General features: G+C 67.2%; 58 protein-coding genes (1 of these 58 cut by a window edge). 36 read left to right on the top strand and 22 right to left on the bottom strand.

Annotated elements, in window-relative coordinates:
* From AC13D8_RS12350 to AC13D8_RS12330, 5 genes are all read left to right on the top strand, one after another.
* Nucleotides 1-158: the end of a cell division ATP-binding protein FtsE gene (locus tag AC13D8_RS12350; RefSeq protein ID WP_104019564.1), read on the top strand. 520 nt of this gene lie to the left of the window's left edge; the window shows 158 of its 678 coding nt (coding positions 521-678); its start codon lies beyond the left edge, outside the window; its stop codon occupies nt 156-158.
* Between the two features lie 2 nt (nt 159-160).
* The gene (locus AC13D8_RS12345) at nt 161-1,060 is read left to right on the top strand and encodes a cell division protein FtsX (protein ID WP_482969090.1); all 900 of its coding nucleotides are present in this window, start codon (nt 161-163) and stop codon (nt 1,058-1,060) included.
* Nucleotides 1,057-1,794 (top strand): lysophospholipid acyltransferase family protein, encoded by a 738-nt coding sequence (locus tag AC13D8_RS12340; RefSeq protein ID WP_482969089.1) that lies wholly within the window; start codon nt 1,057-1,059, stop codon nt 1,792-1,794. Before AC13D8_RS12345 ends, AC13D8_RS12340 begins: the two co-directional genes overlap by 4 nt.
* A gap of 157 nt (nt 1,795-1,951) precedes the next feature.
* Entirely contained in the window at nt 1,952-2,089 is a 138-nt protein-coding gene (locus AC13D8_RS12335; protein ID WP_165375327.1) for a hypothetical protein, read from the top strand.
* Nucleotides 2,090-2,367: 278 nt separating this feature from the next.
* A complete protein-coding gene (locus AC13D8_RS12330; RefSeq protein ID WP_482969088.1) occupies nt 2,368-3,108 on the top strand; it encodes a Hint domain-containing protein in 741 nt (246 codons plus the stop codon).
* Nucleotides 3,109-3,122: 14 nt separating this feature from the next.
* Here AC13D8_RS12330 and AC13D8_RS12325 read toward each other — a convergent pair whose 3' ends face one another.
* Nucleotides 3,123-3,623: an Lrp/AsnC family transcriptional regulator gene (locus AC13D8_RS12325; protein WP_104019560.1), complete on the bottom strand. Its 501-nt coding sequence runs from the start codon at nt 3,621-3,623 to the stop codon at nt 3,123-3,125.
* A gap of 194 nt (nt 3,624-3,817) precedes the next feature.
* Here AC13D8_RS12325 and trxB point away from each other — a divergent pair, with 194 nt between their 5' ends.
* The 3 genes from trxB to AC13D8_RS12310 all read left to right on the top strand — a co-directional run bounded on the left by trxB (nt 3,818) and on the right by AC13D8_RS12310 (nt 6,328).
* Nucleotides 3,818-4,762: a thioredoxin-disulfide reductase gene (gene trxB, locus AC13D8_RS12320; protein WP_482969087.1), complete on the top strand. Its 945-nt coding sequence runs from the start codon at nt 3,818-3,820 to the stop codon at nt 4,760-4,762.
* A 148-nt stretch (nt 4,763-4,910) separates the two neighbouring features.
* Nucleotides 4,911-5,975, top strand: a complete 1,065-nt coding sequence (locus AC13D8_RS12315; RefSeq protein ID WP_482969086.1) for a flagellar motor switch protein FliG — start codon at nt 4,911-4,913, stop codon at nt 5,973-5,975.
* Between the two features lie 98 nt (nt 5,976-6,073).
* Nucleotides 6,074-6,328 carry a DUF167 domain-containing protein gene (locus AC13D8_RS12310; protein ID WP_482969085.1) on the top strand — a complete coding sequence of 85 codons (255 nt, stop codon included), beginning with the start codon at nt 6,074-6,076 and terminating at the stop codon, nt 6,326-6,328.
* A 15-nt stretch (nt 6,329-6,343) separates the two neighbouring features.
* Here AC13D8_RS12310 and trhO read toward each other — a convergent pair whose 3' ends face one another.
* The gene (trhO, locus tag AC13D8_RS12305) at nt 6,344-7,258 is read right to left on the bottom strand and encodes an oxygen-dependent tRNA uridine(34) hydroxylase TrhO (protein ID WP_482969084.1); all 915 of its coding nucleotides are present in this window, start codon (nt 7,256-7,258) and stop codon (nt 6,344-6,346) included.
* A gap of 95 nt (nt 7,259-7,353) precedes the next feature.
* Between trhO and pncA the strand changes: the two genes are divergently transcribed.
* From pncA to AC13D8_RS12290, 3 genes are read left to right on the top strand one after another with little or no spacing between them, the layout of a single operon-like run.
* Nucleotides 7,354-7,950 carry a bifunctional nicotinamidase/pyrazinamidase gene (pncA, locus tag AC13D8_RS12300; protein WP_482969083.1) on the top strand — a complete coding sequence of 199 codons (597 nt, stop codon included), beginning with the start codon at nt 7,354-7,356 and terminating at the stop codon, nt 7,948-7,950.
* Nucleotides 7,943-8,575 carry a uracil-DNA glycosylase family protein gene (locus AC13D8_RS12295; protein ID WP_482969082.1) on the top strand — a complete coding sequence of 211 codons (633 nt, stop codon included), beginning with the start codon at nt 7,943-7,945 and terminating at the stop codon, nt 8,573-8,575. Before pncA ends, AC13D8_RS12295 begins: the two co-directional genes overlap by 8 nt.
* Nucleotides 8,568-9,353 carry an SseB family protein gene (locus AC13D8_RS12290; protein ID WP_482969081.1) on the top strand — a complete coding sequence of 262 codons (786 nt, stop codon included), beginning with the start codon at nt 8,568-8,570 and terminating at the stop codon, nt 9,351-9,353. The genes AC13D8_RS12295 and AC13D8_RS12290 overlap by 8 nt, the downstream gene beginning before the upstream one ends.
* A 222-nt stretch (nt 9,354-9,575) precedes the next feature.
* Here AC13D8_RS12290 and AC13D8_RS12285 read toward each other — a convergent pair whose 3' ends face one another.
* The 6 genes from AC13D8_RS12285 to AC13D8_RS12260 are packed head-to-tail and all read right to left on the bottom strand — an operon-like array spanning nt 9,576 to nt 16,127.
* On the bottom strand, nt 9,576-10,508 hold the full coding sequence (locus AC13D8_RS12285) for a 2-hydroxyacid dehydrogenase (protein ID WP_482969080.1): 933 nt from the start codon (nt 10,506-10,508) through the stop codon (nt 9,576-9,578).
* Nucleotides 10,509-10,512: 4 nt separating this feature from the next.
* Nucleotides 10,513-11,652: a rod shape-determining protein RodA gene (gene rodA / locus AC13D8_RS12280; RefSeq protein ID WP_482969079.1), complete on the bottom strand. Its 1,140-nt coding sequence runs from the start codon at nt 11,650-11,652 to the stop codon at nt 10,513-10,515.
* Nucleotides 11,649-13,592 carry a penicillin-binding protein 2 gene (gene mrdA / locus AC13D8_RS12275; protein WP_482969078.1) on the bottom strand — a complete coding sequence of 648 codons (1,944 nt, stop codon included), beginning with the start codon at nt 13,590-13,592 and terminating at the stop codon, nt 11,649-11,651. The genes rodA and mrdA overlap by 4 nt, the downstream gene beginning before the upstream one ends.
* A complete protein-coding gene (locus AC13D8_RS12270) occupies nt 13,589-14,128 on the bottom strand; it encodes a rod shape-determining protein MreD (protein ID WP_164989204.1) in 540 nt (179 codons plus the stop codon). The genes mrdA and AC13D8_RS12270 overlap by 4 nt, the downstream gene beginning before the upstream one ends.
* Nucleotides 14,121-15,047: a rod shape-determining protein MreC gene (gene mreC, locus AC13D8_RS12265; RefSeq protein ID WP_482969077.1), complete on the bottom strand. Its 927-nt coding sequence runs from the start codon at nt 15,045-15,047 to the stop codon at nt 14,121-14,123. The genes AC13D8_RS12270 and mreC overlap by 8 nt, the downstream gene beginning before the upstream one ends.
* Nucleotides 15,048-15,080: 33 nt before the next feature.
* Nucleotides 15,081-16,127, bottom strand: coding sequence for a rod shape-determining protein (locus AC13D8_RS12260; protein ID WP_104019548.1), 1,047 nt, complete (start codon nt 16,125-16,127; stop codon nt 15,081-15,083).
* 261 nt (nt 16,128-16,388) lie between these two features.
* Between AC13D8_RS12260 and ybgC the strand changes: the two genes are divergently transcribed.
* Nucleotides 16,389-16,802: a tol-pal system-associated acyl-CoA thioesterase gene (ybgC, locus tag AC13D8_RS12255; protein ID WP_482969076.1), complete on the top strand. Its 414-nt coding sequence runs from the start codon at nt 16,389-16,391 to the stop codon at nt 16,800-16,802.
* On the opposite strand, the gene AC13D8_RS12250 is transcribed toward ybgC, so the two are convergent.
* Nucleotides 16,775-17,485, bottom strand: a complete 711-nt coding sequence (locus AC13D8_RS12250; protein ID WP_482969075.1) for a redoxin domain-containing protein — start codon at nt 17,483-17,485, stop codon at nt 16,775-16,777. The two genes, ybgC and AC13D8_RS12250, sit on opposite strands and share 28 nt — an antisense overlap.
* A gap of 272 nt (nt 17,486-17,757) precedes the next feature.
* Between AC13D8_RS12250 and AC13D8_RS12245 the strand changes: the two genes are divergently transcribed.
* The 15 genes from AC13D8_RS12245 to AC13D8_RS12175 all read left to right on the top strand — a co-directional run bounded on the left by AC13D8_RS12245 (nt 17,758) and on the right by AC13D8_RS12175 (nt 33,811).
* Nucleotides 17,758-18,477: a response regulator transcription factor gene (locus AC13D8_RS12245; protein ID WP_482969074.1), complete on the top strand. Its 720-nt coding sequence runs from the start codon at nt 17,758-17,760 to the stop codon at nt 18,475-18,477.
* A gap of 153 nt (nt 18,478-18,630) precedes the next feature.
* Entirely contained in the window at nt 18,631-19,326 is a 696-nt protein-coding gene (gene tolQ / locus AC13D8_RS12240; RefSeq protein WP_129432607.1) for a protein TolQ, read from the top strand.
* Between the two features lie 2 nt (nt 19,327-19,328).
* Entirely contained in the window at nt 19,329-19,802 is a 474-nt protein-coding gene (locus AC13D8_RS12235; protein ID WP_104019544.1) for an ExbD/TolR family protein, read from the top strand.
* Nucleotides 19,803-19,818: 16 nt separating this feature from the next.
* Nucleotides 19,819-20,955, top strand: coding sequence for an energy transducer TonB (locus AC13D8_RS12230; RefSeq protein ID WP_482969073.1), 1,137 nt, complete (start codon nt 19,819-19,821; stop codon nt 20,953-20,955).
* Nucleotides 20,952-22,280, top strand: a complete 1,329-nt coding sequence (tolB, locus tag AC13D8_RS12225; protein WP_482969072.1) for a Tol-Pal system beta propeller repeat protein TolB — start codon at nt 20,952-20,954, stop codon at nt 22,278-22,280. The genes AC13D8_RS12230 and tolB overlap by 4 nt, the downstream gene beginning before the upstream one ends.
* Before the next feature lie 78 nt (nt 22,281-22,358).
* Nucleotides 22,359-22,862, top strand: a complete 504-nt coding sequence (pal, locus tag AC13D8_RS12220; RefSeq protein WP_482969071.1) for a peptidoglycan-associated lipoprotein Pal — start codon at nt 22,359-22,361, stop codon at nt 22,860-22,862.
* 10 nt (nt 22,863-22,872) lie between these two features.
* Nucleotides 22,873-23,709: a tol-pal system protein YbgF gene (ybgF, locus tag AC13D8_RS12215; protein WP_482969070.1), complete on the top strand. Its 837-nt coding sequence runs from the start codon at nt 22,873-22,875 to the stop codon at nt 23,707-23,709.
* Nucleotides 23,706-24,953 (top strand): tRNA lysidine(34) synthetase TilS, encoded by a 1,248-nt coding sequence (tilS, locus tag AC13D8_RS12210; RefSeq protein ID WP_482969069.1) that lies wholly within the window; start codon nt 23,706-23,708, stop codon nt 24,951-24,953. Before ybgF ends, tilS begins: the two co-directional genes overlap by 4 nt.
* Nucleotides 24,954-25,111: 158 nt before the next feature.
* On the top strand, nt 25,112-27,040 hold the full coding sequence (gene ftsH, locus AC13D8_RS12205; protein WP_482969068.1) for an ATP-dependent zinc metalloprotease FtsH: 1,929 nt from the start codon (nt 25,112-25,114) through the stop codon (nt 27,038-27,040).
* Nucleotides 27,037-27,825 (top strand): methyltransferase domain-containing protein, encoded by a 789-nt coding sequence (locus AC13D8_RS12200; RefSeq protein ID WP_129432600.1) that lies wholly within the window; start codon nt 27,037-27,039, stop codon nt 27,823-27,825. Before ftsH ends, AC13D8_RS12200 begins: the two co-directional genes overlap by 4 nt.
* Before the next feature lie 63 nt (nt 27,826-27,888).
* Complete coding sequence (locus tag AC13D8_RS12195; protein ID WP_104019536.1) at nt 27,889-28,485, top strand: MOSC domain-containing protein; 597 nt, start codon at nt 27,889-27,891, stop codon at nt 28,483-28,485.
* 127 nt (nt 28,486-28,612) lie between these two features.
* Nucleotides 28,613-30,289: a formate--tetrahydrofolate ligase gene (locus AC13D8_RS12190; RefSeq protein WP_482969067.1), complete on the top strand. Its 1,677-nt coding sequence runs from the start codon at nt 28,613-28,615 to the stop codon at nt 30,287-30,289.
* A gap of 65 nt (nt 30,290-30,354) precedes the next feature.
* Nucleotides 30,355-31,248, top strand: a complete 894-nt coding sequence (locus AC13D8_RS12185) for a bifunctional 5,10-methylenetetrahydrofolate dehydrogenase/5,10-methenyltetrahydrofolate cyclohydrolase (RefSeq protein ID WP_482969066.1) — start codon at nt 30,355-30,357, stop codon at nt 31,246-31,248.
* Nucleotides 31,249-31,265: 17 nt separating this feature from the next.
* Nucleotides 31,266-32,183, top strand: a complete 918-nt coding sequence (gene folD, locus AC13D8_RS12180) for a bifunctional methylenetetrahydrofolate dehydrogenase/methenyltetrahydrofolate cyclohydrolase FolD (RefSeq protein ID WP_482969065.1) — start codon at nt 31,266-31,268, stop codon at nt 32,181-32,183.
* A gap of 383 nt (nt 32,184-32,566) precedes the next feature.
* Nucleotides 32,567-33,811: an NAD(P)/FAD-dependent oxidoreductase gene (locus tag AC13D8_RS12175; protein WP_482969064.1), complete on the top strand. Its 1,245-nt coding sequence runs from the start codon at nt 32,567-32,569 to the stop codon at nt 33,809-33,811.
* Nucleotides 33,812-33,817: 6 nt separating this feature from the next.
* On the opposite strand, the gene AC13D8_RS12170 is transcribed toward AC13D8_RS12175, so the two are convergent.
* Both AC13D8_RS12170 and AC13D8_RS12165 read right to left on the bottom strand, forming a co-directional pair.
* Nucleotides 33,818-35,449, bottom strand: coding sequence for a peptidoglycan-binding protein (locus AC13D8_RS12170; protein ID WP_482969063.1), 1,632 nt, complete (start codon nt 35,447-35,449; stop codon nt 33,818-33,820).
* A gap of 20 nt (nt 35,450-35,469) precedes the next feature.
* Nucleotides 35,470-36,690: a phenylacetate--CoA ligase family protein gene (locus AC13D8_RS12165; RefSeq protein WP_482969062.1), complete on the bottom strand. Its 1,221-nt coding sequence runs from the start codon at nt 36,688-36,690 to the stop codon at nt 35,470-35,472.
* Nucleotides 36,691-36,811: 121 nt separating this feature from the next.
* Here AC13D8_RS12165 and AC13D8_RS12160 point away from each other — a divergent pair, with 121 nt between their 5' ends.
* Nucleotides 36,812-37,663 (top strand): hypothetical protein, encoded by an 852-nt coding sequence (locus AC13D8_RS12160; RefSeq protein WP_482969061.1) that lies wholly within the window; start codon nt 36,812-36,814, stop codon nt 37,661-37,663.
* A gap of 6 nt (nt 37,664-37,669) precedes the next feature.
* Here the strand turns inward: AC13D8_RS12160 and AC13D8_RS12155 are convergent, their stop codons facing one another.
* From AC13D8_RS12155 to AC13D8_RS12120, 8 genes are all read right to left on the bottom strand, one after another.
* On the bottom strand, nt 37,670-38,494 hold the full coding sequence (locus tag AC13D8_RS12155; protein ID WP_129432591.1) for an ABC transporter ATP-binding protein: 825 nt from the start codon (nt 38,492-38,494) through the stop codon (nt 37,670-37,672).
* Between the two features lie 127 nt (nt 38,495-38,621).
* A complete protein-coding gene (locus tag AC13D8_RS12150; protein ID WP_482969060.1) occupies nt 38,622-39,908 on the bottom strand; it encodes an ABC transporter substrate-binding protein in 1,287 nt (428 codons plus the stop codon).
* A gap of 98 nt (nt 39,909-40,006) precedes the next feature.
* Nucleotides 40,007-41,083 carry a branched-chain amino acid ABC transporter permease gene (locus AC13D8_RS12145; protein WP_129432589.1) on the bottom strand — a complete coding sequence of 359 codons (1,077 nt, stop codon included), beginning with the start codon at nt 41,081-41,083 and terminating at the stop codon, nt 40,007-40,009.
* 1 nt (nt 41,084) lies between these two features.
* Nucleotides 41,085-41,339, bottom strand: a complete 255-nt coding sequence (locus tag AC13D8_RS12140; RefSeq protein WP_129432588.1) for a hypothetical protein — start codon at nt 41,337-41,339, stop codon at nt 41,085-41,087.
* A 4-nt stretch (nt 41,340-41,343) separates the two neighbouring features.
* A complete protein-coding gene (locus AC13D8_RS12135) occupies nt 41,344-42,330 on the bottom strand; it encodes a branched-chain amino acid ABC transporter permease (protein WP_482969059.1) in 987 nt (328 codons plus the stop codon).
* A gap of 38 nt (nt 42,331-42,368) precedes the next feature.
* Nucleotides 42,369-42,794 carry a hypothetical protein gene (locus tag AC13D8_RS12130; protein ID WP_482969058.1) on the bottom strand — a complete coding sequence of 142 codons (426 nt, stop codon included), beginning with the start codon at nt 42,792-42,794 and terminating at the stop codon, nt 42,369-42,371.
* A complete protein-coding gene (locus AC13D8_RS12125; RefSeq protein WP_482969057.1) occupies nt 42,787-43,608 on the bottom strand; it encodes an ABC transporter ATP-binding protein in 822 nt (273 codons plus the stop codon). The genes AC13D8_RS12130 and AC13D8_RS12125 overlap by 8 nt, the downstream gene beginning before the upstream one ends.
* Entirely contained in the window at nt 43,605-45,578 is a 1,974-nt protein-coding gene (locus AC13D8_RS12120; protein WP_482969056.1) for an AMP-binding protein, read from the bottom strand. The genes AC13D8_RS12125 and AC13D8_RS12120 overlap by 4 nt, the downstream gene beginning before the upstream one ends.
* A gap of 359 nt (nt 45,579-45,937) precedes the next feature.
* Between AC13D8_RS12120 and AC13D8_RS12115 the strand changes: the two genes are divergently transcribed.
* On the top strand, nt 45,938-47,836 hold the full coding sequence (locus AC13D8_RS12115; protein ID WP_482969055.1) for a hybrid sensor histidine kinase/response regulator: 1,899 nt from the start codon (nt 45,938-45,940) through the stop codon (nt 47,834-47,836).
* Nucleotides 47,833-48,546 carry a response regulator transcription factor gene (locus AC13D8_RS12110; protein WP_129432582.1) on the top strand — a complete coding sequence of 238 codons (714 nt, stop codon included), beginning with the start codon at nt 47,833-47,835 and terminating at the stop codon, nt 48,544-48,546. Before AC13D8_RS12115 ends, AC13D8_RS12110 begins: the two co-directional genes overlap by 4 nt.
* A gap of 6 nt (nt 48,547-48,552) precedes the next feature.
* Here the strand turns inward: AC13D8_RS12110 and AC13D8_RS12105 are convergent, their stop codons facing one another.
* Both AC13D8_RS12105 and AC13D8_RS12100 read right to left on the bottom strand, forming a co-directional pair.
* On the bottom strand, nt 48,553-49,206 hold the full coding sequence (locus AC13D8_RS12105) for an alternative oxidase (RefSeq protein WP_129432581.1): 654 nt from the start codon (nt 49,204-49,206) through the stop codon (nt 48,553-48,555).
* Between the two features lie 110 nt (nt 49,207-49,316).
* A complete protein-coding gene (locus tag AC13D8_RS12100; protein WP_482969054.1) occupies nt 49,317-50,519 on the bottom strand; it encodes a hydantoinase/carbamoylase family amidase in 1,203 nt (400 codons plus the stop codon).
* Between the two features lie 335 nt (nt 50,520-50,854).
* Here AC13D8_RS12100 and AC13D8_RS12095 point away from each other — a divergent pair, with 335 nt between their 5' ends.
* From AC13D8_RS12095 to AC13D8_RS12070, 6 genes are all read left to right on the top strand, one after another.
* A complete protein-coding gene (locus AC13D8_RS12095; RefSeq protein ID WP_482969053.1) occupies nt 50,855-51,445 on the top strand; it encodes a rhodanese-like domain-containing protein in 591 nt (196 codons plus the stop codon).
* A gap of 122 nt (nt 51,446-51,567) precedes the next feature.
* A complete protein-coding gene (locus AC13D8_RS12090) occupies nt 51,568-51,921 on the top strand; it encodes a CidA/LrgA family protein (RefSeq protein WP_129432578.1) in 354 nt (117 codons plus the stop codon).
* Entirely contained in the window at nt 51,918-52,634 is a 717-nt protein-coding gene (locus AC13D8_RS12085) for an LrgB family protein (protein ID WP_482969052.1), read from the top strand. Before AC13D8_RS12090 ends, AC13D8_RS12085 begins: the two co-directional genes overlap by 4 nt.
* Nucleotides 52,635-52,873: 239 nt before the next feature.
* The gene (locus tag AC13D8_RS12080) at nt 52,874-53,236 is read left to right on the top strand and encodes a hypothetical protein (RefSeq protein WP_482969051.1); all 363 of its coding nucleotides are present in this window, start codon (nt 52,874-52,876) and stop codon (nt 53,234-53,236) included.
* A complete protein-coding gene (locus AC13D8_RS12075; RefSeq protein WP_482969050.1) occupies nt 53,193-53,558 on the top strand; it encodes a cupin domain-containing protein in 366 nt (121 codons plus the stop codon). The genes AC13D8_RS12080 and AC13D8_RS12075 overlap by 44 nt, the downstream gene beginning before the upstream one ends.
* Before the next feature lie 233 nt (nt 53,559-53,791).
* Nucleotides 53,792-53,980: a hypothetical protein gene (locus AC13D8_RS12070; protein WP_482969049.1), complete on the top strand. Its 189-nt coding sequence runs from the start codon at nt 53,792-53,794 to the stop codon at nt 53,978-53,980.
* Between the two features lie 198 nt (nt 53,981-54,178).
* Here the strand turns inward: AC13D8_RS12070 and AC13D8_RS12065 are convergent, their stop codons facing one another.
* Nucleotides 54,179-54,367 carry a hypothetical protein gene (locus AC13D8_RS12065; protein ID WP_482969048.1) on the bottom strand — a complete coding sequence of 63 codons (189 nt, stop codon included), beginning with the start codon at nt 54,365-54,367 and terminating at the stop codon, nt 54,179-54,181.
* Nucleotides 54,368-55,219 lie beyond the last annotated feature (852 nt).

The raw sequence follows: 55,219 nt of genomic DNA, 5'->3' as shown, positions 1-55,219 counted from the left end.
GCCTGATGCGCTTGCTCATTGAACTTAACCGCATGGGCAAGACGATCCTCATCGCCACCCACGATCTGGCGCTGATCCGCGCCGCCAAGACCCATGTCCAGGCCCGGGTGCTGCGTATCGCCGGACGGCGGCTTCAGCTTGCGGGGGCGGACCTTTGACGGTGCTGTCCGGTTTCCTCTCGCAGCTACTGCCCGGTGACACGCAGGCTGACCGGGTCGTGCCGCCGAGCGGGTTCACCGCCACGCTGACGCTGTTCACGGCCGCGGCGATGGCCTTTCTCGCGGTTTTTGCGCTGGCGCTGTCGCTGGCCACCGGGCGGCTGGCGGACCGCTGGAGTAACGAGCTTGCCCGCACGGCGACGGTGCGCATCTCCGCGCCCGAGGGGCAGATGGCGGCGCAGACCGAGGCGGCGCTGCGGGTGCTCGAGACCACCACCGGTGTCGCGCGCGCCCGCGCGCTCGACGATGCCGAGCAGGCGGCGCTGCTTGAGCCGTGGTTCGGACCCGACCTGCCGCTCGATCAATTGCCCATCCCGCGGCTGATCGAAGTGACGGAGACCGAAGCGGGGTTCGACGTGCAGGGACTGCGGTTGCGGCTGGCAGCCGAGGTGCCGGGTGCCGTGCTCGACGATCACACGCGCTGGCGCAGACCGCTGGTGCAGGCCGCGTCGCGACTGAGGCTTCTGGGCTGGCTGTCGCTGGCGCTCATCGGGGCGGCGATGGCGGCGATGATCACGCTTGCGGCGCAGGCGGCGCTGGCGGCCAATGCGCAGGTCATCACGGTGCTGCGCCTCGTCGGCGCGCAGGATGATTTCATCGCGCGGGCCTTTGTGCGCCGCTTTGCCGTGCGGGGCCTCGGGGGCGCGGCGATCGGAACGGTGCTGGGATGCCTCGCCATCCTCGCGCTGCCATCGGCGCGGATCGAGGGCGGGTTTCTCACCGGGCTTGGCTTCCAGGGCTGGCACTGGCTCTTGCCGCTGCTGATCCCGCCGCTTGCCGGGCTGGTCGCTTTTGCCGCGACCCGCGCCGCCGCGCGCCGCAGACTGGAGAAGATGCCATGACACACGCCCTGCAATGGCTTCGGTCTCTCGTTTTCGTGGTCCAGATGTACCTGGCGATGGCGGTGCTGGGGATCGTGTTCCTGCCCTGGGCGCTGGTCAGTCCGCGTGGCGCGCGTATAGCGTGCAAGACCTTTTGCCGCTGGGTTCGCTTCACCGCGGCGTGGATGGTCGGCCTGCGCACCGAGGTGCGCGGCACACCGCCCCGGGGCGAAGTGCTGATCGCCTCCAAGCACCAGAGTTTTCTCGACATCATCCTCATCTTCGGCAGCATCCCGGCGGGCAAGTTCATCATGAAGCGGGAATTGATGTGGGCACCGGTGATCGGGCAATACGCGCTGCGCATCGGCTGCGTGCCGGTGGATCGAGGCAAGCGCAGCCAGGCTATTGGCAAGATGGTCGAGGACGTGGCGCGCGGACGGCAGGAGCCGGGACAGCTCATTATCTACGCGCAGGGCACCCGCGTCGCGCCGGGAGTGAAGAAGCCCTACAAGATTGGCGCCGGCGTGCTCTACGAGGAACTTGGCCAGACTTGCGTGCCGGCGGCGACAAATGTCGGCGTCTTCTGGCCGCGCAAGGGCATCCTGCGGAAACCGGGCCTCGCGGTGGTGGAGTTCCTGCCCGAGATTGCGCCGGGCCTGCCGAGGGGGACGTTCATGCGGCGTCTGGAGTCGGAGGTCGAGGAGGCGTCCGAGAGGCTGATGCGCGAGGCCGGCTTCGATACGGGCAGACGCTGAGGGTCGGCGTTCCCGCCCGTTTCGGCCCCCGTCCCGGCATCGCCCCCGTATTGCCCGGATTTTAACCTTTTCCGTCAAAACCTCGCCGCAAACCCCGCGCATCGTTGCGGATGAGGTAACAATGCCGCCAAGCGGCGCAGGCAAGAGGATGGAGCAGATGAAGGCACGTTGGTTGAAATCCGTGGTCGAGCACAGCAAGGAGGCTGCGCCCGCGTTGCCCTATCACCGCCAGGTGCGACGCGACGGGCGTCATGCCCGCATGTTCGCGCTGTTGCGCCCGCGCAAGACCGCCTGAGCCGCGCGCCGCCACCGGCGCAGGGCGACCGAAGAGCAGGCAAGGGCCGCCCCGTGGCGGCCCTTGTGCTTTCGCGAAGTTCGCCGTGGGTGCACAGCGAAACAATGATCTCGACCGTAGGCGACTATGTCGAAAACACGGTCAATGCCACGAAGATTCTGGCGCGAGAGCGCAGAATTGCCCGATTTGCGCGTCACACAAATCGCCAAATGTCTGACTGTCGTTGCCGCCGGAGGTCCGGTGCGGCCACGACGGCCCTGATCATGAGGTGACACGACATGAGCATGTACCGCTTCGGCGTCGATCTCCCCTCCGCGCCCCCGGCTGCCCGGGCGCAGGAGGCAACACGTCGGTATTCCTGCCTTTGGCGCGATGCCGAGGGGCGCCTCATGACGCAGGAGCGCCACCTCCCGTCGCTGCCGCTGCTCGACGCGGCCCATGCTGCCTTCGCGCACGGGGCGCTCGTTTCGACGTCGCGCGGCCCGGTGGCGGTCGAGGATCTGGTGCCCGGCGACATGATCGTCACCGCCGCGGGTGGCGCAGTCCCGGTGGTCTGGATCGGCTCGGTCACGATAGGGCCAGACCGTTCTGGCGTGGGCACCCCACTGACGCGGGTGATGGCCGACGCTTTCGGTTTCGGGCGGCCTATGGCCGATCTCGTGATGGGACCCGGCGCGCGGCTTCTAAGCCGTCCTTGCCGGCTACGCGCGCGGATCGGGGCGGACGGGGTTCTGTCGCCGGTGCACGCGATGGCAGATGGGGTGCACGCGATCCGCATGGTGTCGCGCCAGCCGGTGACCTTCTACCACCTCGCGTTGCGCCGGCACGCGGTGATCATGGTGAATGGGCTGGAAACCGAGAGCTTTCATCCCGGTGCCGGGTTCGAGCGCGGCTACGACGATGCCACCCTGCGGCAGGTCATGGCGGCCTTTCCTCATATTCCCAAGCCGTGCGATTTCGGACCTATGGCCCAGATGCGCCTGCCGCTCGACGCCCCCGAGGCGCTCGATCTGGTCTGAGGCCGCCGCCCTGCTCAGGCCGGTCGTTCGAGCCGAGCCTCTAGAATCTCGAAGGGCACGCCGGGCTCGTCCTTGGCTCCGCGGATCACCAGGGAGGTCTTGACGCTGCCCACGTTCTCTGCCGCGGTCAGTTCCTCGGTCAGGAACCGCTGGAAGGTCGACAGGTCGGGGGCGACGCATTTGAGAATGAAATCCACCTCGCCGTTGAGCATGTGGCACTCGCGCACCAGCGGCCAGGCCCGGCACCGCGCCTCGAAGGCCGACAGGTCCGCCTCGGCCTGGCTTTGCAGGCCGACCATCGCAAAGACCTGCACCTCGAAGCCCAACTCGCGCGCGTCGATATCGGCGTGATAGCCGCGGATATACCCCTGTTCTTCCAGGGCGCGCACCCGCCGCAGGCAGGGCGGGGCGGAAATGCCGACACGCTTGGCCAGCTCGACATTGGTCATCCGGCCGTCGGCCTGCAATTCTGCCAGTATCCTTCGGTCGATCGGATCGAGACGCGTGCCCGCCATCGCATTCTCCTGTTTATTTTCGCGGATGTTATAGCAGCCATGCGGGTGCGCGCAATAATATTTCGCCTATGCGCAAGATAATTTCGGATGCGAGGGTCTCATGGCGACGCATTGCCGCCTTGCAAGGGGTTACATGCCTCGTCCCGCGCCGCTATATGTCCGCGCGATATCCGGTTTTCAACGAAAGAGCAGCCATGCCCAAGACACGCCACACCAAGTGCCTCATAATCGGGTCCGGCCCCGCGGGCTATACCGCTGGCGTCTACGCCGCCCGCGCCATGCTGGAGCCGATGCTGGTGCAAGGGATCGAGCCGGGTGGGCAGCTCACCACCACCACCGAGGTGGAGAACTGGCCCGGCGATGCCGAGGTGCAGGGCCCCGACCTGATGGTGCGCATGGAGGCCCACGCCAAGGCCATGGGCTGCGAGATCGTGGGCGACATCATCACCGACCTCGACACTGAAAGCCGCCCCTTCACCGCCAAGGGCGACAGCGGCGCGACCTACACTGCCGATGCGGTGATCCTCGCCACGGGTGCCCGCGCGAAATGGCTGGGACTGGAGAGCGAGGAGGCGTTCAAGGGGTTCGGTGTGTCGGCCTGCGCAACCTGCGACGGATTCTTCTATCGCGGGCAAGAGATCGTTGTGGTGGGCGGCGGCAACACTGCCGTCGAAGAGGCGCTGTTCCTGACAAATTTCGCCTCCAAGGTCACTCTCATCCACCGCCGCGACGAGTTGCGCGCCGAGAAGATTTTGCAGGACCGGCTGTTCAAGCACCCCAAGATCGAGCCGCTGTGGTTCCACACGCTCGAGGAGGTGACCGGCACCGACAACCCCAAGGGTGTCGAGGGCGTCAGGGTGAGGCATGTCGAGACTGGCGAGATCACGGAAATCCCCTGCAAGGGCGTGTTCATCGCTATTGGCCACGCCCCGGCGAGCGAGCTTGTCAAAGGCAAGGTGGAGATGCATCACGGTGACTATGTGCACGTCGAACCGGGTAGCACCCGCACCTCGGTTCCGGGGCTTTTCGCCGCCGGTGACCTGACCGATCATATCTACCGCCAAGCGGTCACCAGCGCCGGTATGGGTTGCATGGCCGCGCTCGACGCCGAGAAATTCCTCGCCGAACAGGACGGCTGAGCGCGGGGTCGGGGGCGCTGCCTCCGCCACCCGTGCGGGGCGACTCCCCGGAGTATTTTGACCAAAGAGAAATCGTGATCGCGTTCAGGCTTTGTTGACGGATCGTGCCCTATGCTCGCGCAAGGATCGGGGCAACGGGGACCGAGGCATGAACGCACCACCCGCACGGATCGAGGGGCCGCGTCCGCGCGGCGCGGCGGCGCATCTGTCGCGCGCGCAGAAGGCCGCGATCATCGTGCGCTTCCTGATGAACGAGGGGGCGGACGTGTCCCTTTCGGATTTGCCGGACGAATTACAGGGACGACTGACCACACAGATGGGGTCGATGCGCTATGTGGATCGCGGCACGTTGGCCGATGTGGTGGCCGAATTCGCCAATGAACTCGAAGGGATGGGTCTGACCTTTCCGCGCGGCCTGCCCGGTGCGCTGTCGGCGCTCGACGGACGGATCAGCCCACAGACCGCTGCCCGCCTGCGCAAGGAGGCGGGTGTGCGCCAATACGGCGACCCCTGGGAATTGGTGAAGGCCACCGATCCCGAAACACTCGTCCCCATCCTCGAAGCGGAAAGCGCCGAGGTCGCCGCCGTGATCCTTTCCAAGCTCGACGTCGCGCGCGCCGCCGATCTGCTCGGGCGGCTGCCCGGTGCAGCGGCGCGGCGCATCACCTACGCCATTTCGCAGACCGGCTCTGTCTCGCCCGAGGCGGTGGACCGCATCGGCCTCGCCCTCGCGGCGCAGATACAGGACGTGCCGCAGAGTGCCTTTGCCGACGGGGCGGTGGAACGGGTGGGCGCGATCCTCAACTACTCGGCCGCAATCATCCGCGACAAGGTGCTCGAGGGTCTTGAAGACACCGACGAGGATTTCGCCGCGCTGGTGCGACGCGCGATTTTTACGTTCCTGCACCTGCCCGACCGCGTCAATCCGACCGATATCCCGCGCATCCTGCGCGAGGTGGATCAGCCTGTGCAGGTCGCCGCGCTGGCCGGGGCGCTCGATGGCGCGCTGGCCCCGGTGGCCGAATTCCTGCTGTCCAACATGTCGAAACGCATGGCTGACGCGCTGCGCGAGGAAATCGCGGAGCGGGGTCGGGTGCGCCCGCGCGAGGCCGAGGCCGCGCAGACCGAGATCGTGACCGCCGTGCGCCGGCTCGAAGCGGCAGGCGAGATCAGCCTCTTGCAGCCTGACGAGGACGGCGATGGCGGCGGGTAGGGCCACCCGGCGAGCGCGGCCTCCGGCTCTCGACCGCGGGGGGCGGGCGTGCCATCATTGCCGCCGGTAGCGACCCGGACGCGAGGAGGCGTGTCAGCATGGATCACCCCGACCTGGGCCATCTCGCGGCGCCGGGTACCCGTATTTCCCTGCGGGTGACGCCGCGGGCCTCGCGTGCGCGGATCGTGGCGGACGGGGACAGCCTGCGTGTCTACGTCACCGTGCCGCCCGAGGAGGGCAAGGCGAATGCCGCGGTGCAGGCGCTTTTGGCGAAGGCCATCGGGGTGCCGAAAACGCGGCTCAGGCTAGTGCGCGGGCAGGGCGCGCGGGACAAGTTGTTCGAAGTTTTGTGAGTAAATTCAGCCAGTTCATCCCTCGGCCATCCATCGGATATGCCGCTCGCCGCGCGCCGCGGCGAGGGCGACTTGTTTCTGCCGTTCGCGAAAACGGGCCTTGTCCTCGGCGCTGGTCTCGTGGGTGCAATGGTGGCAGGCGACACCGGCCTCGTATTCGGGGCGTGCGCGGTCCTCGGGCAGGATAGGGCGGCGGCAGGCATGGCAGAGCACGTGCGGCCCGGCGCGCAGCCCGTGTTCCACCGAAACGCGGCCATCGAAAACGAAACACGCGCCGCGCCACAGGCTCTGTTCCTTGGGCACCTCCTCGAGGTATTTCAGGATGCCGCCCTTGAGGTGATAGACCTCCTCCAACCCCTGGCTAAGCAGGTAATTCGTTGATTTCTCGCAACGAATCCCACCGGTGCAGAACATCGCCACGCGCTTGTTGTGAAACCGATCCTTGTTGGCCTGCCACCACGCGGGGAAATCGCGAAAGCTGTCGGTGCCGGGATCCACGGCCCCTTCGAAGCTGCCGATGGCCACCTCGTAGGCGTTGCGGGTGTCGATCACCGCGACATCGGGGGCAGCGATCAGCGCGTTCCACTCGGCAGGGGCGACATAGTGGCCGGTCGCGGCGCGCGGATCGACATCGGCGAGCCCCATCGTCACGATCTCGCGCTTGACGCGCACCTTCATGCGGCCGAAGGGCGGGGTGGCGCTGTGGCTGTCCTTCCACGCGAGTTCGGCGCATCCGGGCAGCGCGCGGAGATGGTCGAGAACGCGGGTTACGCTCTCGCAAGACCCGGAAATCGTTCCATTAATTCCCTCGCGCGCGAGCAGCAATGTGCCGCGCACACCTTCGGATTCGCACAGGGCGAGAAGCGGTGCGCGCAGGGTGGCGGGGTCATCAAGACGGGCGAAATGGTAGAGGGCGGTGATCCGGTGCATGGTGCGGGATTTACGCGCGCCGGGGCTTGTGGGCAAGGGCCGGGATTGACGCAGGACGGCCCGCGTCCTAGCCATGGGGCGCGAAGGAGGCGGGCATGACGGCTGCATTACTGGTGATCGACGTTCAGAACGATTTCTGCCCCGGGGGCGCGCTGGCGGTGCCGGGCGGGGATGAGATCGTGCCAAAGATCAACGCCTTGATGACTGATTTCAAAGAGATAATCCTGACGCAGGACTGGCACCCCGCCGGGCATTCCTCGTTTGCCTCGGAGCATCCGGGCAAGGCGCCGTTCGAGACGGTGGAGATGGAGTACGGCACTCAGGTGTTGTGGCCAGACCATTGTGTGCAGGGGAGCCATGGTGGGGCGTTTCATCCGGATCTCGACACGGCCCCCGCGCACCTGATTATCCGCAAGGGTATGTCATTGAAAATAGACAGTTATTCTGCGTTCTTCGAGAATGACCGGGCGACGCATACCGGGCTTGACGGATATCTTCAGACGCGCGGGGTCACAAAGCTGGTGATGGTTGGGCTGGCCACGGATTTCTGCGTGCAATTCTCGGCACTTGACGCGGCCAAGCTGGGCTACAGGGTGACCGTGCGGCGCGATCTGTGCCGGGCGATCGACCTCGACGGATCACTCGCGCAGGCCGAGGTGGCGATGCGCGAGGCGGGGGTCACGCTTGACTGAACCTACAGGTTCGGCGAGCGAACCGCACGGTTCGCCGCAAACGGCGCTCGGTGCCGAAATCCGGTCTTGTCGTTTGTGTGCCGATCGATTCGCCGCGACCGAGACGGCGCACGCGCCGCGCCCGGTGGTCTGGTTCCGCCCCACGGCGCGCATCCTGATCGCGGGGCAGGCGCCGGGGCTGCGGGTGCATCGCTCGGGGCGGCCCTTCGACGATCCGTCCGGCGAGCGGCTGCGCGACTGGCTGGGGGTGAGCGCGGCGGAGTTCTACGACCGCGACCGGGTGGCCATCGTGCCGATGGCGTTCTGCTTTCCGGGTTATGATGCCAAGGGGGCCGACCTGCCGCCACCCGCGATCTGCGGGCGGACATGGCATGACCGGGTGATGGCGCATCTGCCCGACGTGGCTCTGACGGTTCTGGTGGGCGGGCACGCGCATCGCTATCACCTTGGCACGCGGGCGGGGGTGACCGAGACGGTGCGCGGCTGGCGCGACCATGCACCGCGCAGGTTTCCCTTGCCGCACCCGTCCTGGCGCAATAGCGCGTGGTTGAAGAAGAACCCGTGGTTCGGCGACGAGGTGCTCCCGGCGCTGCGGGGCGCGGTGAGAGAGGTTCTGGGTGGCTGAGATGACCCCGCTGGATGCCGCGCATGCGGCGATGGAGACCGCGCCGGGCGACGAGGGCGCGCGGCTGCGCTTCTACGAGCGACTGGCGGCGAGCGAGTTGTGCCTGCTGCTGACACGCGAGGCGGAGGGCGACCGCATCGACCCGGTGGTGATCGCGCCGGAGGGCGGCGATTGCGTATTGGCATTCGATAACGAGGCGCGGCTGGCGGAATTTGCCGAGGGGCCCGCGCCCTATGCCGCGCTGTCGGGGCGGGCGCTGGCCGGGATGCTGGCCGGGCAGGGGCTGGGGCTGGGGCTCAACCTCGGGGTGGCGCCCTCGGCGATCCTGCTGCCCGCGCAGGCGATGGACTGGATGACGGAGATGCTGGCGGGGGCGCCTGAGGAGGTCGCCGCGCGGCCGGTGGAATTCCGCGTGCCCGGCGGGCTGCCCGAGGCGGTGCTGCGCGCGCTGGATGCGCGGCTGGCGGGCATGGCCGGCATGGCGCGCGCCGCGTGGCTGGTGGCGGCGCGCTACGAGGATGGCGCGCAGGGGCATTTGCTGGGCTTTGTCGGGGCCGCGCCGGGCGCGGAGGGCGCGCTGGCGCGGGCGGTGTCGGAGGTGCTGGCGTTTTCCGGGCTGGAGGCGGCGGCGCTCGACGTGGGGTTTTTCGAGGCGAGCGACCCGGTGCTGGCGCGGATGGCGGGCTGCGGTCTGCGGTTCGATCTGCCGGAGCCGGAGGTGCGGGCCACACCGGCGGCGCCGGGGTCGGACCCGGAGCGGCCGCCACGGTTGCGGTAGGGGAGCCGCGCAGTGCCCGACCGCGGGGGGGCGCTCAAACGCTTGTGGTCTTCACTTTATGGTGCAAAATACTTCAACGATCGTACAGGTTTAGGCGTTGCAATAGCGCCCGCCCGGGGGGGGCGGTCGGGCGCTGCGCGGCGGCGTGCAAGCACGCCTTGATTCCGCGCGGGATGGGTGACGAATGGCAGGAACAGGCCAGTCCCGCCCTGGCCTCCCACCTCAATATCCCGCGTCGCGGTCCACCAGGTGCAGGAGCGGCTCGCCCGCCTCGCCGCGGCGGATGTTCTCGGCGATGACCTGCGCCGCCGTTTCGGGCCGCGTCTCGGAGGCGATGTGTGGCGTGACCGTCACGCGGGGATGCGCCCAGAAGGGATGGGTGGGCGGCAGCGGTTCCTCGCGGAAGACATCGAGCGTGGCGTGGCCAATATGGCCCGTGTCGAGCGCGGCAATGAGCGCGTCGTCGTCGATCAGCGGCCCGCGCCCGGGGTTGAGGATCACCGCGCCCGTGGGCAGGAGGGCGAGGCGCGCGGCATTCAGCAGGTTCTCCGTCTCGGGCGTGAGGGGCAGCAGGAGGACGAGGATATCGGCCTCTTGCAGGGCCGTGCGCAGCCCGTCCTTGCCCGAGAGGCAGCGCAGGGTGTCGATCGACTTGGGTGTGCGGCTCCAGCCGGTCACGGCAAACCCCAGCGTGGCGAGCATCTGCGCGCAGGCGGCGCCGAGCGCGCCGAGGCCCAGAACGCTGACCCGGCGATCCGAGGCCAGCGGCGGGGCGTCGGGACGCCAGACCCCGTCCTGGTGGAGGATGTGGGTATCCATCCCGAGATGGTGGCGCAGCGCGTGGCCGGTGACCCATTCCACCATGCCGCTCGTCAGCCCGTGATCGACCATGCGCGCCAACGGGATATGCAGCGTCGGGTTGGGAACGATATTTTCCACCCCGGCCCAGAGGTTGAGCACCGCGCGGGCGCGGGTGAAGGGAGTGAAATCCTGCACCGGGCTGTCGGGGGCGTAGACGATGTAATCCACCTCTTGCGGCGCGATGTCGGTGGCGAGGTGGGCGGTGACGCCTGCGCGGTCGAGCGCGCGGCGCAGCGGGGCCTCGTAGGTGATCCACCGCGTGTCACCGGCGGCAAAGAGGATGTTGGCGGTCATGGGATTACCTCGGTTTGTGGACATGCGCGCTTTGCACGAGGCCGAAGCCAAGCATCAGCACCAGCATCGCCGAGCCGCCATAGCTGACCAGCGGCAGCGGCACGCCGACCACCGGCATCAGCCCCGTGACCATCGCCATGTTGACGGCGAAATACAGGAAGAACGTCATCGCCACCCCCAGCGTCAGCAGCGACGAGAACCGGTCGCGGTTGGTGAGCGCCGAGGCCACGCAGAACACGATGACGAGGGTGTAGAGCCCCAGGAGCGAGGCCGCGCCGATGAAGCCGAATTCCTCGGCCAGCGTGACGAAGATGAAATCGGTGTGTTTTTCTGGCAGGAAGTTGAGCCGCGTCTGGGTGCCCTGCATGAAGCCGCGCCCCGTCCAGCCGCCCGAGCCCAGCGCGATCTTGGACTGGGTGATGTGATAGCCCGCGCCGAGCGGGTCGCTGTCGGGGTTTAGGAAGGTGTCGATGCGGCGGTACTGGTAATTCTCCAGAAGCTGCCAATCGGTGCCGCGGCTGGTGAAGACGGCAAAGACGGCGCCCAGCCCCAGGGCGATCACGGTCGCGAAATAGGCCCAGTGGACACCCGCGAGGAACATCATCGCGCCGCCGCCCAGCACCAGCAGGATCGAGGTGCCGAGATCGGGCTGGCGCAACACCATGCCCACCGGCACGAGGATGACCATAAGCGGGATGAGCACCCAGACGGGCCGGGAAATCCGCGACATGGGCAGCCAGTCGTAATAGGCGGCGAGCACCATGACGAGGGTGATCTTGACCAGTTCGGAGGGCTGGATGCGCATGACGCCCAGGTCGAGCCAGCGTTGCGCGCCCTTGCCCTCGATGCCTATGAGCGCCACGGCCACCAGCAGCGCGAGCGAGGCGAGATAGGCCAGCAGCGACATGTTGCGCCAGAACCAGATCGGAACCAGCGCCACCACGATCATCCCCGCGAAGCCGGCGGCGAAGCGTTTCATCTGTGGCTCGGCCCATGTCGAGAGCGATCCGCCCGCCACCGAGTAGAGCATCAGGAAGCCGATGGAGGCCACGCTGGCCAGCAGGATGGCGAGCGGCCAGTTCAGGTACAGGATCTTGCGCGGGCCCGCGGGGACCGACTTTACGGTATGTTCGAGGTAGCTCATGCGCGGTCGCTCGTTTCCGTTGCGGGGCGCTCGCGCTCTCGGCGCAGCTCTTCCTGCAGGGTGCGGATGCGCGGGCGGTCGGAGGCGGGGTAGGCGGAGAGCGGCGGGTCGCCGCCATAGAGCGCCTGGAGCATGATGTCGCGCGCGATGGGCGCCGCCGCGGTCGAGCCGCCGCCGCCGTGCTCGACCACCACCGACAGCGCGAAACGCGGCGCGTCATGCGGGGCGAAGCTGACGAAGAGCGCATGGTCGCGCTGTGCGCGGGGCAGGTCGGAGTTGGAGCGCACGCCGCCCTCGCGCTCTGACGTGGAGATATTGCGCACCTGGCTGGTGCCGGTCTTGCCCGCGAGGCGCAGGCTGTCTTCGGCGATGCGGCTGCGATAGGCGGTGCCGCGGGGGCTGTTGCTGACGGCGAACATGGCGCGGCGGATTTCGCGCAGGTGATTTTCGTTGAGGCCGAGGCTGTCGCCGTGGCCGGTGGGCTGATCCACCCCGTCGATGGATTTCACCAGCCGCGGAACAACCGCCCGCGAGGTCGCGAGCCGCGCCGACATCACCGCGAGTTGCAGCGGTGAGGCGAGCACGAAGCCCTGGCCGATCGCGGTGTTGGCGCTGTCGCCGACCATCCACGGCGTGCCGCGATAGGCCAGCTTCCACTGCCGCGAGGGGGCGAGTCCCTCGGCCACGCTGGTCATCGGCAGGTCGAACTGCACCCCGATTCCGAACCGCTGCGCCATCGCCGAGATGCCCTCGATGCCAACGCGCATCGCCATCTCGTAGTAATAGACGTCGCAGCTGTTGCGCAGCGAGCGGTGCAGGTCGACATTGCCGTGGCCGCCGCGTTTCCAGCAGTGAAAGCGCCGCCCGCTGACCTCCTTGAAGCCGGGGCAGTAGACGGTTTCGTTGTAATCGACGAGCCCGGCCTCAAGCGCGGCAAGCGCGGTCACCATCTTGAAGGTGGAGCCGGGCGGATAGATGCCCTGCACCGCCTTGTTGGGCAGCGGGCGCAGCGGGTCGTCGAGCAGAGCGCGGTAATTGGCGCTGGAGATGCCGCGCACGAAGAGGTTGGGATCGAAGCCGGGGCTGGAGGCGCAGACGAGGATATCGCCGCTCTCGCAGTCGAGCATCACCGCCGCCGCCCCCTCGCCGCGCAGCCGCGCATGGGCATAGGTCTGGAGCGCGTTGTCGCAGGTGACCTGGACATCCGCGCCGGGGCGGCCCTCTTCGCGTTCGAGCTCGCGCATGACCCGGCCGGCGGCGTTGACCTCGACGCGGCGGGTGCCCGCCGCGCCGCGCAGCGAGCGTTCGAGCTCGGCCTCGAGCCCGATCTTGCCGATCTGGAAGCGTGGCAGGCGCAGCAGCGCCTCGGGGGCCTCCAGCCTTTCGATGTCGCGCGCGCTGACATCGCCGACATAGCCGATGGTGTGGGCATAGGCCGCGCCCAGCGGGTAGCGGCGCGACAGCCCCACCTCGGGCATCACGCCGGGCAGGGCGGGGGCGTTGACCGCAACGCGGGCGATCGCCTCCCAGTCCACGCGATCGGCCACCGTCACCGGTGTGTCGCCGCGCAGCTCGGCCAGGTCGCGGCGGGCCTTTTCCAGCTCTCCCGCCGCTATATCGACCAGCTGGGCGAGCCGGTCGAGCACAGCCTCGGCGTCGCCCGCCTGTTCGCGCGTGATGGTGATTCGGTAGCTGGGCACGTTCTCGGCGATGACGCGGCCCTCGCGGTCGAAGATGCGGCCGCGCGCGGGGGCGAGAAGCTGGAGGTTGATGCGGTTCTCGTCGGCCAGCAGGCGGAACTCGTCGGCCTGATCGACCTGAAGGTGGTTCATTCGGAACAGCAGTGCGCCCAGCACCGCCACCTGCGCACCACCGAGCACGAGTGCGCGCCGCGTGACGCGGCGCTGGCCTTCGGCGCGGTCGCGGGAGGGGCGTCTCATGTCGTCTGCCTCCCGGTTGCGAGTTCACCGGGCACGCGCTTGCGCACCCCGAAGACGAGATGAGACAACGCCGCCACCAGCGGGTAGGCGATGAGGGTCGCGAAAAGCTGCATCAGGTTGAGCCCGAGCGGAGCCTGGTCCACCAGCAGAATGGTCATCACCAGGCGGTACGCGAGCGTCATCGCCGCCAGCGTGCCCGCCACCGTCGCCCATTCCGCAAGGAAGGTCAGGTCGCGCAGCGCGGGCGCGCGGTGGCGCAGCGTTTCGCAACCAACGAGTGTCAGTGCCGCCCACAGGCCGGGGGGGCGCTGCAACAGCAGATCCATCGCCAGCGCCAGCCCGGCCACGAGAAGCGGAGGCACGTATTCCGGCCGCCGCACCGCCCAGGCAAAGGCGAGCGCGAGGAACAGGTCCGGCCCCGCCAAGCCCGGCGGAGCCATGTCGAGCGGCAAGAGCCGCGCGAAGACGAGCGCGCCGGCCAGCGCGGCGAAGAGCGCCCGCATGAGCCACAGGTGAAGCGTGCCGGTTCTAGCCATTGCCAGCCTCTGCCGCTGCCTGCGGCGCGGGGCCCGAGGGCGCCGGGGCGGTCGTGGGGGAGGTGGGGGCGATCAGGTCGCCGGGATCGTCGATCCGTTCGTGATCGTAACTGCGCAGCACGCGCAGGAATTCGAGCCGTTCGTAATCGGCGGCGACGCGCACCCGCATCCGCCCGCCGGGGTCGGCCACCACCTGCCCGACAGCGAGCCCCGCCGGAAACACCCCGCCATCCCCCGAGCTGAGCACCCGGTCGCCGGGGCGGATCTGGTCCGGGTTCTCGATGAAATCCAGGAGCGGCGCGGGAGAGTTGTCGCCGATCACCAGCGCGTGCTGCCCCGAGGGCTGGATCGTCACCGGCAAGCGGCTCGACGTATCGGTGAGCAGGATCACGCGCGCGGTATTCTGCCCCAGGCCAGAGATGCGCCCGACGAGCCCGAGCCCGTCCATCGCCGCCCAGCCTTCCATGATGCCGTCGCGCGCGCCCACGTTGAGCAGCACCGATTGCCGGAAGGGCGAGCCGCTATCGGCCATCACCACGCCGGTGACATAGGTGAGCTGCGGATCAAGCTGCACGTTGTTGAGATCGAGCAGGCGGGCGTTTTCCTGCTCCAGTTGCAGCGCCGCTTCCTTCCATGCCTTCATCTGCTGAAGCTCGCGGCGCAGCTCGCGGTTCTTTTCGTACATGCGCTGGTAGGACTGGAAATCGCGCAGGATGTGGACCGCGCCGGTGACCGGCGCCATCGCCCAGTCCATCGAGGGCACGACCCGGTCCACCACCTGTGCGCGAAACCGTTCGACCCGTGGGCTGTCGATGCGCCAGAGCAGGAAGATGCCGACAAGGCAGACAAGCAGAACCCCGAGGAGCAATCGCCTCAGCGGGCCCCGGTAGTCGTTGCTCTGTCCGCGGTCGCTGGCCACTGGCAACCCCTTTAGCGTTAAAAGGTGGGCCGGTTAACTGTCGTAGTCAATCGCGTGGCGCAACTGTTTCTCGAATTCGAGCGCCTTGCCGGTGCCCAGTGCCACGCAGTTGAGGCTGTCATCGGCGATCGAGACGGCGAGCCCGGTCTGCTCGCGCAGCGCCAGGTCGAGATCGCCCAGAAGCGCCCCGCCGCCCGTCAGCATCACCCCGCGATCGACGATATCGGCGGCGAGGTCCGGCGGCGTCGCCTCGAGCGCGGTCATCACCGCCTCGGTGATCTGCTGCACCGGTTCGGCCAGTGCTTCGGCCACCTGCGCCTGGCTGATCTCGGTCTCCTTGGGCACGCCGTTCAGGAGGTCGCGCCCACGGACCCGGATCGACGCGCCGCGCCCGTCATCGGGCATCCGCGCGGTGCCGATGGTGGTCTTGATCCGCTCGGCGGTGGATTCGCCCACCAGCAGGTTCTGCTGGCGGCGCAGGTAGTTGATGATCGCCTCGTCCATGCGGTCGCCGCCCACCCGCACCGAGCGGGCATAGACGATATCGCCGAGGGACAGCACCGCCACCTCGGTGGTGCCGCCGCCGATATCGACGACCATCGAGCCGGTGGGATCGGTGATCGGCATGCCCGCGCCGATGGCCGCGGCGATGGGCTCGGCGATGAGCCCGGCGCGGCGGGCACCGGCCGACAGCACCGACTGGCGGATGGCGCGTTTCTCGACCGGGGTGGCGCCGTGCGGGACGCAGACGATGATCTTGGGCTTGGAGAAGGTTGAGCGCTTGTGCACCTTGCGGATGAAGTGCTTGATCATCGCCTCGGCGGTGTCGAAATCGGCGATCACGCCCTCGCGCATGGGCCGGATGGCCTCGATGCTTCCGGGGGTGCGGCCCAGCATGAGCTTGGCGTCCTCGCCCACGGCGAGCACCCTCTTGACCCCGTCCTTGACGTGGTAGGCCACGACCGAGGGCTCGTTGAGGATAATGCCGCGGCCCTTGACGTAGACGAGTGTGTTTGCGGTGCCGAGATCAATCGCCATGTCCGAGGAAAAGAAGCTCGGAATTCTGTCAAACATCGCCATCTGTGCCCGTATCCTGTTGCCCCATAGGTGAAAGGCCCCGCGACTCGGGGATGCCCCAGGGCCATGCGTCGTTATAGGGGGCGTGCGGGCCGGGCGAAAGGGCTGTTTGCGGGCGGATCGGCGGGGGGTCGCCGGGGGTACGGGCCCGGGGCACCGCGTCGGGACCATCCCCGATGCATTCGGCACGAGGCGCTGTCTCATTCGGCTGGACCTGACCGGGTCGCGATCCTAGGCTGCGCCGCGCAACAAGAGAGGCAGGCCATGACCCATCGCTATGCTGTCCAGGTCCATTACGAGGATACCGACATGGGCGGCATCGTCTATCACGCCAATTTTCTGAAATTCATCGAGCGCGCCCGTAGCGCGTGGGTGCGCGATCTGGGGCTGGACCAGAATGCCATGCGCGAGGCGGGCACCGTGTTTGTCGTGCGGCGGGTGGAGGCGGATTTTCTCGCACCTGCGCGGCTTGACGACGCGCTCGGGATCGAGACGCGGACCCTGCGCGCGACGGGGGCCCGGCTGGAGATGGCGCAATCGGTATGGCGCGGCGAGGACCTGCTGTTTCGTGCGGTGGTGACGGTGGCCTGCCTGTCGCGGGCGGGCCGCCCGGTGCGCCTGCCCGCCGCCATCCTGGGTCAGCCGCAGGATCAGGTTGCGCCGGCCACGCGCAAATAGGGCAGAAGCAGCTCGGACGCGGTGCCGAACTGGCGGATCACTTCCTGCTCGGAGCGGTTGTCGGGGATGATGACCATGTCGCCGCCCTGCCAGTCCGCAGGCGTTGCCACGCCGGTCGTGGCGCGCATCTGCATCGCCCGGGCGACGCGCAGCAACTCCTCGAAGTTGCGCCCGAGGTATGTCGGGTATTCGAACAGCATGGCCACGTGCATTCCCGGGTCGATGAGAAAGCTCTTGCGGATGGGGCGGTTGGCGTCCTCCTTGTCATGCATCATGCCGAAGAGGCGCGACAGTTGCAGACCGGGGTCGTGGGCGCAGGGAAAATCGACCTCAAGCCCGAAAAGCCGCGCGATATCGCCGTGCCATGCGCACTGTTCACCGAGGCTCGACCCGCTGAGCGCGAGATGTTTGACATTCAATTCCTGCCACTCCTCGGAAAGCGCCGTGATCGACGCCATCTCGGTGGTGCAGACCGGGGTATTGGCCGCCGGGTGGCTGAACAGATGAATCCACGAACCTTCTGCCCATTCCCAGAAATTCAGGTCGCCTTCGGTCGTCTCGACGCTGAAATCGGGAAAGACATCGCCAATCTGCGGCAGCCAGCGCACGGTTTTGCGCAGGGCGGTGGGCAGCCTTATGATCTCATTCTTCGGTCCGCGTGGAGTGAAGAACTGGATACTCATTTTTCTACTCCTCTTCAGTCAGTGTCCTGGCTTGGCGGTTCGCGCAGCCTGTGGTTGTGCTTCATGCACCATTACAACAATGACTATCTTTCTTCGAAATTTGTCCGAAATGCGGCAGGGTTGTCTAAGGTTGTGCAAACGCACGCTTGCAGTTTATGAAATCATAGAGTTGAAATTATTGAAGAATACTATCCCGAAGGTTGACTGAAGCTGGAGTATATGTTAGTCTAATACCTATGATTAATAACACATTTTTCTGAAAGGAGCGATTCTTGGTCGATCTGACCGCCATGATTCTTGACGATGATCGTGCGCATACGACCATGGTGGCGGGCTGTCTGAGCAACGAGGGATTTCGGCTCGCACCATGTCACAAGGCGTTGAACATCCCCACAGCGGTAAAGCGCAAGGCGGTGGATATCTACCTAGTGGGCGACCGCGCGTTGGGGCGGGATGGCTTCGACGTGGTGCGCGATCTGCGCAATGACTCGACCGCCGGCATCCTGATGCTGCGCCAGAGCGCCGACGAGATCGACGCCAACCTCGCGCTCGAGATGGGGGCCGACGACTACATGGTGAAGCCGGTGCGCCCGCGAGAGTTGAGCGCGCGGGTGCGCACGATCCTGCGGCGCACCGTTGTCACGCCCCCGGACGCGCGCCGCGCGCGCCCGGGGCCCGGAGACTTCCTGCGGCAGGTGGACGATATCGAGATCTGCGACGTGCTGCGCCTCGTGAGAGTGGGCAAGCGTCCGGTCAAGCTCAGCCAGGGAGAGTTCGACGTTCTTATGGTGCTTGCCCGGCGGACCAACGAGGTGCTGTCGCGCGAGCGGATCATCACCGCGGCGCAGGGCGGCGACCGCACGATCAATGATCGTGCGGTGGACGGAATCATCAGCCGCCTGCGCCGCAAGCTGTTTGCCGACGCCGAGGCGGGCGCACGGCGCATCCGCACGGTGCAAGGGCGCGGCTACATGCTGATCGAGAGCGACTGAACGTCCGTTGCAAGCGAATATCCGCCGCAAGCGCGGTCCGTTACGTTCAATCGCGCGTGAGCGGGCGGATGCGCATGGCTTTCCCCTTGGAAATCGGGTAATTTGCCCTTGATAAGGCCGGGAAACGGCCATCCGAGGCATGAAGGCAGGCAAATGGAAGCGGAAACCCTCGCATTGGCGCAGGAGATGGATTTCTCCATGTGGGCGCTGTTCGCACGCGCCACGTTCATCGTGAAACTGGTGATGCTGATCCTGACCATCGCATCGTTCTGGGCGTGGTCGATCATCATTCAGAAGCTCATAACCTATCGCCGCGCGCGCCGCGAGGCCGGCGTGTTCGACCGTCGTTTCTGGTCTGGCGAACCGCTTGACGGCCTGTTTGACGAGATCGGGCCGGACCCCGCCGGGCAGTCCGAGCGCATATTCGCCGCCGGGATGACGGAATGGCGGCGCAGCCACCGCAACGATGGCGAATTGATCGCGGGCGCGGCCGCGCGGATCGACCGCTCCATGGACGTGGCCATCGCCAAGGAGGCCGACAACCTGCAGGGCGGGTTGCAGGTGCTGGCGACCGTGGGCTCCACCGCGCCGTTCATCGGGCTGTTTGGCACGGTGTGGGGGATCATGCACTCCTTCATGGCCATCGCGGCACAGCAGAACACAAGCCTTGTGGTGGTCGCACCCGGTATCGCCGAGGCGCTTCTGGCCACCGCGCTGGGGCTGTTGGCGGCGATCCCGGCGGTGATCTTTTACAACAAGCTGAGCGCCGATTCCGACCGGATCGTGGCGGGCTACGAGGCCTTTGCCGACGAGTTCGCGACCATCCTCAGCCGCCAGTTGGATAGCTGACGATGGGGGCGGGGGTCGTTCAGCACCGGGAGAGCGGCGGGCGGCGCAGGCGCGGACGCGGACGCACGCGACCGATGGCCGAGATCAACGTCACGCCGTTCGTGGACGTGATGCTGGTGCTGCTGATCATCTTCATGGTGGCCGCGCCGTTGCTGGTGGTGGGCGTGCCGGTGGAATTGCCGAAAACCGCCGCCAACGCGCTGCCGGGCGAGCAGGAGGAGCCGCTCACCGTGACGGTGGGCGCCGACGGGCGGGTGAGTATCCAGACCACCGACGTGCCGCGCGGTGAACTTTTGCCGCGGTTGCGCGCCATCGCCGCCGAGCGCGAGGGCACGCGGGTGTTCCTGCGCGCCGACGGCAATGCGCCCTACAGCGTGGTGATGGAGGTGATGGGGGCGCTCAACCGCGGCGGATTTGCCAATATCGGGCTGGTGACGGAGACCGGCGGCCCCGCGCTCGACGGGCGGGACGGCTAGGCCGGGGGTGCCGCGGGTGAACACCGGACAGATCATATCGGGAGCGGCCCACCTGGCGGTGATCGGGTGGGTCTTTCTCGGGGGCGTTCTCCAGTCCGATCCGCCGCAGGTGGAGGTGGTCGAGGCGGTGGCGGTGTCGTCCGAGGAATACGCCGCCATCATGGCCCGGCAGAGCGCGCCCGAGGCGGTGGCCAATGTCGACACGCCCGCGCCGCCCGCCGAGGGCGAGGCGGCGCCGGCGCTGTCGTCCGGAACCGATGCCGCCCCCGAGGTGAACCGGCCCGAGGTGAGCGATACGTCGCCCCCCGACGCGCGCCCCGAGGTGCCCGAGCGCCCCGCCCCGGCACCGACCGATGTGACCGACACGCCCCCCGCGCTGACCGCTCCGTCCGAGGACACCGCCGCGCTGGTGCCCGAGACATCGCTGCGTCCGCAGCCGCGCCCCGCGCCGCGCGTGGCCCCCGAGCCGGTGGCCCCGTCCGAGCCGGATGTGCGGGTGGATGACGTGGCCCGCCCCGAGGTGGCCCCAGAGGAGGGGGCCGACGCGGTCGAGGATCAGCAGGAGGCGACCGCCCCCGAGGAAGCCACGACCGAGATCGTCACCGAGGCCGAGCGCCCCGAGACCCCGGCGCCCACCGCCTCGGTCCGCCCGCGCGCGCGGCCCACGCGCCCGGCAGAGACGGAATCCGACACCGAGACAGCGACCGCCCCGCCAGAGCCGACCCCGCCAGAGCCGACCCCGCCCGACACGGACCGCGAGGCGGTGAGCGACGCGCTCGCCGCCGCGCTGGGGCAGGACAGCGCCCCGGCGGAGCGCCGCCCGTCCGGCCCGCCGCTTTCGGCCGGGGAAAAGGACGCGCTGCGCGTGGCCGTGCAACAATGCTGGAACGTGGGCAGCCTCAGTTCCGATGCGCTGGCCACCACGGTCGTCGTCGCCGTGAGCATGGCGGAGACCGGCAAGCCCGAGGTGTCCAGCATCCGCATGCTGAGCCATACCGGCGGCTCTGCCAGCGCCGCGCAGCAGGCCTACGAGGCCGCACGCCGCGCGATCATCCGCTGCGGTGCCGACGGCTTCGATCTGCCCCAGGAGAAATACGCGCAGTGGCGCGACATCGAAATGACATTCAACCCGGAGAAAATGAGGATCAAATGATACGTTCTTTCCTGACCCTCCTCGCGGCCCTGACGTTCTGGGCGATGCCAGCCACCGCCCAGGAGAATTCCGGCCCGCTCCGGCTCGAGATCACCGAGGGCGTCATCGAGCCGATGCCGTTTGCTGTGCCCGATCTCGTGGCCGAGAGTGCGCAGGCGCGCGATTTCGCCACCCGCATCGCGCGCGTCATTGCCGCCGACCTGAGCGGCACCGGCCTGTTTCGCGAGATCCCCGCCGAGGCGCATATCGGCCGCATCACCAGTTTCGACAGCCCGGTGCAGTTTGCCGACTGGCGCGCGATCAATGCGCAGGCGCTGGTCACCGGGGCGGTGAACCTCGACGGCGCCGGGCGGGTGGTGGTCAAGTTCCGCATCCACGACGTGTTTGCCGGGCAGGAGCTGGGCCGCGGCCAGCAGCTTGTGGGTGAGCCAGACGGCTGGCGGCGGATCGCGCACAAGGTGGCCGACCAGGTCTATTCCCGGATCACCGGCGAGGGCGGCTATTTCGACAGCCGCGTGGTGTTCGTGTCGGAAAGCGGCCCCAAGGGCGAGCGCGCCAAGCGGCTGGCGATCATGGATTACGATGGTGCGAACCTGCGTTACCTCACCGATGCCTCGACCATCGTGCTGGCGCCGCGCTTCTCGCCCACCGGCGACCGGGTGCTCTATACCAGCTACGAGACGGGGTTCCCGCGCATCTACCTGCTCGACGTGGCCGATGTGGGCCGCCGGGCGCTGCCCACCCTGGACGGCACGATGAGTTTCGCCCCGCGCTTTTCGCCCGACGGGCGCACGGTGCTCTATTCGCTGACGCAGGGCGGCAATACGGACCTCTACACGATGGACATCGCCAGCGGTGCCAGCGTGCGGCTGACCAACGCGCCCTCGATCGAGACCGCGCCCAGCTACAGCCCGGACGGCAGCCGCATCGTGTTCGAGAGCGACCGCTCGGGCAGCCCGCAACTCTACATCATGGAGGCGAGCGGCGGCGAGGCGCAGCGCGTCAGTTTTGGCCGCGGGCGCTATGGCACGCCGGTCTGGTCGCCGCGCGGCGATCTCGTCGCCTTTACCAAGCAGGCGGAGGGGCGTTTTCATATCGGCGTGATGCGCACCGATGGCAGCGAGGAGCGGCTTCTCACCGCGTCCTTCCTCGACGAGGGGCCGACATGGGCGCCCAATGGGCGCGTCATCATGTTCACCCGCGAGACGCGGGGAGAACAGGGCGAGGCGCGGCTCTACACGGTGGACATCACCGGCCGCAACCTGCGGCAGGTGCCCACGAATGGCGGCGCGAGCGACCCCTCTTGGGGGCCGCTGCAGGAGTGACCGGCGTGTGCGAGAGCGCGCGTTTTCTTGGGCTGCGGCCTGTGGTATGACACGTACAATGAAAAGGGAAAATGCAACATGACCTATCTGAGCAAGACGATCATCCTGGTGGCCGGACTGGCGCTCGCCGCCTGCACCAATCCCGACCGGTTCGCCGACGGCGACGGTTCCGGCGCGGGCGGTGCCGGGCTGTCGGGCGCAGCCTCGGACCCGACGTCGTCGGCCTATTTCCAGCAGGCCGTTGGCGACCGCGTGCTGTTCGCCGTGGACCAGTCCACGCTGTCGGCGCAGGCGCAGTCCACGCTTGACGCGCAGGCGCAATGGCTGATGACCAACAGCGATTACACCGCCGTCATCGAAGGCCATGCCGACGAGCAGGGCACGCGCGAATACAACCTCGCGCTGGGCGCGCGGCGGGCGAACTCGGTGCGCGATTACCTCGTCAGCCGCGGCGTGGCCGACAACCGGCTGCGCACCGTGAGCTATGGCAAGGAACGCCCGATCGAGATTTGCAGCGAAGAGGCGTGCTATGCCAAGAACCGGCGCGCGGTGACGGTGCTCGCCGCCGGGTCCGTAAGCTGAGGCCGGAGCCATGCGCGCAACGCTCAAGGCCATCGCGCTAACGCTGCTCCTCGCCCCCGCAGGGGTGGCGGCGCAAGACGCTGAAACGCTGGCCGACATCCGGCAGGAACTGACCGTGCTGTTCGTCGAGTTGCAGAAGCTCAAGCGCGAGCTGAGCACCACGGGCGGGGCCGCGCAGCCAGCGGGTGGCGGCCCGATGCTCGACCGCGTCAACGCGATAGAGGCCCAGGTGGAGCGGCTGACGGACAAGACCGAGGAGCTGGAATTCCGCATCGACCGGGTGGTGGCGGATGGCACCAACCGCGTGGGCGACCTGGAGTTTCGCCTGTGCGAGATGGAGCCGGGCTGTGACATCGCCGGGCTGGAGCCGGGCGACACGCTGGGCGGGGTGACGCCCTCGACGGGTGGCGTCACGAATCCCGGCGCGGGAGACGGCGGGGGCGAGACCGACGGCCCGCAGCTCGCCGTGGGCGAGCGCGATGATTTCGAGCGCGCGCAAGCGGCCTTCGAGGCCGGCGAGCACGCGCAGGCCGCCGAGCAACTCGCGACCTTCCTCGACGATTACCCCGGCAGCCCGCTGAGCGGGCAGGCGAGGTTGTTGCGAGGCCGGGCGCTCGAGGCGGACGGGCAGCAGAGTGCTGCGGCACGCGCCTTTCTCGACACGTTCAGCGCCGCGCCAGACGGCCCGGAGGCGGCGCAAGCGCTCTACCTGCTGGGCCGGGCGCTGGGGCGGCTGGGCCAGACCGAGGACGCCTGCGTGACGCTCGGGCAGGTCGCGCCACGCTATCCCGGTGCGGAAGCGGTGGCCGGGGCAGAGGCGGAGATGGCCCGGCTCGGCTGTTCGTGAGCGGCGAGGGCGCGGCGCTCGGGGGGGCGGTGCGCGCGCATTTCGGCGCGGCCCCGCCCGAGGTCTTGGGCGTGGCGGTATCGGGCGGCAGCGATTCGCTGGCGCTGTTGCACATCCTCGATGACTGGCGCGAAGAAGGCGGCCCCGCCCTGCGCGTGGCGACCGTCGATCATGGGCTGCGCCCCGAGGCAGGCGCCGAGGCCGCGCAGGTGGCGCGGGTTTGTGCCGGGTTGGGGATCGGCCACGATAGCCTGCGCTGGGACGGGCAGGGGGCGCGGGGCAACCTGCCCGATGCGGCGCGGCGCGCGCGCTACCGGCTGCTGGCGGGATGGGCGCGGCGGCAGGGGATCGCGGACGTGGCCATCGGCCACACCGCGGACGACGTGGCCGAGACCTTTCTCATGCGGCTGGCGCGGGGTGCGGGCGTGGACGGGCTGGCGGCGATGCGGGCGCGCTGGTGCGCGGAGGGTGTCACCTTTCATCGGCCCATGCTGATGCTCGGGCGCGATGACCTGCGCGACATGCTGCGGACGCGGGGGGTGGCGTGGGCAGACGATCCCACCAACGATGACCCGGCCTACGACCGCACCCGCGCGCGCGCGGCGCTGGCCACACTCGGGCCGCTCGGCCTCGATGCCGGGACGCTGGCGGCGGCGGCGGGGCGGCTGCGCGAGGCGCGCGTGGCGCTCGGCGTCTGCGCCCGCCGCGCGGCGCAGGAAATCGCGCGGGAGGAGGGCGGCGACCTTCTGTGGCGGCGCGACGGTTTCGATGCCCTCCCCGACGAGACGGCGCGGCGGCTGTTGCTGGGGGGGATCGCGTGGATGACCGGGCAGGACTATCCGCCGCGCGGTGCGGCGGGGGTGGCGTTCCTCGACGCCGCGCGCGCGGGGCGGCGCATGAATTTGCAGGGCTGCGTGCTGAGCGCCGGGCGCGATCATCTGCGGCTGGCGCGGGAATACCGCGCGGTGGCGGGGCTGCGCGCGCCCGCCGGGGCCGTGTGGGACGGGCGCTGGCGCGCCAAGGGTGGCCCCGGGCGGGCCACGGTGGCGGCACTGGGGCCGGTGGGCCTGCGCGCCTGCCCTGACTGGCGCGCGGGCGGGCTGCCGCACGGCTCGGCGCTGGCGAGTCCGGGGCTGTGGCGGGGCGACACCCTCGTTGCCGCGCCGCTGGCGGGGTGGCCCAATGGCTGGCGGCTGGACCTGCTGCGCGGGTTCGGGGATTATCTGGACAGGGTTTCTGGCTGAGGCATTTCGTGGCAAGCAGGTGCATATCCGCGACCGCGCGCCACGGGCAGCGACCGTTCGAAAGCCCATTCTTTCATTGAACCCCGGCGGCCAATATCTATTTAAGGTACTAACGCCCCGTGCTATGGGCACGATGACCTCATTTCGGGAGATCTCTATTGGGTAACGCGCGCAACATCGCCTTCTGGCTGATCCTGTTCCTGCTGATCCTGGCACTGTTCAACCTGTTCAGCGGATCGGGCAACACGCTGCAAAGCCAGGCGGTCCCCTACTCGGAATTCGTGACCGCGGTCGATAAGGGCTCGGTCAGCGAGGCCACGATCGACGGCGAGACGATCCGCTACCGCGGCACTGACGGTGCGCAATACACCACCATCCGCCCCGAGGATGCCGAGATCACGCAGCGGCTGATCGAGAACGGCGTTGCCGTCAAGGCCGAGAGCCAGGATCAATCGGGGTTCCAGTCCTTCCTGATCTCGCTCCTGCCGTTCCTGCTGCTGATCGGCGTGTGGATTTATTTCATGAACCGGATGCAGGGCGGCGGCAAGGGCGGCGCGATGGGCTTTGGCAAGTCCAAGGCAAAGATGCTGACCGAGAAGAGCGGGCGCGTCACCTTCGACGACGTGGCCGGGATCGACGAGGCCAAGGAAGAGCTCGAGGAGATCGTCGAGTTCCTGCGCAACCCGCAGAAATTCCGCCGCCTTGGCGGGCAGATCCCCAAGGGCGCGCTGCTGGTGGGCCCGCCGGGCACCGGCAAGACGCTGCTCGCACGCGCCATCGCGGGCGAGGCGGGGGTGCCGTTCTTTACCATCTCGGGTTCCGATTTTGTCGAGATGTTCGTGGGCGTGGGCGCCTCGCGCGTGCGCGACATGTTCGAGCAGGCCAAGAAGAACGCGCCCTGTATCGTCTTCATCGACGAGATCGACGCCGTGGGCCGCCACCGTGGCGCGGGCTATGGCGGCGGCAATGACGAGCGCGAGCAGACGCTGAACCAGCTTCTGGTGGAAATGGACGGGTTCGAGAGCAACGAGGGCGTGATCATCATCGCCGCCACCAACCGCAAGGACGTGCTGGACCCCGCGCTGCTGCGCCCCGGCCGTTTCGACCGGCAGGTGACGGTGCCCAACCCCGACATCAAGGGCCGTGAGAAGATCCTCGGCGTGCATGCCCGCAAGACGCCGCTGGGCCCGGATGTTGACCTGCGCCTGATCGCGCGCGGCACGCCCGGATTTTCCGGTGCGGACCTCGCCAACCTCGTCAACGAGGCGGCGCTGACCGCCGCGCGGGTAGGCCGCCGGTTTGTCACCATGGTCGATTTCGAGAATGCCAAGGACAAGGTGATGATGGGGGCCGAGCGCCGCTCGATGGTGCTGACCGACGACCAGAAGGAAAAGACCGCTTTTCACGAGGCCGGGCACGCGGTGGTGGGACTCACCTTGCCGAAATGCGACCCCGTGTACAAGGCGACGATCATCCCGCGCGGCGGCGCGCTGGGCATGGTTGTCAGCCTGCCCGAGATCGACCGGCTGAACTGGCACCGCTCGGAATGCGAGGAAAAGCTGGCGATGACGATGGCCGGCAAGGCGGCGGAAATCCTCAAGTACGGCGAGGACAACGTCTCGAACGGCCCGGCGGGCGACATTCAGCAGGCCAGTGGGCTCGCGCGCGCGATGGTGATGCGCTGGGGCATGTCCGACAAGGTCGGCAATGTCGATTACGAGCAGGCGCACGAGGGCTACATGGGCAACGCCGCTGGTGGCTTCTCGATCTCGGCGCATACCAAGGAGCTGATCGAGGACGAGGTCAAGCGCCTCATCGACGAGGCCTTTCAGCGCGCCAAGTCTATCCTCGAGGAGCGCCGCAAGGAATGGGAGCGGCTGGCCGAGGGACTGCTGGAATACGAAACGCTGACCGGCGACGAGATCCGCCGCGTGATGGCGGGCGATCCGCCGGAATCGGGCGGCGACGAGGGCAGCGCGCCGGTGACCGAGAAACCCTCTGTCATCGCCGTTCCCAAGACCAAGCCCAAATCCTCGCGCGGCGGTGAGGGCGGCGATGGCGGGCTGGAGCCCGAGCCCTCGACGTGAGCCGGGCCGCGCCCCAGCAGCAGGACTGGAATCCCGGGGCCTATGCACGGTTCCGGGATCAGCGTCTGCGCCCCGCGCTCGACCTGCTGAACGGGGTCGGACAGATGGGGGCGGGCGACGTGGTCGATCTTGGCTGTGGCAACGGGGTGATGGCCGAAGCGTTGCGCGCCCGCGCCCCCGGGCGCAGCCTGATCGGCGTGGATGCGAGCCCCGCCATGCTGGAAAAGGCGCGGGCGGCTGGCGGATACGACGCGATCCAGCAGGCCGACATCGCCGAGTGGCACCCGCGCCGCGCGCCGGGGATGATCTATTCCAACGCGGTGCTGCACTGGGTCGGCAACCACGAGGTGCTGATGCCCCGGCTGGCCGGGATGCTGGGCAAGGGCGGCACGCTCGCCGTGCAGATGCCGCACCAGAACAAGGCGCCCTCGCACCGGGTCTGGCTCAGCCTTGCCGAGGAGTTCCGCCCCGGCGGGACCGGCAAGATGGGCACCCCCGGCGTGATGGCGCCGGTGCGCTACGAGGAGTTGCTGGCCGGGCTGGGGCAGTTACGGCTGTGGGAGACCGATTACTACCAGCGCCTGACCGCCGAGCCGGGCAGCCACCCGGTGCGCCGCTATACCGAGAGCACCTATGCCCGCCCGGTGCTGGCGATGCTGGAGCCGGACGAGAAGGCCGAGATCATCCGCCGCTACGAGGAGGTGATGCACACCGCCTATCCGGTGCGCGCCGATGGCACGGTGCTGTTCCCGTTCCGGCGGCTGTTCTTTACCCTCACGGTCTGAGCGGGATGGCAAGCGGCCCTGCGGGGCGGATATTTCTGGCAAGATGAAGCGCGGAGGGCGGCCATGCCGGCATTGAAACCGACGGAGTTCACTGCGCGTGTGGTGTGGCTGGGCCGGGTGACGGATCGCGAGGCACGGCTGGAGGCAGAGCCGCTGGAAGCGGCCGATCTGACATTCGCCGGGATCGCGGGCGAGGCGCATGGCGGGCGCACGCGGCCCTCGTGCAGCCGGGTCGTGGCGCAGCATCCCCGGGACACCGAGATCGCCAACGTGCGGCAGCTGTCGGTGCTGTCGGCCGAGGAGATGGCGGCGATCGCGGCGGAGATGGGGGTGGAGGCGCTTGCGCCCGCCTGGCTGGGCGCGTCGCTGGTGATCGAGGGCATCCCCGATTTCACCCATGTGCCGCCCTCGTCGCGGCTTCAGGGGCCGTCGGGCGCGACCCTCGTGATCGACATGGAGAACCGGCCCTGCCAGCTGCCTGCCCGGGTGATCGAGCGGCACATGCCGGGGCTTGGCAAGGGCTTCAAGCCAGCATCGGAGGGCCGGCGGGGCGTCACCGCCTGGGTCGAGCGCGAAGGGCGAATCGCGCTGGGCGAGATGCTGCGACTGCACATCCCCGATCAGCCGGCATGGTCGGAACACGATTGTATGCGCAGCTGACGCGCGCCTGCGACAGCCCGCCGCAAGTGGGGCGGGATATGTCGGATTCGCCTCTCTCGTGCGTGGGCAAAGCCGTTATAGGCGGGGGTGACGCAACCCCCCACCCCGCCCAGGGAAAGGACCGGACATGAGCTATAAATCCGACATCGAGATCGCGCGCGAGGCCCAGAAGAAACCGATCCAGGAGATCGGTGCCAAGCTGGGCATCCCGTCCGATCACCTGCTGCCCTACGGCCATGACAAGGCCAAGGTAAGCCAGGATTTCATCGATTCGGTGCAGGGCAACAAGACCGGCAAGCTGGTGCTCGTGACCGCGATCAACCCCACCCCCGCGGGCGAGGGCAAGACCACCACCACCGTGGGGCTGGGCGACGGGCTGAACCGTCTTGGCAAGAAGGCCACGGTCTGCATCCGCGAGGCGAGCCTCGGCCCGAATTTCGGCATGAAGGGCGGCGCCGCGGGCGGCGGGCGCGCGCAGGTCGTGCCGATGGAGGACATGAACCTCCATTTCACCGGCGATTTCCACGCCATTACCAGCGCGCACAGCCTGCTGTCGGCGATGATCGACAACCACATCTACTGGGGCAACGAGCAGGATATCGACGTGCGCCGGGTGGTCTGGCGCCGGGTGGTGGACATGAACGACCGCGCGCTGCGGCAGATCAACGTGAGCCTCGGCGGCGTCGCCAACGGCTTTCCGCGCGAGGGCGGGTTCGACATCACCGTCGCGTCGGAGGTGATGGCGATCCTGTGCCTGTCGAAGAACCTCAAGGATCTCGAGGAGCGGCTCGGCGCGATGATCGTGGCCTATCGCCGCGACCGCACGCCGGTGTTCTGCCGCGACATCAAGGCCGAGGGCGCGATGACCGTGCTGCTGAAGGACGCGATGCAGCCCAACCTCGTGCAGACGCTGGAAAACAACCCCGCCTTCGTGCATGGCGGGCCGTTCGCCAACATCGCGCATGGCTGCAACTCGGTCATTGCCACCAACACCGCGCTGCGGCTGAGCGATTACGTGGTGACCGAAGCGGGCTTTGGCGCCGATCTGGGCGCCGAGAAGTTCATGAACATCAAGTGCCGCAAGGCCGGGCTCGCGCCCGATTGCGTGGTGCTGGTGGCGACCGTGCGCGCGATGAAGATGAATGGCGGCGTGGCCAAGGCCGATCTGGGTGCCGAGAATGTCGCGGCCGTCGAGGAGGGCTGCGCCAACCTCGGGCGGCACATCGGCAACCTCAAGTCCTTTGGCGTGCCGGTGGTCGTGGCGATCAACCATTTCGTCACCGATACCGATGCCGAGATCGCGGCGGTCAAGGCCTATGTCGAGACGCAGGGCAGCGAGGCGGTGCTCAGCCGCCACTGGGAGCACGGCGGCGAGGGTGCCGAGGGACTCGCGCAGAAGGTGATCGAGATCGCCGAGAGCGGCGCGTCGCAATTCGCCCCGCTTTACCGCGACGACCTGCCGCTGTTCGACAAGATCGAGCGCATCGCCAAGTCGATCTACCGAGCCGACGAAGTGCTGGCCGATGCCAAGATCCGCAACCAGTTGAAGGACTGGGAGGCGCAGGGCTATGGCAACCTGCCCGTTTGCATGGCCAAGACGCAGTACAGCTTTTCCACCGATCCCAACCTGCGCGGCGCGCCCACCGGGCATTCGGTGCCGGTCCGCGAGGTGCGGCTGTCGGCGGGGGCGGGGTTCGTCGTGGTGGTCTGCGGTGAGATCATGACCATGCCGGGCCTGCCCTCGCGCCCGGCGGCGGAGAACATCCGCCTCAACGACGCGGGCCAGATCGAAGGCTTGTTCTGATCCTCTCCGCGGGGCCCGTGTCGCGCAGGCGACCGGGCCCCGCGACACGTTGGCGGGAGAGCGACATGCGCGCACAGGTCATCGACGGCAAGGCCATCGCCACCCGGATGCGCGCGGACACCCGTGCGCAGGCGCAGGCGCTGGCCGAGACGGGCTGGATGCCGCGGCTGGTGTCGGTCAGCGTGGGCGACACCGCCGCCGCCGAAATCTACGTGCGCAACCAGGGCCGCGCGGCCGAGCAGGCGGGGGTGGAGTTCGAGACCCGCGCCTATCCCGAGGACATCTCGCTCGAGCAGTTGACCGGGGTGCTGACCGGGCTCAACGCCGACCCGCGCGTCAATGGCATCATCATCCAGCGTCCGCTGCCCGCGCATATCCCGGTCAAGGCGCTGCAAAAGGCGGTGCACCCGCTCAAGGACGTGGAGGGGATGCACCCCGCCTCGATCGGCAATATCGTCTACAACGATCTCGCGCTCGGGCCGTGCACCGCGGTGGCGGCGGTGGAAATCCTCAAGACGCTGCCGCTCGGCCTCGAGGGGCTGGACGTGACGGTGATCGGGCATTCCGAGATCGTCGGCAAGCCCATCGCCTTTCTGATGATGGGGCTGGGCGCGACGGTGACGGTGTGCCATCACATGACGCGCTCGGTGCCGATGCATTCGCGCGCCTCGGACGTGGTGTTCGTGGCAGTGGGCAAGCCTGGTCTGGTCACGGGCGAGATGCTCAAGCCCGGCGCGGCGCTCATTGACATCGGCATCAACCGGGTCGAGACGCCCGAGGGCGGCAAGACGGTGGGCGACGCCGATTTCGATAGCTGCGCCGAGGTGGCGGGCTGGATCACGCCGGTGCCGGGGGGCGTCGGGCCGGTGACGGTGTCGGTGCTGATGCAGAACGCGGTGCTGGCCACGCGGATGCAGATGGAGCATTACCGCGCCACCTATACCGGCGCGGCACAATAACGGAAAGGACACGGGCAATGAGCGCGACGATCATCGACGGCAAGGCCTTTGCGGCCACCATCCGGGGCAAGGTGGGCGATCATGTCAGCCGGCTGAAGGAAACGCACGGGATCACCCCCGGCCTCGCCGTGGTGCTGGTGGGCGAGGACCCGGCCAGCCAGGTCTACGTCCGCTCCAAGGGCAAGCAGACCGTCGAGGCGGGGATGAACTCCTACGAGCACAAGCTGGATGCCGACACCTCGCAGGCCGACCTGCTGGCGCTCATCGACACGCTCAACAACGATGCGGACGTGCATGGCATCCTCGTGCAACTGCCGCTGCCCGGGCATATCGATTCGGACCTCGTGATCAATTCCATCGACCCCGCCAAGGACGTGGACGGCTTTCACATCTCCAACGTCGGCCTGCTGGGCACCGGGCAGAAAAGCATGGTGCCCTGCACACCGCTGGGCTGCCTGATGATGCTGCGCGACCATCTGGGATCGCTGAGCGGGCTGGATGCGGTGGTTGTCGGGCGCTCCAACATCGTCGGCAAGCCGATGGCGCAGCTTTTGCTGGGCGAGAGCTGCACCGTGACCATCGCGCATTCGCGCACCCGCGACCTGCCCGACGTGGTGCGCCGCGCCGACATCGTGGTGGCCGCCGTCGGCCGCCCCGAAATGGTGCCGGGCGAGTGGATCAAGCCGGGGGCCACGGTGATCGATGTCGGCATCAACCGGATCGAGGCGCCGGAACGCGGCACGAACGAGGATGGCAGCGTTAAGACCCGGCTGGTGGGCGATTGCCATTTCGAAAGCTGCGCGGCGGTGGCGGGCGCGATCACCCCGGTGCCGGGCGGCGTGGGGCCGATGACCATCGCCTGCCTGCTGGCCAATACCGTCACCGCCTGTTGCCGCGCGAACGGCCTGCCCGAGCCGGAGGGGCTGACTGCCTGAGATCGGCCGGGGGTCGCCCTTGGCCTGGAGTGGTCTTTGGGATTTGGTCCCGGCGCGGATTCAAGGGCGAAGCCCGTTGCGCCATCGCATGTCCGCCCGTCGCACCGGAGGTGCGCCAACCTGTATCGGCACGCCTTTGGCGTGACGGACAGGCGATATGGTAAAGCCAGCGCGCCGACTAAATCTTTTGCGGGAAAGCAGAAATAAAGCGCACTGAAAAACCGTCGGATCGCCTGCCCGCGGACATGCGAGGCGCGGCTCAGCGCTTGACGTTCAACGTCCGCTCCACCCCATTTCCACCCCTGTGTCATGACAGGGCTTGCACCGGCGCGCGGGCTGGGCTTCCTTGGCGGCGCACTATCCCCCGAAGGAGCCCCGCGCGCATGAGCCATACCCGCACCATCGTCGTCATCGGCGCCGGCATCTGTGGTCTCGCCTCGGCCATATGGCTTACCCGTGCGGGCCACCGTGTCACGCTCATCGACCGCGATGCGCCCGGCGCCGGGGCATCGCAGGGCAATGCCGGGCTGATGGCGCAATGGGCCATCGTGCCGGTCAACACGCCGGGCATTCTGACCACGGCGCTCAAGTACCTCGCCAATCCCGGCGCGCCGCTCTGGCTGCGCTGGCGCGACCTGCCGCGCCTTGCCCCGTGGCTGTGGCAATTCGCGCGCAACGCCAACCCGCGCGATGCCGCGCGCATGACCCGGGGGCTGATCCCGCTGGTCACCGACAGCGTCGATCAGCACCGCGCGCTGGTGCGCGGCACCGAGGCCGAGAAATGGCTCGCGACCAGCGATCTCGCCTATGCCTATGACAGCCGCGCCGCCTATGAGGCCGATGCCTATGGCTGGCAGGCCAAGCGCGAGGCGGGGTTCATCCCCGAGGTGATCGAGGGCGCGGCGGTGCAGGAGGCGGAGCCGCTCGCAGGCCCCGCCATCGGATGCCTCGCGATGTTGCGCGGGCAGGGGCATGTGCGCGATCCCGGCGCCTACATGGCCGATCTCGCAGCCGTCTTTCAGGCCGAAGGCGGGCGGTACCTGCAAGCTGAGGCGCGCGATGTCACCCTCGCCGACGGGCGCATCACGCAGGTGCTGACCGATCAGGGCCCCTTGGCCTGCGACGCGGCGGTGCTGGCGGCGGGGGTTTGGTCCGGGCCGCTGATGAAGAAACTCGGCCTCAAGGTGCCGCTGGCCGCCGAGCGCGGCTATCACCTGCACCTCGCCCAGCCCTCGGCCCTGCCGCGCCAGCCGCTGATGATGGCGCGGGGCAAGTTCGCGGTGACGCCGATGGCCACCGGGTTGCGCTGCGCAGGCACGGTCGAACTGGGCGATCCGGACGCACCGCCGTCGCGCGCGCCCTTTGCCATGATCCGGCGCGAGATCGCCCGCGTCTTTCCCGATTTGCGGTTCGAGACGGCAGAGGAATGGATGGGGCCGCGCCCCTCGACCCCCGACAGCCTGCCGCTGATCGGCGAGATCGGCGCGACGGGCGTCTTTGCCGCCTTCGGGCATCAGCATGTCGGGCTGACGGCGGGGCCGCGCACCGGGCGCATGGTGGCCGACCTGATCGGCGGCAAGCGCCCCAATCTGGATCTCGCCCCCTATGACGCCAACCGCTTTACCTGACGCCGCTCAGCGCATCCCCATCAGCGCCGCCGCTGTCGCCTGCGAGACATGGCCCGTAACCGGCAGGCCGCGATGGCGCTGGAATCGGCGGATCGCCGCGCGCGTCTCCTCGGTGAACCGGCCGTCTACCGGCCCTGGTTCGGCCCCGACCTGCGCCAGCCGGCGCTCGATCAGGATACGCACCACCTCGGCCCCGGCATAAATCCGCTCCTCCTCACGCGCCTGCGCGATGGCCTCGTTCTCGGCGCGGCCCTGCTCGATTTCATCGAGCCGCGCACGCGCCTCCTCGGCAAAGCGGCTTTCGGGGTGATCACGCAGGAAGGCGGCATAGGCCTCGGCCGTGTCGGCCTCGCGTGCGGCCTGCCAGTCGGCGCGCGCCGCCCGGTCGGCCACGTCGCGCCGGGCCTCTTCGATCTCGTCGAGCCGGGCGCGCGCGGTCTCGGCGAAAAGCCCCTCGGGGTAGCGGTCGAGATAGGCGCGCAGCCCCGCCTCGTCCTCGCCGCGCCCGGTGTCGCGCCAGTACGCGCGGTCGCGGCGCTCCTCCTGCATCTGCTGCCGGCGCTCTTCCTCTTCGATCTCGCGCTGACGGGCGGTCGCGTCCGCGCGCAGCCGCGCAAGGTCGTTGCGATCCAGATAGCCGGTCGGCGCCACGCCTGCCTGTTCCTGCCAGTCGGCGATCGCGCCGCGCGTGCCGCGTCCGAAAATCCCGTCGATGCCCCGCTCGTAGAACCCCAGCACCGCCAGCCACCGCTGCACGTCCCGGCGGTCCGCCCGGGTCAGGTCCAGCGCCTCTTCGGCGGCGCGCGCCTCACGCTCGGGCGCGTCTCGCAGCCAGTCGCGGCGCTCCTGCGCTTCGCCCAGGTAACGCCCCTCGTGATAGGCGGCGATATAGGCGTCATAGGCCGCCACCGTGTCCAGCGTCTCGACCGCCTGCCAGAAACCGTCCTCGCGCGCCTCGGCCAGTTGCGCCTCGGGCACCATGTCCGGCCCCGGCCCCATCAGACCCATCTCGCCCGACAGGTTGCCCGACAGGATGACGTCGTCCGGTGCCGCGCGCGCCACCCCGGCAAAGCTCGTCCCGGGGGCGAGCAAGGGTCCGCCCAGCAGCGCGGCGATGCCCTTGCGCGGGCCGATGGCATAGGTCACGCCCGGCACCTCGGAAAATCCCGACAGCCCCGGTATCAGCCCCGTGCCCGCCGCTTCGCCCTCCTCAGGTGCCAGAACCAGCACGGCGGGTCCCTCCACCGCCCCGGCAATCGCCGAGAGCGCATTGACCGACAGCCCCGCCGCGCCGATCCGCAGTCGCGAGACCGTGCCCACACCCTCCGGCAACAGCCAGCTATCCTGCCCGTCCCCGGCCATCTCTCCGGCGGCGAGGATCACCAGCCGCGCCACCTCGCCCGCCGTGATCCGTGCCTCGAGATCGAGCGCGGCGGCGCGCAGCGGCGCGATACCCTCGCCCTTGGGGGCGACCACCTCGAACCCGGCCTGCTCCAGCGCCGCGCCCGGGTCGAACGCCACCGCCGAGCGCCGGTCACCCTGCGCACGGGTATCGAGGATCAGCGCCAGATCGGCGGCAAGCGATGGCCCAGCCAGCACGCAGAGCCACAAGACCGCCGAGAAAAGTTTACGTTGCACCATACCTTCACCCTACAAACTCACTCGTAACTGCGCAAATCCTCGATCACCTTGCCATCATTGGGCAGGCTGCCCGGCGGCACGATCTCGATCCGGCCCTTGAGCTTGAGCACCTCGCTCACCGCCCCGGCATAGTGATCGGCCTCACCGCCCGTGGCCTCGATCCGCACGGTCATCACGTCCGCCTCGCCCTCGCGGCTGGCGATCACGCGGGCGCGCCCGATCCCGTCATGACGCGCCACCAGTGCGGCCACCTGCTCGGGGCGCACGAACATGCCCTTGATCTTGGTGGTCTGGTCGGCGCGGCCCATCCAGCCCTTGATGCGCATGTTGGTGCGCCCGCACGGGCTTGTCCCCTCCATCACCGCGCTCAGGTCGCCGGTGGCAAAGCGGATCAGCGGATAATCGGGGTTGAGCGTGGTCACCACCACCTCGCCGACCTCGCCATGCGGGACCGGGTCGCCGGTGCCGGGGCGCACGATCTCGACGATCACGCCCTCGTCCACGATCATCCCGTCCTGCGCGGCGCTTTCATAGGCGATATTGCCCAGGTCGGCGGTGGCATAGCATTGCAGGCAGGCGATGCCGCGATCCGCGTATTCCTGCCGCAGCGACGGAAACAGCGCGCCGCCCCCCACCGCCGCCTTGGTGATGTTCAGCGCCAGGCCCATCTCCTCGGCCTTGTCGAGGATCACCTTCAGGTAATCGGGTGTCCCGGCATAGGTAGTCACGCCCACGTCATGCGCCGCGCGCGCCTGCAACTCGGTCTGCCCGGTGCCCGCAGGCAGCACCGCCGCGCCCACCGCCCGCGCACCGTTCTCGAAGATCATGCCGGCGGGCGTCAGGTGATAGCCGAAACAGTTCTGCACGATATCGCCTTGTCCCACGCCGCAGGCATGCAGGAAACGGCCCACGCGCCACCAGTCATGGCTGTCGCCGCCCGGTTCGTAGATCGGGCCGGGCGACTGAAAGATGTGGGCGAAACCATGCGCGGGCCGCGCGGTCAGCCCGCCGAAGGGGGCCGCCGCGCCCTGCGCGCGCCCCAAATCGGACTTGCGCAGCACCGGCAGCGTGGCGAGCGCACCCGCATCCGTGACGCGCGCCGCTTCGACCCCGTCGAGGGCGCCGGCATAGCCGGGCAGGGCTTGCGCGCGGGCGATCTGTTCGGGCAGGGCGCGCGCCAGCGCCTCGGCTCGTGCCGCGCTGCTGCGCGTCTCCAACTCGTCGAAATACTGGGTCATCGCGTCATCCTCTGCCTGCCGCCTTACGTTGCGACAGCTTGACCAATTGTTTGAAACCGGCGTTCGGCGCATAAACGGTGCTCTTTTGTATACCGAACGCATATCTTGCCCGAGGCCCGCCATGACGCCCCCGACAGACGCGCCCGAGGCGCTCGACGATGCCGCACTCGACCGCCGGATCGCCTTTCACCCTGACATCCAGGTGATGGAGGCCGATTTCTCGGGGCTCCATTTCGAGGATTCCGCCACCGTCAACCGGGTCTATGACCGGCTCGAGGCACGCATCGGCGACACCGGCGAAGACCTCTGGTTCTTTCTCGTCAACCTCAACGGCACCCGCATCGACCCGGCGGCATGGATCGCCTATTCGCGCCGCGGCCGCGCGCTCAACTACGCGCATTCGATGGGCTCGGTGCGGTTCGACGCCTCCGACGACACCCGCCGCCAGATCGAACGCGCCGCCGATACCGAGACCTTCGACCCCAACCTGTGCCTGACCCGCGAGGCCGCGCTCGAGCGTCTCGCCGGTTTTCCCAGCACGCGGCGCAAGCGCGTGATCCGCCCCCCCAGCCACAGCGACGAAGAGATCGCGCGCCGGATCAGCTTCGATCCCGCGCGGCGCATCATGGAGGCGGATTTCTCGGATTTCACCTTCCATCACGGGCGCGATGTCGATCACGTCTACGACCATATCGAGGCCCGCATCCGGGACACCGAGCGCAAGTGGTTCTTCCTCGTCAACCTCAACGGTTGCCGGATCCTGCCCGCGGCATGGGTGCGCTACGCGCATCGCGGCAAGCGGCTCAACGAGGCGGCATCGCTTGGATCGGCGCGGTATGCCGCGGGTTCGGAAACCGAGCAGGACATCCGCCTGCGCGCCGAGAGCCAGGGCTTCCGCTCCAACATCCGCAACACGCGGGCCGAGGCGCTCGATCTGATCGAGGAGATGCGGGCCGAGTTGTTGCAAGGCTGATCCTCCTCAGCTCAGCCACCGCTTGCGACGGCGATAGCTGCGCACGTCGCGGAACGATTTGCGCCCCTCGTCGGACACGCCGAGATAGAATTCCTTGACGTCCGGGTTCTCGCGCAGCGCGGCGGCGGGGCCGTCCATCACCACGCGCCCGGATTCCAGGATATAGCCGTGATGCGCGAACCGCAGCGCCACGTTGGTGTTCTGCTCGGCCAGAAGGAAGGTATATCCCTCCTTTTCGTTCAGCGACTTCACGATCTCGAAAATCTGTTCCACCAGTTGCGGCGCCAGCCCCATCGACGGCTCGTCCAGCAGGATCGTCTCGGGCCGCGCCATCAGCGCGCGGCCGATCGCGCACATTTGCTGCTCGCCGCCCGAGGTATAGCCCGCTTGGCTGCGGCGGCGCTCCTTGAGGCGCGGGAAATAGTCATAAACCATCTCGAGATCGGCATCGAGCTCGGCCCGGCCAATGCCGCGGGTATAGGCCCCGGTCAGCAGGTTTTCCTCGATGGTCAGGTGCTCGAAACAGTGCCGTCCCTCCATCACCTGGACCACCCCCATCTTCACGAGATCGGAGGGCAGCAAATCCTGCACCCGCTCGCCGCGATAGCGGATCGCGCCCTTGGTGACCTCGCCGCGCTCGGATTTCAGCAGGTTGGAAATGGCCTTGAGCGTGGTGGTCTTGCCCGCGCCGTTGCCGCCCAGAAGCGCGGTGATCCCGCCCTTGGGCACCTTGAGGCTGACGCCCTTCAGCACGAGGATCACATGGTTGTAGATCACCTCGATATTGTTGACCTCGAGAAGCGCCTCGTCGGTCTTTCCTGCATCCAGCATCGCCCAGGCTCCGTTTCATCAGGCCGCGCCAGCCCCGTTTCAGGGCACGCGTCCCGGTTTCTTCTTGGCAAAAATACTCAGATCGTCCGGCCGCCGCAGGGTGCGGCGACCGGACATGGTGATGGCTTCAGCAGCCCGGTTCGATGCCGTTCTCTTCGGCGAACTGCTTGGAATCCTCGGCCACCAGCGCCGAGATGATCTCCTGGTCCGACTGGTAGTAGTCGGTGATCAGCTCGAACTCGCCCGCCTCGGCATTCCACTGCGACACGGCCCCATAGCCGTTACCGCCGTGGTTCTCGCAGGACACGGTAAACTCGGGGCCAAAGTTCGGAAGGCCCAGCGCGGCCATCTTCTCTTCGGTCATTTCGAGGTTCTCCATGCCGTCGCGCATCTGGGCCGCGTTGATGGCGCTCACGCCGTGCATCTCCTGCGCGGTCTTGATCGCCTCGGCGGCCAGCATCGCGGCATACATGCCCCGGTTATAGAGCACGGTGCCGATCTGGTCGCCCGCGCCGGCGGCGTTGCCGGAGTCGACGACGTGCTTCTGGATGTCGTCATAGACGGGGTAGTCGTCGCCGAGGTTGTGGAAGGTCAGCGCCTTGTAGCCGTTGGCCTTGTCGCCCGCCGCCTTCACGTCGTTCTCGGAGCCGGACCACCAGATGCCGATGAACTGGTCCATCGGAAAGCGGATGTTGACGGCCTCCTGGATGGCGACCTGGTTCATCACGCCCCAGCCCCACATGATCACGTTGTCGGGCTTTTCGCGGCGGATCTGGAGCCATTGCGACTTCTGCTCCTGGCCGGGGTGATCCACCGGCAGCAGCATCAACTCGAAGCCGTGCTTTTTCGACAGCTCTTCGAGCGTCCGGATCGGCTCCTTGCCATAGGCAGAGTTGTGATAGACCAGCGCGATCTTGCGCCCGCTGATATCACCGCCATTCTCGTTGAGGATATGGGTGATGGCGTGGCTCGCCCCGTCCCAGTAGTTGGCCGGATAGTTGAACACCCACTTGAACACCGAGCCGTTCTTGGCCGAGGTGCGCCCGTAGCCCATCGTGTGAAGCGGGATGCCGTCGGCGGTGGCCTTGGGAATGAGCTGATAGGTGATGCCGGTCGAGAGCGGCTGATAGACCAGCGCGCCGCCGCCTTCGCCCTTGGTGGCTTCGTAGCACTCGACGCCCTTCTCGGTGTTGTAGCCGGTCTCGCATTCCACGAGGTTGATCTTTTCCCCGCCGATACCGCCGTCACGCTCGTTCAGCAGCGTGAAATAATCCTGGTAGCCGTCCGAAAACGGGATGCCGTTCGCGGCATAGGGGCCGGTGCGATAGCTGGTATCGACGATGGTCAGATCGGCGAGCGCCGGTCCTGCCACCATCGCAGCCGCCAGCGCGGTTGCCATGAGTTTCTGTTTCATCGGTCTTATCCTCCCTTGGTTTATCCGATGTCTTTCCTTGAACGCGATCTCCTGCGCCCAATCGCGTAGGGTGGGTGCCAACCCACCGATGGCCCGCCCTAGTGCGGGAAGGGCCAAAGCCTCAGTTTCTCCTTCGCCACGCGCCACAGTTGCGCCAGCCCGTGCGGCTCGGCCACCAGAAACACGATGATCAGCGAACCCACGATCATCAGTTCGAGATGCGCGGCGAGGTCCGTCGGCCAGCCGAGCGTGCCCACCAGCGTGTTCTTCAGCAGGACCGGCAAGAGCACGAGGAACGCCGCCCCCGCAAAGCTGCCAAAGATCGAGCCGAGCCCGCCGATGATGACCATGAACAGCACCAGGAACGACTTGTTGATGCCGAACGCCTCGCCCACCTCGACAGCACCCAGATAGACGGCAAAGAACAGCGCGCCCGAGATACCCACGAAAAAGCCCGAGACGGCAAAGGCCGACAGCTTGGCCTTGAGCGGGTTCACCCCGATGATCTCGGCGGCGATGTCCATGTCGCGGATGGCCATCCACTTGCGCCCCGCCATGCCGCGCGTCAGGTTGCGAGCGATGAGCGCCGAGGCCGTCACGAAGACGAGGCAAAAGAGATAGGCCGCCCACGGCGCGGTTTCCGCCCCGGTGATCGGAACGCCGGCGATGGTGCGCTCGGGCGCGCTGATCTGGCCCGAGGCCGAATAGTTGTAGAACCACGGCACCCGGTTGAACAGCCACACAAGGAAGAACTGCGCCGCCAGCGTCGCCACCGCAAGGTAGAACCCCTTGATCCGCAGGGATGGCAGGCCGAATAGCACGCAGACCGCCGCCGTGATCCCGCCCGCGATGATGACGTGGAAGAAGATGCTCACCTCGGGAAAGGCCGTCATCAGCTTGTAGACCGCATAGGCCCCCACCGCCATGAACCCGCCAGTGCCGAGGCTGACCTGCCCGCAATAGCCCACGAGGATATTCAGCCCGATCGCCGCGATCGCGTAGATCAGGAACGGCAGGAACACCGCGTTCACCCAGTAATCGTCGATGACCAGGGGCACCACGGCAAAGGCCGCCACCAGCACCGCGTAATAGCGGTAGCGGTCGAACTTGATCGGGAAGGTCTGGCTGTCGTCGGTATAGGAGGTCTTGAAATCTCCAGCCTCGCGGTAAAACATCTCAGAGAACCTCCCCATGGATTTCGTCGTCGTCGCGCTTCTCGGCGCGGTTGGCGGGCTTGGCATATCCCGTCGCCTCGGAGTGGCGCACCAGCCAGAAGAAGGCGAGCATCCCCACGCCCCCTCCCAACGCGGCGAGCAGCGCCGCGGTGACCATCTGCCCGGTATGATCGACCCGCGCCGTCAGCGCGAGGTAGCCGAAGGCCCAGAACCCGGCCCAGGCGATCACGTTGAGGATGGCAATCAGTTTCTGCATACCCCTACACCCTCTCGATGATCTTCTCGCCGAACAAACCTTGCGGCCGGAAGACGAGGAAAAGAAGCGCCAGCACGTAAGCGAACCAGTTCTCTGTTGCGCCCCCCACCATCGGGCCGATGGCGAACTCGAACAGCTTCTCGCCTACCCCGATGATGAGGCCGCCGACGATGGCGCCGGGGATCGACGTGAACCCGCCCAGCATCAGCACCGGCAGTGCCTTGAGCGCGATCAGCGACAGCGAGAACTGCACGCCCGATTTCGTGCCCCACATGATACCCGCGACCAGCGCGACAAAACCCGCCAGCGACCACACCATTACCCAGATGAAGTTGAGCGACACACCCACCGACAGCGCCGCCTGATGGTCGTCGGCCACCGCGCGCATGGCCCGGCCATGCTTGGAATACTGCGCGAAGATCACCAGCGCGATCACCAGAAGCGCCGCTACGAATGTCGCCCACAGGTCGAGATTGTCGATAAAGAACCCGTAGCCGAAGATACCGTAGGTGACCTCGTCAATCACCGTGTTGATGCCCTGCGGCAGGCCCACATCGAGCTTCTTGATGTCGGCGCCCCACATGATGTCGCCGAACCCTTCGAGGAAATAGGCAAGGCCGATGGTGGCCATGAACAGGATGATCGGCTCTTGTCCGACGAGGTGGCGAAAGATGAAATGGTTGACCGCCCAGGCCAGCACCACCATCACCACCATCGTCAGCAGGATCGCGGCCAGCGCCGGGACATGCCAGCCGAAATGATGGACCTCGGTGCCGAAAACGGCATTGATGAGATGCGCGAAGGGCACCTGCCCGTCCATGATCCCCACCAGCGTCAGCGCGGCAAAGAGCGCGAGCACCCCTTGCGCGAAATTGAAGATGCCGCTCGCCTTGAAGATCAGCACGAAGCCCAGCGCCACGAGCGCGTAGAGCACCCCGGCCATGAGGCCGTTGAGAAACACCTCCATCGCGAAAATCAACTGGTCAGGCATGGTCTGCCTCCTCTCCCATTGCGCGCGCTCGCGTCGTGTCAGGCTTCAAGGTATGTCTCCACGATCCGCAGGGTGATGCCCCGGTCCGCATTGGTTTTCTGCACTTCGAGCACCGGCTCGATCCACAGGTGGCTGTGCCAGCGGCCCGTGGCCACGGGCACATAGCGCCCCGCCTCCACCGACGCCGCGATCCAGGTGTCGAACCCTGGCACCGGCGCGCCCTCGGGGTCGCGTACCGCGCAGGCCCGCATCCCGTCGGCGGGGGCGGTTTCGACCGCGAGGGTTCGACCCTCGGTCAGCGCGTAGCGCACGACATCCCCGTCACGCGCGCCCGTTCCCAGCCCGGCCACCACCGGCGGCACCTGGCTTTCCAGCGCCGACAGGCAGCGCGTCTCGAAATCCGCCCACGCCCCGGCATGGGCCGCGCCGGGCAGCAGGAGCGCGAGGCCGAGCGCCTTAATCATGCGCCACCCCCAGGTAGGCGTCGATCACCGCCTGGTTCTTGCGCACCTCGTCGGGCGAGCCGTCGCCGATCTTCTTGCCGTAATCCATCACCACGACCCGGTCGGACAGGTCCATCACCACGCCCATGTCGTGCTCGATCAGCGCGATGGTGGTGCCGAACTCGTCGTTCACGTCGAGGATGAAGCGGCTCATGTCCTCCTTTTCCTCGACGTTCATCCCCGCCATCGGCTCGTCCAGCAACAGGATCGACGGCTCGGCGGCCAGCGCGCGGGCAAGCTCCACCCGCTTTTTCAGGCCATAGGGCAGGCGCCCCACCGGCGTCTTGCGGATGTGCTGGATTTCGAGAAAGTCGATGACCTTCTCCACTGCCGCGCGGTTCTCGGTTTCCTCGGCTTCCGCGCGGCCCTTCCATAGCGCCTGCGCGAACAGCCCCGCGCTCATCTGCCGGATGCGGCCGGTCATGACGTTGTCGAGCACGGTCATCCCCTCGAACAGCGCGATATTCTGAAAGGTGCGCGCGATGCCCTGTTGAGCCACCTGGTAGGGCTTCATGTGCGGGCGCTTTGCCCCCTTGTACCAGACCTCGCCCTCCTGCGGGTTGTAGAAGCCGCTGATCACGTTGAGCATCGACGACTTGCCCGCGCCGTTGGGCCCGATGATCGCGCGGATCTCGCCCTCGCGGATATCGAAACTGATATCCTCGATCGCCACCACCCCGCCGAACCGCAGGGTGATGTTGCGCATCTCCATCAGCACGCCGCCGATCTTGCGGCCGTCCTCGGTGGTGTAGCCCTCTGCGTCCATGTCCTTCATTCCGCCGCCACCTTCGCTGTCTGCTCCACCGCAACCTGCACCGGCACGATCTTTAGCGTTGCGCTGATGCTGCCCTTGCGCCCGTCCTCGTAGGTCACTTCGGTGGTGGTGTAGACCTCCTCGGACCCGTCATAGAGCGCCACCAGCAGGTCCTCGAACTTCTCGGAAATCACGCCGCGGCGCACCTTGCGCGTGCGGGTCATCTCGCCATCGTCGGCATCCAGCTCCTTGTGCAGCACGAGGAAGCGGTGCACCTGGCAATGCGACAGCATCGGGTCGTCGGCGAGAGAGCGGTTCACCTCCTCGACATGGTCGCGGATCATCTCGAGCACCTGCGGGTGCCCGGCCAGCTCTTGATACGAGGCATAGCCGATATTGTTGCGCTCGGCCCAGTTGCCCACCGCCGCCAGGTCGATATTGACGAAGGCGGTGCATTCAGAGCGATCATTGCCGAACACCACCGCCTCTAGGATGTTGGGGTAGAACTTGAGCTTGTTCTCCACGTATTTCGGCGCGAACAGCTTGCCATCGGCCATTTTTCCGACGTCCTTGGCGCGGTCGATGATCCGCAGGTGGCCCGATCCCTCCTCGAAGAAGCCGGCGTCGCCGGTGGCGACCCAGCCTTCCGCGTCCTTGGTCTTCTTCGTGCTTTCCTCGTTCTTGTAGTAATACTCGAACGTGCCGGCCCCGCGATAATAGACCTCGCCATTGTCGCCGATGCGAACCTCCACACCCGGTGCCGGAACGCCCACCGTGTCGCTGCGCACCTCGCCATCGGGTTGCAGGGTGATGAAAACGCTAGCTTCGGTCTGGCCGTAGAGCTGCTTGAGGTTGATGCCGAGCGAGCGGTAGAAATCGAAGATTTCCGGCCCGATTGCCTCGCCCGCGGTATAGCCCACCCGCACCCGGCCCAGGCCCAGCGTGTCCTTCAGCGGGCCATAGACGAACACGTTGCCCAAGGCATAGCGCAACCGGTCCATGCCGCCGACCTGCTTGCCATCGAGGATGTCGGGGCCCACCCGGCGCGCGACGGCCATGAAGTGGTCGAACAGCCATTTCTTGAACCGGCTGGCATCCTCCATGCGGATCATCACGTTGGTAAGCTGCGTCTCGAACACGCGCGGCGGGGCAAAGTAATAGGTCGGCCCGATCTCGCGCAGGTCGGTCTGCATGGTCTCGGGCGATTCCGGGCAGTTGACGCAGAACCCGCACCAATAGGCCTGCCCGATGGAAAAGATGAAATCGCCCACCCATGCCATCGGCAGGTAGGCGAGCACCTCTTCGTCCTTGCTCAGGTTGTCGAATTCCGCCGAGGATTTCGACGCCTCGATGATGTTGCGATTGCTCAGCACCACGCCCTTGGGCTTGCCCGTGGTGCCCGAGGTATAGAGCATCACGCACACGCTGCCGTAATCGAGCTTGTCGCGCCGCGCCTTGAGATCCTCGATGAATTCGTAATGGGCCGCGCGCCCCTGCTCCTGAATGTCGATGAAGCGGTGCAGCTTGTGGTGGTCGTATTTGCGCAGACCCCTGGGGTCGATATAGATGATGTGCTCAAGCTGGTGCAGGCGTTCCTGCACCTCGATCAGCTTGTCGACCTGCTCCTGGTCCTCGACGATCGCAAAACGCGCGCCGCAATGGTCCATGACATAGGCCATCTCGTCGGCAGCGGCATCCTGGTAGAGCGGCACGGGAATCGCGCCCACCGATTGCGCGGCAACCATGGACCAGTAGAAATGCGGCCGGTTGCGCCCGATGATGGCGATGAAATCGCCCTCGTCCACGCCCAGGTTTATCAGCCCCAGCGCCAGCGCCTCGATTTCCTTCTCGGCCTCGGCCCAGGTCCAGGTCTGCCAGATGCCGTATTCCTTTTCGCGATAGGCGTGGCGGCCCGCGAAACGGCTGGCGTTGCGTTGCAAGAGCGCCGGAATGGAGCGCGCCCCATCCGCCGCTGGTGACGGCTGTGCCAAATTTCTCTCCTCCCTTATGCCCGCATCCTCCATGCGGGCCGCGCCCCTGTGCGCGATTCTTATTGCCTCAAGGGTGCGCGAATATTGCTGGCGGTCAACTTTTTCCTGAACATGTCGCAATCCTTACGAATTGTTACCGCGCGGGAACGGTCTTTGCGCCCCCCGCGCGCGGTGCTAGGGGAGAGGGGGTAGGGACAGGATGAGGGGTATGGCTTGGTGGGCACGCAAACCTCCTGGTATCCGGCGATGAGCCGCGCGCCCGCCCGTGCGGGCGGTCGGACGCTCGCGCGGCGGCGTGCAGGCTCGCCTTGTTCCGCGCGGGGGAACACCCCCGCCTCGCACCCCGGAGACTAGCCCCCATGCCGACCGACCACGATGCCATGACGATGGCCGGGCTGAACCTCATCCAGCAGGCGCTCACCATCTATGACCGCGACCTGCGGCTGGCCGTCTGCAACCGCCGCTTCCAGGAAATGTTCGCCCTGCCCGACGCGCTGGTGACGCCCGGCGCGGATTTTGCCGCCACCATCCGCTACCTCGCCCGGCGCGGAGATTACGGCGACGTGGGTTGCGTGGAGGATTTCGTCGCCGAGCGGGTCGAGACCGCCCGCGCCTTCGAGCCGCATTACATGGAGCGCACCCGCGCCAATGGCCGCACCATCAGCGTCGAGGGCACGCCGCTGCCGCAGGGCGGGTGGGTGACGGTCTATACCGACATCACCCCCGCCAAGCGGCAGGAGGCGCTGCTGCGCGCCCGGTCAGAGGAACTGTCGGACCAGATACTCGCCTATTCCGAGGACCTCGCCACCGCCAACCGCGAGCTTCAGGCCACCATCACCGCGCTCGAAGAGGCCAAGCGCCAGATCACCGAGGCCGAGGCGCGCACGCGGCTGACCGCCGAGATGATGCCCGCCCATATCGCCCATGTCGGGCACGACCGCCGCTATACCTATTCCAACCGAAGGCTGACCTCGGTGATGCCGGGCACGCGCACCGACCCGATCGGCGTGGACGCCGCCGATGTGTTCGACCCCGGGACATGGGCGGTGATCGGCCCGCACCTCGATCGTGCCTACGCGGGCGAACCCTCGGTGTTCGAGTTCACCCACCCGCCAAGCTCGCATCGCATCCGCGTGGCGCTCACGCCCGACCCGATCTCGGGTGGCGTCTATATCCTGTCGATGGATATCACCCGCGAGAGCCAGGCGCGCGCCGCGCTGCAACAGACCAAGCGGCGCGAGATGGCGGCGCAGCTCACCTCCGGCCTCGCGCATGATTTCTCCAACCTGCTGACGATCATCCTTGGCATGCAGTCGCGACTGGCGCGGATGGGGGTGCCTGCCGAGGCGCGCGAACTGATCGACGCCACGCTGGCGGCGGCACGGCGCGGCGGCGGATTGCTCGGTCGCATCGCCGACATGACCGGCCCGCGCGAGCACGAGCCGGTGCCCACCGATCTCGCAGCCTTCCTCGCCGATCTCGACACGCTGGCGCGCTCGGCGCTGCCCTCGGGGATCAGCTTCGCCATCGACACGCAAGGGGCAGGGGGGCGCTACCTGCTCGACGCGGGTATGTTGCAGGATTCGCTGCTGAACCTCGTGCTCAACGCCCGCGATGCCTGCGGCAGCCGTGGCCGGGTCACCCTCACCGTCCGCCCGGTGAAGGAAACATGGCTGGAATTCACCGTCGGCGACACCGGCCCGGGCTTCTCGCCCGAGGCGCTCGACCACGCGCTCGACCCGTTCTTCACCACCAAGGGCGGCGAGGGCTCGGGGCTCGGCCTGTCGATGGTCTACGACATGACCAAGCTCGCCGGCGGGCGCATCATCCTGGGCAACACCGATGCCGGCGGGCGCGTCACCCTGCGCCTGCCGCTTCGCCCCGCGGGCGACGCGCGCCCCCCCGGCCTCGTGCTGCTGGTCGAGGACAGCCCCGACCTGCGCTCGGCCTTGCGCGATATGCTGCGCGGCGCGGGCCACAGCGTGATCGAGGCGGCGAGCGTGGCCGAGGCCGCCGACATTCTCGCCGACCTGCCCGAAATTTCCGCCATCCTGTCGGATATCGTGCTGGAGGGCAGCGCCACCGGCATCGACCTCGCGCGTCTGCCCCGTCCCGGCGACTGTCCGCTGGTGCTGATGACCTCGCTGCCGCCCGACGACCCGCTCCACCGCGCCGCTGCAGACGTGGCCCCGGTCCTGCGCAAGCCGTTCACCGCCGCGCAGCTCGACGCCGCCCTTTCCACCGGAGACCGCCCATGACCGCCCCCGCGAACGCCCCCCTCGTGACGATCCTCGATGATGAGCCCGCGATCCGCACCATGCTCGCCGAGGCGCTGGAGGAGGCAGGCTTTCGCACCATGGCGTTCGGCCGCGCGACCGAGTTCGAGGCGGCGCTCAGGCAGGCGAGCCCCGATGTCTGCCTCGTCGACCTGTCATTGCCCGACCGCGACGGGCTCGGCCTCGTGCACCGGCTGGCGCTGGAACAGGGGGCGACGGTGATCATCATCTCGGGCCGCGCGCAGGTGCAGGACCGCGTGACCGGGCTGGAGCTTGGGGCCGACGACTACATCATAAAACCGTTCGACCCGGCCGAGGTGGTGGCCCGCATCCGCGCCCGCCTGCGCCGCGGCACGCCCAGCACCCAGACCGGCGAGGTGGCGCACTTCAACGGTTGGGCCGCGCATTTCGACCGCTACGTGCTCGAGGATGACAGTGGCGCGGAAACCCCCTTTTCCCATGCCGAGGGCGAGGTGCTGCGGCTGTTCCTCGAACGGCCCAAGCGGCTCATTTCCCGTCAGGCGATGCAGGAGGCGCTTGGCGGCGCCGCGGGCGAAAGCTTCGACCGCGCGATGGATGTGCGCATCTCCCGCCTGCGCACCAAGCTGCGCGAAGACCCCCGCAACCCGCGCCTGATCAAGACGATCTACGGCGCGGGCTACATCTTCCTCGGCGATGTGCGCTGGGGGTGATCCTGCTCACGGATCGGTCCCCTCCATGATCTGGTTGGCATACCCGTGGTTGGTGTCGCGGTGATGTGCCTCGTCGGCACGCACGCGGATCACCACCTCGCGCAGCCGGGCCTCCTCGGGCAGCCCCCAGTAGTCGATGGCGATCCGCGGGGCGGGCACGTTCTCCTGCCGCCCGGCGTCGATCTCGGCCAGGTATTCCGTGTAGCTGACGACCGCTTCCTCCTCGAGATAGCCGACGATGCGATGCGCGATCCGCGGGGCGAACAGGTAGGTGAAGAAGAACACGTTGTAGAACACGACCTGCGCCACCATGATCAGCAGCCGCTCCACCCGCGTCGGCTGCGCGACATGGATGAAGGTCATCAGGTGCATGCGCTCGTTCTCGGCCTCGTCGAGCAGATCGCGGATCCAGCCCTGGTCGTCGCGGATATGGCGCACCGCCTTTAGATGCCGCAACAGGCCGCCGACCATGCCCGGCACCGCCGCCACCGTTTCCAGCACCACGGCGCGGTGCCCGTAGCGTGCAGAGAAGAACGCGTCGGCAAAGACGCGCATGGTCTTGACCACGCGCAACGCGATCCTGTCGCGAATGTCGCGCGGCGTGTGATGGGTGTAGAGAATCTCGGCTTCGGCGCGGTCGCGCTGTGGCTCGCGTGCCATGTCGCTCTCCATCTTGTCCTGACCGACAGATGGGCACGAAGGATGATTATTGAATGCCGCGCCGGGCGCGACCGGCATACTTCCGCCGGTCACACCGGACGGTGACGATATTACCCCCCGGCACGCCCCACCGCCCCGGCCAATACCTCCAGCCCGGTCACCAGGTCGGCCTCGGCGGTATCCTCGGCGAATGCATGGCTGATCCCGTCGATCGAGGGCACGAACAGCATCGCGGCGGGCATCAGCCGCGCCACGTTGGTGGCATCGTGCAGCGCCCCCGACTGCATCCGCCGCCAGCGCCCCGGCGCCACCGCCTCGGCGCTGTCGCACAGCGCGTCGCGCAAGGTCTCGTCCATCGGCATCGGCTCCAGCCCCAGCATGTCGCCAAAGCTCACGCTCAACCCCGCGTCCTGCGCCACCTCTGCGGCGGTGTCGCGGATGATCTCTTCCATCCGGCGCAGCCGGTCCGCGTCGCCGTCGCGCCACTGCATGGAAAACACCGCCCGCCCCGGCACGATGGAATGGGCATCCGGGTGCAGCCGGACATGGCCGATGGTCCACACCGTCTGCGGCGTGACCACGTTGCGCAGCCGGTCATTCAGCAGCGCGTTGAATCGCGCCAGCCCCTGGAACGCGTCGCGGCGGCGGTGCATCGGCGTGGTGCCGGCGTGGTTCTGCTCACCGTCGTAGGTAATCCGCATGTCGCGGATGCCGACGATATCGGTGACCACGCCCGCCGCCTCGCCCGCCTCATAGAGCCACGGGCCCTGCTCGATATGCATCTCGACAAAGCCGGTGAAACGCCCCGGATCGACGAAATCCCCGGCCCGCTCCGCGATCCCCGCCCGCGCCTCGGCAAAGCGCACACCCTCGCGGTCGGTCTGCCGATCGGCATCCTCCAACGACAGGTTTCCCGACCAGATCGCGCTGCCGGTGGTGACGCCGAACCGGCCTTCCTCGTCCTGGAAGGACACGACAGAAACCGGCGGCCCACCTGCCTCGACGCTCGCGCGCGCCACCTCCAGCGCCGCGATCACTCCCAGCGCCCCGTCGAGCCATCCGCCCTCGGGCTGGCTGTCGCTATGGCTGCCCAGCAGGATCGAGCGCCCCTCGGCCAGGCCAAAGAGATTGCCCACCGGATCGAGATGCGGCACCAGCCCCGCCTCGCGCATCCGTCCCGCCAGCCAGTCCCGCGCCGCGATGTCGGCCTCGCTATAGGCGGGGCGCACCACGCCCTTGCCCACCCCCGCCGCGCCGAACTCGCGCAGCCGGTGCAGATCGGCCAGAAATCTCTCGGGGTTCACTGCGATCATCTGCCTGCCTCCCTTTCACATCCCGGGCATACCCTACATGCGCGGCGCCGGGTTACAATGCCTTGACGGGGCCTCGACGCCATCAACAGGGCCATGGCCACCGGTCGAGAAGCCGAGGCCGATGAAGCAGGTAGCGCCCCCGCGGATGATCGAGATGCCGGACGACCGTCTTGGCCATTGCGCAAGATCAAAGAGCGTGCAGGGTAGTGGCCCTATGCTTCTCGCGGGCGACAGACGCGGAAACACGCCAGAGCGCGCCTCGCGCAGCCCGGATCGGCGTGCCCCTTTCCGACACCCTTGCGCCGCGCGTAAAAACGCACAGACCGGAGGACAAAATGAAGACACTTGCCACCGCTTTCGCTGCCGCATTCATCGCCGGGTCGGCGCAGGCCGACCCTACAGTGGGGATCACGAAATCGATGCCCGAGGCGACCGTTCAGACCGAGAATGGCCCACAGGTGATTAATCGCATACAGGATCCGTCGCACGAGCTAACCGGCGAGTGGGCGCGCACCTCGCGCCCATGTCCGGAATTTTGCATACAGCCGATGGTCCCCGCTCCGGGTGTGTCGACGATCGGGGAACTCGAGCTTCTGGAGATGTTGCAGGACCCTGAAGCCGTTGTCGTGGACAGCCGGACGTCTGACTGGTTTCAGGGCGGCACGATCCCGGGCGCGATCAACATTCCCTATACGTATGTCGTCGATGAGCTCGGCCGGCTCGGGTGCCAGCCGGATTTCGACGGCTGGGATTGTGCGGAGGCCAAGCGGGTCGCACTCTTCTGCAACGGGATCTGGTGCGGGCAGTCCCCGACGGCGATCCGCAACATGATCGCGGCCGGCTACCCCGCCGAGCGGATCTCATACTACCGCGGCGGCATGCAGGTCTGGCGTCTGCTGGGCCTGACCGTGGCCGGTGGAGGCTGAATTGAGATCAGGCCGCGCCTGCGCGGCGGGCATAACAGTGTTACTGGTTGCGCGATGCGATTGTGGCACGCAGACTTAGCTGTCACCAAGATCAGGCGCACGCTCCTGAAAAGGTATTTCCCATGCTTCCAACTCTCGGGCTGCTTCTTGTCTGCCAACTCATCGGAGAGGTGATCGTCCGCGGCATCGGCCTGTCCATCCCCGGCCCCGTCATCGGGCTGACGCTGCTCATTCTCATCCTTCGCCTCAGGCCGGCACTTGCCGAACAGCTACGGGCGACCATCACGGTCATCCTGGCAAACCTGTCCCTGCTATTCGTTCCGGCGGGCGTCGGTGTGATCGGCAATCTGGAGGTCCTATCGGAGGATTGGTTTGCGCTCCTCGTCGTGCTTGTGCTGTCCACGCTGTTGGCCATGCTGGCGGCTGTCGGCACCTTTATTGGTGTGCGCCGCCTGACCGAAGGGCGCTCGACATGACGGACGTGGCAAACCTCTGGAGCTATCTGTCCACAAGTCCCCTTCTGTGGCTGACCGCGACCGTTCTGGCGTATCTTGCCGCTGACGGGGTGGCGCGACGGCTGGACAATAATCCATTGGCCAACCCGGTGATCCTCGCGGTCCTGATGATCACGCCGGTGCTCTGGGTCACGCAGACAGAGTATGCGACCTATTTCGAGGGGGCACAGTTCATCCATTTCCTGCTGGGCCCGGCGACGATCGCGCTGGCGCTGCCGCTATGGGACAACCGCGAGACCATTAGCCAGTCCGTCGCGCCGATCCTGCTGGCGCTTCTGGCCGGCTCGGTGACGGCGGCAGGCTCGGCCATTCTGCTGGCGCAGGCGTTCGGTCTTTCGACCGAGGTGATCCTGTCGCTCGCCCCCAAATCCACGACCGCGCCCGTGGCGCTCGGGATATCCGAAGCGGTCGGCGGCCTTCCCGCTTTGACGGCCGTGCTGGTGATCCTGACCGGGATCATCGGGGCCGTGATCGTCACGCCCCTGATGACAGTGCTGCGTATCAAGGACTGGCGCGCGCGGGGGTTCTCCGTCGGGCTGGCATCACACGGCATCGGAACGGCGCGCGCATTCCAGGTGAACCCGACTGCCGGGGCCTATGCCGGCATCGCGATGGCGCTCAATGCCTTGCTCACCAGCATCATAGTGCCCGTGCTCGTGCGGTGGCTGATCTAGCGATTGAATGCTCTGGCGATCGGTGAACTGGCACCCGCACGTGGTGAGCCTGTGAAACTCAGACCAATGCTCAGCACAACGCCGTGGCTTGTTTGCCGCTTGACAGCAAGAACGGGGGTGATGAGCCGATGACCGCAGAGGCAGTCAAGTCGGCGCAAATCGACCCCGCCTGACCGAACTCGCGGACAAGGACAAAAGGAACAGCAATCCCCCAATCTCTCGCCAGGGAGTTGGAGATCGTGACGCTCACCGAACGCCCTGGAGACGCCACCGGCTTCCGGCTGATCGCCGAACATCTGCGAAATCCTCGCCGCCAGTATCAGCGGTCGGACGGCTACCGGGATCGGAGCATGACCGCGACCCATCGCGACATGGAGATTGACGAGGCCAAAGACGAGGCCGTCGTGCAGGATATCCTGCAAGACGCTGGCCTCTTGGAATTACGACTCGGAGACCTGCATCAAGGTCGAGGGGATGCTTTACACTCTGAACTCCGAAATCACCTATATATGAACGGTCCGGCCCTTCGGGTCCGGCCCACAGAAAGGCAGAAAACACATGACAGCTACCATCGAAATTCGTCGCTTCGAGACCCCCGATGACCGGCTCGACATGAAGGAGCGTGGCGGCATCGACATCATCAAGACCGGGCAAGGCTCCACCGGCATGCGCGCCGTGTTCGAGCCCGGCTGGACCTGGGAGGCGGATGAAAAACCGCTTCTCGGCTCCCCCGACACCTGCCCGATGCATCACACCGGCTACTGCCTCTCGGGCCGGCTCGTCGTGCGGATGATCGAAAGCGGAGAGGAGACGCCGATCACCAGGGGCGACTTTTTCGAGATTCCGCCAGGTCACGATGCCTATGTCGCGGGTGATGAGCGGGTCGAACTGATCCTGTTCGAAGCGCCAGGCGCCCATGCCTGAGACGGTTGTTCCCCTGGACCCCGCCGGGGTCCAGGGGAACGTGAGCACAAGCCTCTTCCAAGCCGAAATGATCTCTGCCCGCTGCGATAGGCCGCCATGGTGCCTGAATATCCGTCGGAAGAAGGCAGTATCCTCGTAGCCGACAGCCAGCCTGACCCGCTCAATGAACGCCACGCCGTCCTCGAGCACCTTCCGAGCGGCGGCTGTGGCAGTATATCTGGCTGTATGCAGGCGTGGCCATCGTGCTGGGCCAGGTGGCCTGGAACATGGCGCTGAAATACGCGCGCGCCTCCGAACTGTCGCTCGCCACCGCCTTCTCGCCGCTGGCCGCACCAATGCCGCCCTTGGCCGCAGCCATTATCGGCGACATTCCCGAAATGGCCTGGTGCGCGATGGGCAAGTCGCCCGATGCGACCACCTGATCCGTTCTTCTGCGTCGCAGACGGTGTCCGGGCGCAGCAAGATTGCCGAAGGCGAATTCCTTGAAATTTTCGCCCCGCCGCGACGCTGATTGTCGGCGTTGGAGGACGATAGCGTGAGACTCAAACTGACCTGTCAAGTTGGTGCGGGCAGCGCCTGTTTTGGTCTTTAGGAACGCGCGAGCGCCACCACCCCGGTTCCTATTCCGGTTTGTCGGTCGGTTCGGTGTCTTCAGCGGCCTTCGGCGGGACTGAACCTTCAGATTTCGCACCGGGTTGGAACTGCATTTTGCGGCGCCGTGCGTTACGGGATCTGGCCGCACCCACGGGGGCGGGCACCGCGAGGAATTCGGCAAGGTTGAACTGTGGCTTCATGGAAAACATGGTCATCGAGTGATGCCTTTCTTGGGCGGAGACTATCACGCCTGTTCAGTCAATATGGGGGCGCGGGCCCGATTTTGCGACGTGCGTCTGATCAAGCATGGTTGGCCCGGCGCCGCGAGCGTGCGTGAACCGGGTCGTCGCGTCCGGAAGGTTTACATCGCGCCGAGGATAACACGTTTTCCCGGCAGAATCTGTCAAGTAGCGTAAACTTAGGGTAAATCTTTTTGGCGGGACCCGGCGAGGGACGGCAGCCCGACCCTTCCTCGCCGTGGTTCGCGCATTCCTCCTCGCTACGCCTTCGGTGCCTCACAGACGCGTCGCAGCAGCTGCACGCGCCGCAGGGTCGGCGCGCTCTGAGGCCCTACCAGATGGGCCGGCTCAGCCTTATCTGGAGTTGCCGGTAATCGCCGCCCGGAGGCGTTCGCAACCCAGTCTTGCCGACGATTCCACACAGGTCTTTCGGCACGACCAGCCCGGCATGATAGCGCCCGCTGCGATTCACCAAGTGCCTGACCCTACCCGCCATGAGAACGATCGTATGTTACCAGGTTTGCAACCTTCGAACGGCCAAAGGTCCTTGGATGCAAGGGCCGTATTTCATTTCAATGGGTTGAAATGGTGCTGCTGGAGAGAATCGAACTTGCTTTTGTCTTGTCTTTGGCATTGATTTTATTGCGGAAAAATTTGTGAGACAAGTGCTGTGTAGGAGTTCTGTGTTAGCCGCCATTATTCATCAGGTTCAGATTTTGGCGGTCGGCTGCCTGTATTCCGGAGGGGATGGAGCACCCGCACAGGCGGGTCCGGCGCCCGGGTTGTGAGGCCCGGTCGGTTGCTTGTTCTGGGTCATGTGGATTGATG

Source organism: Roseovarius sp. B-10 (assembly GCF_056859295.1).
The sequence above is the reverse complement of the archived record's forward strand: the minus strand, read 5'-3'. Positions and strand labels throughout refer to the sequence as shown.

Excerpts from the sequence above, each read along its gene's own strand:
- AC13D8_RS12095 (WP_482969053.1), top strand. The coding sequence starts at position 50,855 with ATGAAGACACTTGCCACCGCTTTCGCTGCCGCATTCATCGCCGGGTCG.
- AC13D8_RS12075 (WP_482969050.1), top strand. The coding sequence starts at position 53,193 with ATGACAGCTACCATCGAAATTCGTCGCTTCGAGACCCCCGATGACCGG.
- AC13D8_RS12145 (WP_129432589.1), bottom strand. The coding sequence starts at position 41,083 with ATGTTTTACCGCGAGGCTGGAGATTTCAAGACCTCCTATACCGACGAC.
- AC13D8_RS12160 (WP_482969061.1), top strand. The coding sequence starts at position 36,812 with ATGACGCCCCCGACAGACGCGCCCGAGGCGCTCGACGATGCCGCACTC.
- AC13D8_RS12195 (WP_104019536.1), top strand. The coding sequence starts at position 27,889 with ATGCCGGCATTGAAACCGACGGAGTTCACTGCGCGTGTGGTGTGGCTG.
- AC13D8_RS12340 (WP_482969089.1), top strand. The coding sequence starts at position 1,057 with ATGACACACGCCCTGCAATGGCTTCGGTCTCTCGTTTTCGTGGTCCAG.
- AC13D8_RS12260 (WP_104019548.1), bottom strand. The coding sequence starts at position 16,127 with ATGGCGATGTTTGACAGAATTCCGAGCTTCTTTTCCTCGGACATGGCG.
- pal (WP_482969071.1), top strand. The coding sequence starts at position 22,359 with ATGACCTATCTGAGCAAGACGATCATCCTGGTGGCCGGACTGGCGCTC.
- AC13D8_RS12085 (WP_482969052.1), top strand. The coding sequence starts at position 51,918 with ATGACGGACGTGGCAAACCTCTGGAGCTATCTGTCCACAAGTCCCCTT.
- AC13D8_RS12135 (WP_482969059.1), bottom strand. The coding sequence starts at position 42,330 with ATGCCTGACCAGTTGATTTTCGCGATGGAGGTGTTTCTCAACGGCCTC.
- AC13D8_RS12115 (WP_482969055.1), top strand. The coding sequence starts at position 45,938 with ATGCCGACCGACCACGATGCCATGACGATGGCCGGGCTGAACCTCATC.
- trxB (WP_482969087.1), top strand. The coding sequence starts at position 3,818 with ATGCCCAAGACACGCCACACCAAGTGCCTCATAATCGGGTCCGGCCCC.
- rodA (WP_482969079.1), bottom strand. The coding sequence starts at position 11,652 with ATGAGCTACCTCGAACATACCGTAAAGTCGGTCCCCGCGGGCCCGCGC.
- AC13D8_RS12090 (WP_129432578.1), top strand. The coding sequence starts at position 51,568 with ATGCTTCCAACTCTCGGGCTGCTTCTTGTCTGCCAACTCATCGGAGAG.
- AC13D8_RS12190 (WP_482969067.1), top strand. The coding sequence starts at position 28,613 with ATGAGCTATAAATCCGACATCGAGATCGCGCGCGAGGCCCAGAAGAAA.
- AC13D8_RS12140 (WP_129432588.1), bottom strand. The coding sequence starts at position 41,339 with ATGCAGAAACTGATTGCCATCCTCAACGTGATCGCCTGGGCCGGGTTC.
- AC13D8_RS12285 (WP_482969080.1), bottom strand. The coding sequence starts at position 10,508 with ATGACCGCCAACATCCTCTTTGCCGCCGGTGACACGCGGTGGATCACC.
- AC13D8_RS12325 (WP_104019560.1), bottom strand. The coding sequence starts at position 3,623 with ATGGCGGGCACGCGTCTCGATCCGATCGACCGAAGGATACTGGCAGAA.
- tolB (WP_482969072.1), top strand. The coding sequence starts at position 20,952 with ATGATACGTTCTTTCCTGACCCTCCTCGCGGCCCTGACGTTCTGGGCG.
- pncA (WP_482969083.1), top strand. The coding sequence starts at position 7,354 with ATGACGGCTGCATTACTGGTGATCGACGTTCAGAACGATTTCTGCCCC.
- AC13D8_RS12150 (WP_482969060.1), bottom strand. The coding sequence starts at position 39,908 with ATGAAACAGAAACTCATGGCAACCGCGCTGGCGGCTGCGATGGTGGCA.
- trhO (WP_482969084.1), bottom strand. The coding sequence starts at position 7,258 with ATGCACCGGATCACCGCCCTCTACCATTTCGCCCGTCTTGATGACCCC.
- AC13D8_RS12130 (WP_482969058.1), bottom strand. The coding sequence starts at position 42,794 with ATGATTAAGGCGCTCGGCCTCGCGCTCCTGCTGCCCGGCGCGGCCCAT.
- AC13D8_RS12175 (WP_482969064.1), top strand. The coding sequence starts at position 32,567 with ATGAGCCATACCCGCACCATCGTCGTCATCGGCGCCGGCATCTGTGGT.
- tolQ (WP_129432607.1), top strand. The coding sequence starts at position 18,631 with ATGGAAGCGGAAACCCTCGCATTGGCGCAGGAGATGGATTTCTCCATG.
- mrdA (WP_482969078.1), bottom strand. The coding sequence starts at position 13,592 with ATGAGACGCCCCTCCCGCGACCGCGCCGAAGGCCAGCGCCGCGTCACG.
- AC13D8_RS12125 (WP_482969057.1), bottom strand. The coding sequence starts at position 43,608 with ATGAAGGACATGGACGCAGAGGGCTACACCACCGAGGACGGCCGCAAG.
- ybgC (WP_482969076.1), top strand. The coding sequence starts at position 16,389 with ATGACCCATCGCTATGCTGTCCAGGTCCATTACGAGGATACCGACATG.
- AC13D8_RS12330 (WP_482969088.1), top strand. The coding sequence starts at position 2,368 with ATGAGCATGTACCGCTTCGGCGTCGATCTCCCCTCCGCGCCCCCGGCT.
- AC13D8_RS12110 (WP_129432582.1), top strand. The coding sequence starts at position 47,833 with ATGACCGCCCCCGCGAACGCCCCCCTCGTGACGATCCTCGATGATGAG.
- AC13D8_RS12315 (WP_482969086.1), top strand. The coding sequence starts at position 4,911 with ATGAACGCACCACCCGCACGGATCGAGGGGCCGCGTCCGCGCGGCGCG.
- AC13D8_RS12185 (WP_482969066.1), top strand. The coding sequence starts at position 30,355 with ATGCGCGCACAGGTCATCGACGGCAAGGCCATCGCCACCCGGATGCGC.
- AC13D8_RS12250 (WP_482969075.1), bottom strand. The coding sequence starts at position 17,485 with ATGAGTATCCAGTTCTTCACTCCACGCGGACCGAAGAATGAGATCATA.
- AC13D8_RS12100 (WP_482969054.1), bottom strand. The coding sequence starts at position 50,519 with ATGATCGCAGTGAACCCCGAGAGATTTCTGGCCGATCTGCACCGGCTG.
- AC13D8_RS12235 (WP_104019544.1), top strand. The coding sequence starts at position 19,329 with ATGGGGGCGGGGGTCGTTCAGCACCGGGAGAGCGGCGGGCGGCGCAGG.
- AC13D8_RS12105 (WP_129432581.1), bottom strand. The coding sequence starts at position 49,206 with ATGGCACGCGAGCCACAGCGCGACCGCGCCGAAGCCGAGATTCTCTAC.
- ybgF (WP_482969070.1), top strand. The coding sequence starts at position 22,873 with ATGCGCGCAACGCTCAAGGCCATCGCGCTAACGCTGCTCCTCGCCCCC.
- AC13D8_RS12335 (WP_165375327.1), top strand. The coding sequence starts at position 1,952 with ATGAAGGCACGTTGGTTGAAATCCGTGGTCGAGCACAGCAAGGAGGCT.
- AC13D8_RS12310 (WP_482969085.1), top strand. The coding sequence starts at position 6,074 with ATGGATCACCCCGACCTGGGCCATCTCGCGGCGCCGGGTACCCGTATT.
- AC13D8_RS12065 (WP_482969048.1), bottom strand. The coding sequence starts at position 54,367 with ATGACCATGTTTTCCATGAAGCCACAGTTCAACCTTGCCGAATTCCTC.
- AC13D8_RS12270 (WP_164989204.1), bottom strand. The coding sequence starts at position 14,128 with ATGGCTAGAACCGGCACGCTTCACCTGTGGCTCATGCGGGCGCTCTTC.
- folD (WP_482969065.1), top strand. The coding sequence starts at position 31,266 with ATGAGCGCGACGATCATCGACGGCAAGGCCTTTGCGGCCACCATCCGG.
- AC13D8_RS12165 (WP_482969062.1), bottom strand. The coding sequence starts at position 36,690 with ATGACCCAGTATTTCGACGAGTTGGAGACGCGCAGCAGCGCGGCACGA.
- AC13D8_RS12155 (WP_129432591.1), bottom strand. The coding sequence starts at position 38,494 with ATGCTGGATGCAGGAAAGACCGACGAGGCGCTTCTCGAGGTCAACAAT.